Source organism: Rathayibacter sp. VKM Ac-2928 (assembly GCF_022815545.1).
In the GTDB taxonomy this organism is placed as follows: domain Bacteria; phylum Actinomycetota; class Actinomycetes; order Actinomycetales; family Microbacteriaceae; genus Rathayibacter; species Rathayibacter festucae.
Genome location: NZ_JALGRU010000002.1, coordinates 566,885 through 624,555 on the forward strand (window position 1 = coordinate 566,885; position 57,671 = coordinate 624,555).

Consider the following 57,671-nt stretch of genomic DNA (forward strand, 5'->3'; position numbering starts at 1 on the left):
GGCAAGCGATCGATCGCCGCCTCCACCCGCCAGCGGGTCGACGAGGCCGTCCGGCAGCTGGGCTACCGGCCGCACGCCGGCGCCCGCATGCTCGCCGGAGCGCGGACCCACATCCTCGCCCTCTCGGCGCCGATGCGCGGCGAGCTGCACCTGCCCACCCACATGCGCTTCGTCACCGAGGTGCTCGAGCGGGCCCGCGAGTCCGACTACGACGTCCTCCTCCTCGTCACGGACGAGGCCTCCAGCGGCATCGCCCGCGTCTCCTCCTCCTCGCTCGTCGACGGCGTCGTCCTGATGGGCGTCGACGACGAGGACGACCGCGCGGCCCTCATCCGCGCGGCCGGCGTCCCGGCGACCTTCATCGGCGTCCCGGCCGACGCGCACGAGCTCGCCTGCGTCGACCTCGACTTCGCCGAGGCCGCCCGCCGCAGCGTCCGCCTGCTCGCCGAGCAGGGCCACCGCTCGATCGGCCTGATCGAGCACCCGCAGTCGTACACCGACCGCAACGCCGGCTTCGTCCGCCGCTTCGACGACGCCTTCGAGGCGGAGTGCACGGCCCTCGGCCTCGCCCTCAGCGTCGAGCGCCCGCACATCGGCCGCGCGAGCGCGTCGGCGGCGGTCGACGCGCTGCTCACCGCCCCGGTCTCCGCCCTCGTGCTGCACTGCAACGAGCCGGTGGCGGAGGCGGCGATCGAGCGCCTCGTCGAGCGCGGCCTCTCGATCCCCGGCGACCTCTCGGTCCTCGCGGCCTGCGCGAGCTACGACGGCGCGGCGCTCCCGGTGCCGGTCAGCAGCATCCCTCTCCCGTTCGACGCGATGTGCCGCGCGGCCGTCGCCCGTACCCTCCAGCAGATCGACTCCGGCCGCACCACCGGCGTCGACCTCCTCCCGCCCCACTACGTCGACCGCGGCTCCGTCGCGCTCGCCGCGACCGGCGCCCCGGTGCCGGCCGCTCCCTGACCCCTCCCCAGTCCTCATCGCCTCAGCGCTCTCCGCGCCGATCGTCGAAACGCTTCGACAGCTCGGCCGGTCTCAGAGAGCGCTCTTCGACTCGCACGATCCACCACTCACAGCCCTCGTCCACAGCCCCGCGGCACCGTTTGAAGGAGAACTCCCGCTATGTCGCTTCGTCCCCGCACCGCCTTCCACCGCCCTTCCGCCGCCACCGTCGGCTCGCTGAGCCGCCGCGGCCTGATCGCCGGCGGTGTCGGCATCGGCGCGATGTTCGCGCTCGCCGCCTGCTCCGGAGGCGGTTCCGACGCCGGCTCCGACGCCCTCGCCACCGATGTCGACGGCGCCGGCCGCACCCTCACCATGTGGGACTTCGAGACCCCCGACAGCGACCGCGGCATCGCCTGGCTCGCCGCCCGCGACATCTTCACCGAGGAGACCGGCGCCGAGATCGCCTACGAGTTCAAGGCCTTCGAGCAGCTGCGCACCGGTGCCAGCCAGATCTTCAACTCCAACTCCGCGCCCGACGTCGTCGAGTACAACAAGGGCAACGCGACCAGCGGTCTGCTCTCCAGCCAGGGGCTGCTGACCAACCTCGACGAGGCCGTCGAGTTCTACGGTTGGGACAAGCTCATCCCGGGCGCTCTGCAGACCACGGCCAAGTACGACGACAAGGGCATCATGGGCTCCGGCTCCTGGTACGGCATCCCCAACTACGGCGAGTTCACCTTCGTCTACTACGACAAGGACGTCTTCGCGGCGAACGGCCTCGAGGTCCCGACGACCTACGACGAGTTCACCGCCGTGCTCGACGCCTTCGTCGCGAAGGGGATCACCCCGCTCGCCGAGGCCGGCGCGGAGTACCCGCTCCAGCAGCTCTTCTACCAGCTCGCGCTGCTGAAGGCCGATCGCCAGTGGATCACCGACTACCAGACCTACACCGGCGAGGTCGACTTCGAGGACGCGGCCTGGAGCTACGCGGCCGATCAGCTGCAGACCTACGTCGACAAGGGCTACTTCTCGGCCGACGCCTCCGGGCTCAAGGCCGAGGACGCGGGCACCGCGTTCATCTCCGGCGAGTACCCGATCTTCTTCTCGGGCTCGTGGTGGTTCGGCCGCTTCAAGACCGAGATCACCGGCTTCGAGTGGGACACGTTCCTCTTCCCGGGCGCCGAGTTCACGATGGGCTCCGCGGGCAACCACTGGGTCATCCCCGAGACGGCGAAGAACAAGGACCTCGCCTACAAGTGGATCGACATCACGATGCGCCCCGAGATCCAGAACCTCATCGGCAACAACGGCGGCATCCCGCTGGTCGTCGACGAGACCGCCATCACGGATGAGAAGAGCAAGGCGCTGCTGTCGCAGTGGAAGACGGTCGTCGACGAGGACCAGCTCTCCTTCTACCCCGACTGGCCCACCGCCACCTTCTACGACGACCTCGTCGCCGCCTCGCAGGAGCTCATCAACGGCTCGACCGACCCCAGCGGCATGCTGACGGAGCTGCAGGGCAAGTACGACGACGGCGTGGCCGACATCAAGTAACTGCAAGGTCGCCCCCTCCCGCGAGATGCCACTTGTGCGCGCGACACGCCGTGAAAGCCGTGCACAAGTGGCATCTCGCGGCCACCCCGGGCCCCGCCGCCCCCACACGACAGCACACGTTCAAGGAGTACCCATGACGACGACCGTTCCGCGTCGCGCGGAGAGCGCCCCGCCGCCTCCCACGGCGGAGAAGCCGCCCCGCGAGAAGCGCTCCGGCGGCTACTGGCTGTACCTGATCCCGGGCTTCGTGCTCTTCGTGTTCATCGTGCTGATCCCGCTGATCTGGAACATCTACATCAGCTTCACGTCGTGGCGCGGCATCAAGCCGCCGATCTTCATCGGCCTCGACAACTGGATCGAGCTGATGGGCGACGACCAGTTCTGGACGTCGTTCCTCAACTCCGTCTACATGATCATCGCGATGGTGATCGTGCCGACGATCCTCGGCCTCCTCCTCGCCGCGATCCTCTTCGATCTGGTCGGCAAGAAGTTCGGCGGGAGGATCGCCTCCTTCCTCCGCGCGACCTACTACCTCCCGCAGATCCTGCCGACGGTCATCGCCGCGATCGTGATCGGCTGGATCCTCCGCCCGGACAACGGCGCCCTGAACTCGATCCTCGAGGCGGTCGGCCTCGGCTCGCTCGCGCACGACTGGCTCGGCAAGCCCGACACCGCGATGCTCTCGATCATGGTCGTGATGATCTGGGTGCAGCTCGGCTACCCGGTCGTCATCTTCATGGCGGCGCTGCAGCGCGTGGACCCCGAGCTCTACGAGGCCGCCGAGCTCGACGGCGCGAACTGGTTCCAGCGCTTCCGCTGGATCACCATCTCGATCATCCGGCCCGAGGTCTTCGTCGTCACCCTCACCTGCACCATCGCCGCGCTGAAGGTCTTCGGCCCGATCTACGCGCTGACCCGCGGCGGCCCGGGCGACTCGACCATCGTGCCGAGCTACTACTCCTACACCGAGTTCTTCCAGAAGCAGCAGGTGGGCTACGGCGCCACCATCGCGACCGCGCTGACCATCGTCATCGTGATCCTGGCCGTCCTCTTCATCCGCGCCCAGGAGCGCGTCGAGCGCAGCGAAGGAGCCCGCTGATGTCGGCCATCGAAGCCCTGCCGTTCACCCAGGCCGGAACCGACGACACCGATCTGACCACGCCGAAGAAGACGCCCAAGGCCTCGAAGGGCGCGACCAAGCGCACCTTCGGCGACTGGGCGATCCTGATCGTGGCCGTCGTGATCGGACTCGTCATCATCAGCCCGGTGCTGCTGATCCTGCTCAACTCGTTCAAGACCCCGGCCGAGTACTCCGTGGGCGGCCCGCTCGCCTTCCCGACCGGCCTCTCCTTCGACGGCCTATCGACCTTCTGGGAGCGGGTGAACTTCCCGGAGAAGCTCGGCAACTCGATCCTGATCTCGGGCTCGGTCGCGATCCTCGCGGTCGCCCTCTCGGTGCTCAACGCCTATGCGATCGGCATCGGCCGGGTGAAGGGCCGGAGCTGGATCATCATCCTGTTCCTGCTGGCGAACATGCTGCCGCAGGAGGCCCTGCTCTATCCGCTGTACTACATGTTCAAGGCCGTCGGGATCTACGACAGCCAGCTCTCGGTGATCATCATCTTCACCGTCATCCAGTCGGCGTTCGGCACCTATCTGCTCTCCAGCGTCTACGGCACCTTCCCGAAGGAGATCCTCGAGGCCGCGGCACTCGACGGCGCCTCCAAGTGGCAGGTGCTCACCCGGGTGATCGTGCCGATCTCGCGGCCGACGCTCTCGGTGCTGATGATCTTCTTCTTCATCTGGACCTGGAACGAGTTCCTCATCCCGCTGGTCTTCCTGGTGAGCGACGCGACGCAGACCGTCCCGATCGCCATCTCCAGCCTCCAGGGCGACAAGATCATGGACGTCACGACGACCAGCGCGAGCGCCCTGCTGGGCCTGCTGCCGACGCTGATCTTCTTCCTGATCTTCCAGCGCACCCTGACCCGCGGCATCACCGCCGGCGCGGTCAAGTAGCCCCTTCTCACCGCGGCGCGGGTCCTTCCACCGGGGCCCGCGCCGCTGATCCCCCCGGCGCGCCCGGTAGGGAATCGAAGCGCTTCGACCTCGCTCCCGGCATCGGCCTCCCCATCAGAAAGGCACCACCCCATGAAGTTCACCGACGGGTTCTGGCAGACGAGGGCCGGATTCACGCCCCTCTTCGCGCAGGAGGCGTACGACATCCGCTCCCACGGCACCTCGCTCGAGGTGATCGCCCCGACGAAGGTGATCCAGGGCCGCGGCGACGTGCTGAACCGGCCGACGCTGACCGTCACCGTGTCCTCGCCCGCCGAGGGCGTCGCGAAGATCCGGATCGAGCACTGGCGCGGCACTGCGACCCGCCGCGGCTTCGACCTGGTCGACGACGCGGTCGGCGAGGCGAGCCTGACGGAGTCCGGCGGCGTGCTGCGCACCGGCGACCTCGAGGTGCGCGTCGCGCAGGGCGCGCCCTGGTCGCTCGAGTTCTGGGACACCGCGACGGACACGCGCCTCACCGGCTCCGGGCACAAGGCCGAGGGCTACCTCACCGGCCCCGACGGGAAGGCCTACCTGCACGAGCAGCTCGACCTCGGCGTCGGCGAGCTCGTCTACGGCCTGGGGGAGCGCTTCGGCCCGTTCGTCAAGAACGGCCAGACCGTCGACGTCTGGAACGCCGACGGCGGCACCTCCTCCGAGCAGGCCTACAAGAACGTCCCCTTCTACCTCTCCAGCCGCGGCTACGGCGTCCTCGTCAACGACCCCGGCCTGGTCTCCTTCGAGATCGGCTCCGAGACCGTCGAGCGCGTGCAGTTCTCGGTCGGCGGCGAGGCGCTGGAGTACCTGGTGATCCAGGGTCCGACCAAGAAGGACGTGCTCCGCCGCTACACCGGGCTGGCCGGCCGCCCGGCGATCGTCCCCGCGTGGAGCTACGGCCTCTGGCTCACCACGAGCTTCACCACCAGCTACGACGAGGAGACGGTGAACTCCTTCATCGACGGCTTCGCCGAGCGCGAGCTGCCGCTGTCGGCCTTCCACTTCGACTGCTTCTGGATGCGCGAGTTCCAGTGGACCGACCTCGAGTGGGACCCGCGCACCTTCCCGGACCCGGAGGGGATCCTCGCCCGCCTGCACGAGCGCGGCCTGCACACCTGCGTCTGGATCAACCCCTACATCGGCCAGGCCTCGGCGCTGTTCGAGGAGGGCCGCGAGAAGGGCTACCTGCTGCGCACCACCGCGGGCGACGTCTGGCAGTGGGACCTGTGGGTGGCCGGCATGGCGCTGATCGACTTCACGAACCCGGAGGCGACCCGCTGGTTCCAGGACAAGCTGCGGGTCCTCGTCCGCCAGGGCGTCGACTCCTTCAAGACCGACTTCGGCGAGCGCATCCCGTCCGAGGGCGTGGCCTGGTCCGACGGCTCCGACCCCGAGGGCATGCACAACTGGTACACCCAGCTCTACAACCGCGCGGTGTTCGAGGTGCTGGAGGAGGAGCTCGGCGAGGGACGCGCGGCGCTCTTCGCCCGCAGCGCCACGGTCGGCGGCCAGGCGCTGCCGGTGCACTGGGGCGGCGACAACACCTCCTCCTACGTCTCGATGGCCGAGACCCTGCGCGGCGGGCTCTCGCTCGCGCTCGGCGGCTTCGGCTTCTGGGCGCACGACATCGGCGGCTTCGAGGGCACGCCCGACCCGGGCGTCTTCAAGCGCTGGCTCGCCTTCGGGCTGCTCTCCTCGCACTCGCGGCTGCACGGGTCGTCCTCGGTGCGGGTGCCATGGGCGTTCGACGAGGAGGCGGTCGACGTCACCCGGCTCTTCACCCGGCTGAAGCTCTCGCTGATGCCCTACCTCTACGCGGCGGGGGCGGAGGCGGCGCGCACCGGCACCCCGGTGATGCGGCCGATGACGCTCGAGTTCGAGGACGACCGCAACGCGGCGCACCTCGACACGCAGTACATGCTCGGCCACGACCTGCTGGTCGCGCCGGTGTTCACTCCCGACGGCTCGGTCGAGTTCTACCTGCCGCGCGGGCGCTGGACGAACTGGTGGACCGGCGAGAGCACCGACTCGGCGGGGGAGTGGCGCCGCGAGGTGCACGGCTTCGACTCGCTGCCGCTCTACGTCCGCGAGGGCGCGGTGATCCCGGTCGGTGCGCGCAGCGACGTCGCCGAGTACGACTACGTCGACGGGCTGGAGCTGCGGGTGTTCCCGGGCGCGGACGGCGAGACGGTCGTGCGGGTGCCGGCGCACGACTCCGGTGCGGAGACGGTGTTCACGGTGACCCGCTCGGGCGGCGACGTGAGCGTCGACGCGCCCGCCGGCAGCTGGACCTGGACCCGCGCGGGGTCCTGACCGGCGAGGCCCGCGCACAACATCAGCTGAGAGAGGGGTCCCTCCTCTGTGGGGCGAGGGACTCCCTTCTCAGCTGATGTTGTGCGGCCGGAAGCGCCCGCACCCGCGGATAGGCTGGCCCCGGAGAGCAGAGGAGACCGCGGAATGGCCGAGAACGCGACGCGCGGCAACAACCTCGACCGGGTCCGCCGGCACAATCTGTCCGCGCTCCTCCGACTCGTGCACCGCGGCGGCCCGCGGTCCCGCTCGCAGCTCACCCGCCTCACCGGACTCAACCGCTCCACCATCGCAGCCCTCGTCGGCGAACTGGTCGAGCTGGGCGTCGTGCGCGAGCTGCAGCCCGAGACCCTCAACCAGGTCGGACGGCCCAGCCCGATCGTCGAGACCGATCCGCGGGTCGTCGCGATCGCGGTGAACCCGGAGATCGACGCGGTCACGGTCGCGATCGTCGGCCTGGACGCCGAGGTGCGCCGCCGCATCCGCCGCACCGCCACCGTGCCGAGCGCCGAGGCCGCTGCCCGGCTCGCGGCGGAGGCCATTGCCGAGCTGGTCGCCGACCTGCCGAGGGACGCCCGTACCGTCGGCATCGGCGTCGCCGTCCCCGGTCTCGTCCGGGACGCCGACGGCCTGGTCCGGGTCGGCCCGCACCTCGGCTGGACCGACGAGCCGTTCTCCCGGATGCTCGCCGAGGCGACCGGGCTCCCGGTGCTCTCGGCCAACGACGCGAATCTCGGCGCGCTCGCCGAGAGCGTCCTCGGCGCCGGGCGTGACGTGTCCCACCTCGTCTACCTCAACGGCGGCGCGAGCGGCGTCGGCGCCGGCGTGATCGTCGGCGGCACCCCGCTGCACGGGATCGACGGCTACGCGGGCGAGATCGGCCACACCCTCGTGAACAGCGCCGGCGTCGACTGCCACTGCGGCGCGGTCGGCTGCCTCGAGACCGAGGTCGGCCGGGCGGAGCTGCTGCGGGTGCTCGGCCTCGACGAGAGCGCCGACGTGAGCGAGCGGCTCGAGGAGGCGCTCGCCGCCTCGAGCGATCCCGCGGTGCGTGCGGAGGTGGAGCGGCAGCTCGGGCACCTCGCCGTGGCGCTGCGCAACGTCGTCAACATCTTCAACCCGCAGCTGGTGGTGCTCGGCGGGTTCCTCGGCGCGCTCGTCGGCGTCGCACCGGGCTTCCTCGAGGAGCGCCTGGGCCGCGGCGGGCCGTTCCGGGTGGCGCTCGACTCCGTGCGCATCGCCCGCACCGAGCTCGGCGCCGACCTGCTGATGCTCGGCGCGGCCGAGCTGGCCTTCGAGCGCCTGCTCGCCGATCCGCTGACCGCCGAGCTGCACCCGGCCGGCGGCGCGCGGCCGGCGGCCTGAGCAGCGCTCCCCGCATCCCGAAGGCGCACTCCGGTCCACGGGCTCGGCTCAGACCCTTGCGCGACACCCGGTCGAATTGATTCGATAGTCAGGGAATGAATCCGGTCTCCCGTCGCTTGGCGGTAGAGGCGGTGCCCTTCCGCGCTCCCCTCTCCCTTCTCCGCTCTGCGCTCCGCAGGAAGGCTCCGTGACCTCTCTCGCCCCGACCCCCACCGGTTCGATCCCCGTGCACCGGCACGCCGGCGACGCCCTGACCAACCGTCAGCGCCTCGTCTACGTGATCGTGCTCGGCGCGCTCACCGCGCTCGGCCCGTTCACGATCGACCTCTACCTCCCCGCCTTCCCCGCGCTGCAGAGCGAGCTGAACGTGTCGGAGGCGGCGGTGCAGCTGACCCTCACCGGCACGACGCTCGGCTTCGCGCTCGGGCAGCTGGTCGTCGGGCCGTGGAGCGACGTGGTCGGGCGGCGGCTGCCGATCCTGCTCGCGACCTCGCTGCACGTGCTGGCCTGCGTCGGCGCGGCGTTCGCCCCCGAGATCGTCTCGCTCGGCGTCTTCCGCTTCCTGATGGGGGCCGGCGCCGCCGCGGGCGGTGTCGTCGCGATGGCGATGGTCCGCGACCTGTTCGGCGGGCGTCCGCTGGTGAAGATGCTGTCGCGGCTCGCGCTCGTCTCCGGCCTCGCGCCCGTGCTCGCGCCGGTCATCGGCTCGCAGCTGCTGCTGGTGATGGACTGGCGCGGCATCTTCGTCTTCCTGGCCGCCTACGGCCTGCTGGTGATGCTGGCGGTCGCGCTGCTGATCGTCGAGACGCGCCCCCGGGTGGCGCGCGCCGACCGCGACTCCCGCTCGCTCGTGCAGCGCTACCGCGCGGTGCTCTCCGACCGGGTGTTCGTCGGCGTCGCGATCATCGGCGGCATGACCTTCGGCGGTCTGTTCACCTACCTCTCCAGCTCGTCGTTCCTCTTCCAGGGGCTCTACGGCCTGGACGCGCAGCAGTACGGCCTTCTCTTCGCGGTGAACTCGCTCGGCGTGGTCTCGGGCGTCCAGGCGTCCTCGTACCTCAGCCGCCGCGGCGTCGGCCCGCAGTGGATCCTCGCCGTCACCACGGTCACGCTCTTCGTCACCGCCGGGCTGATCGCGCTCTTCGACGGCCTGGGCTTCGGCATCTGGGGCACCCTCGTGCCGCTCTGGTTCTTCATCGCGGCCTGCGGCTTCAGCTTCCCCTGCGTGCAGGTGCTCGGCCTGGTCAACCACGGCCGCGAGGCGGGCACCGCCGCGTCGCTGCTCGGCGCCGTGAACTTCGGCACCGCCGGCATCCTCTCGCCGATCTCCGGCCTCTTCGGCGCCGAGTCGGCCGTGCCGATGGCCGGCGTCATGATGGCCACCGCCGCCGTGTCGATCCTGGCGCTCTGGCTCGTCGTCCGCCCCCGCACGGTCCCGGCCCTGCAGGACTGATCCGCCGGGCCGGAGGGGCCCGACCCGCGCGACCCGCCCGCAACCCCCAGCGCGCGAACGTCCGGTGGCGCCATCATGTCCGGATGGATCCTCGCCACGACCCCCTGAAGACCGAGCCCGGCGTCGCCCAGCCCGACGCCGTGCAGCGCGAGCGCCTCCACCGGCGCGCCCCCTCGGACGACGTCGTCTCGAAGGTCCTCACCACGGAGGCCGCCCGGCACGTCTCGCGCCGCTGGCCGCTGATCTCCGCCTCGATCGCGCTGGCCGTGACGATCATCCTCGCCGTGATCATCGCCTTCCGGCCCACCAGCGCGTTCTCGTTCGACGTCGAGTGGATGGACGAGATCGTCGAGCACCGCTCGAGCGTCTGGGACGTCCCGGCGCTCATCATGAACACCGTCGGCGCCGGGATCGTCGGCACGGCGATCATCCCGGTCGCGATCATCATCGTGCTGCTGGTCTTCCGCCGGCGCTGGGCCGCCCTCTACTACGCGCTCGCCGCCCTCGTCAGCGTCGGCGCCACCCAGCTCGTGAAGGAGCTGGTCGGCCGCGCCCGCCCCGAGGACATGCTGGTCACCAGCGACTACGGCTCCTTCCCCTCCGGCCACACCGCGAACGCCTCGACCACCGCGATGGTGCTCGCCCTGGTCTTCCCGCTGCTCTGGGTCTGGATCGCCGGCTTCCTCTACAGCGTCGCGATGATGGCCAGCCGCACCTACCTCGGCGCGCACTGGCTCACCGACACCATCGGCGGCCTGCTGCTCGGCCTCGCCGTCGCCCTGATCGTCTGGGCCCCCCTGGCCGGCCGCCTCCGCACCGAGTCCGAGCTCCCCCACCCGCCCATCTGGGTCCGCACCTCGCGCTGATCCCCACCGCGAGATGCCACTTATGAGCGCGACACGCCGCAAAAACCGCTCACAAGTGGCATCTCGCGGAGGGGGTCAGAAGTCGCGCAGGCCGTCCAGCTCGTTGAAGGTGTAGACGTGCAGGCCGGCGAGGCGGTCGCCCACGGCGGCTTCCAGCCGGCCGACGAAGGCGGACGGGTCGAAGCGGCGGCCGCGCAGCAGCCCGCCCGCCACCGACGAGCTCCGCTTGAGGAAGCCGAGCGACGACCCGACGCCGATCCGCGCGCCGAGCGAGAGCAGCCGCGCCCGCTCGACCGGCCCCGGCACTCCGGCCCACAGCTCCGCGTCGATCCCGTCCGCCCGCAGCCGGTCGGCGTAGCGGTCGACCGCGTCCACGTCGAAGCACATCTGCGTGACGATCCCGCGGAGGTACGGCGCCCGCTCGCGCAGGTGCTTCGCGATGCTCTCGTCCGAGAGGTGCGGGTGCCCCTCCGGGTAGCCGGCGATGTCGACAGCCAGCTCGGGCCGCAGCTCGCGGGCGTCGCGGATGAGCTCGAGCGAGGTGGAGTAGCCGCCGGCGGCGCTCCTCGCGTCGCCCGAGATCACGAACGCCTCGTCGATCCCCGCGTCCCGCATCCGCCCGAGTGCGCGCTCCAGCGCCTCGCGACCCTCGACGTTCCGCGCCGCGAGGTGCGGCACGACCCGGAAGCCGCGGCCGGCCAGCTCCACCGCGGAGTCGATCGTCCGCTCCGTCCCGTGCTTCGGCAGGCTCGTCACGGTCAGCGTCACCGCGGCCGGATCGGGGAACGCCCGCTCCGCCTTCTCGCCGATGCCGTCCGACGGGATGATCTCGAAGCGCGCCCTGGTCATCCGCCCAGCCTCGCACGCGCCGGTGTCGGAGGGTCGCCCTACCCTGGAGGCGGTCGTCGCCCGGCGGCCCGGGAGGGAGTCGCGTGTATCTCGAGGACGACCGCAGCGGGGGAGTCCGCCTCGTCACGAGCCCGACCGATCTCTCCTCCTGGTCGTCCTGCGAGTGGGCGGTGCTCCGCCGGCTCGACGCGACCCTCGGTCGGGCGCCCCGCGTCGTCGTCGAGGAGGACGCGATGCTCCAGCGCACCGCCGTCCTCGGCGACGAGCACGAGGTCGCCTTCCTCGCCGAGCTGAAGCGCACGCACGAGGTCCTCGAGTTCGCCCGCCCCGAGCGCGCGGACTACGCGAGGGCCGCCGACGAGGCCGTCGAGGCGATGCGCGCGGGTGTCGACGTGCTCTACCAGGCCACCTTCTACGACGGCACCTTCATCGGCTTCTCCGACTTCCTGCTCCGCACCGAGGACGGGGCCTACGAGGTCTACGACACCAAGCTCGCCCGGCACGCGAAGATCCCGGCGCTGCTGCAGCTCGCCGCGTACGCGGAGCAGATGGCGGCGCGGGGGATCCGTGTCGGCGAGAAGGTCCACCTGGTCCTCGGCGACGGCACGACCACCAGCCACGACCTCGCGATGATCGCCCCCGTGCAGCGGGTCCAGCGGGCGCGCCTGCGCGCGGTTCTGGAGGAGCATCTCGCCGCGACCGAGCCGGTGGCGTGGGGCGATCCGCGCGTCACCGCCTGCGGCCGCTGCGGGCTCTGCGCGCCCGAGGTGCAGGCCCACCGGGACCCGATCCTGGTCGCCGGCATGCGCCTCGACCAGCGCGCGAAGCTCGCCGCCGCCGGCATCACCACCCTCGACGCGCTCGCGGTCAGCGAGGGGCCGGTCCCCGGGATGAGCGCCGGCGCCGCCGAGACGCTGCGCGCCCAGGCCCGCCTGCAGCTCGCCACCGAGGCCTCGGCCGACCACGTCCCCGTCGTCGAGGTCGTCGACGCCTCCGTGCTGACCGCCCTGCCCGCCCCCGACCCGGGCGACCTCTTCTTCGACTTCGAGGGCGATCCGCTGCACGCGGAGGACGGCCAGTGGGGCCTCGACTACCTCTTCGGCATGGTCGACCAGGACGAGTCCTTCACCGCGTTCTGGGCGCACGACCTCGCGGCCGAGCGCCGCGCCCTCGTCGACTTCCTCGCCCTCCTGCGCGAGCGGCGGGCGCGCTTCCCGCGGATGCACGTCTACCACTACGCCTCCTACGAGCGCAGCCACCTGCTCTCGCTCGCGCAGCGGCACGGCACGGGGGAGGAGGAGGTCGACGCGCTGCTGCGCGACGGCGTCCTCGTCGACCTCTACCCGGTCGTCCGCCGGGCGCTGCGCGTCGGCTCGCGCAGCTACTCGATCAAGAAGCTCGAGCCGCTCTACATGGGCGCGGAGGCGCGCGACACCGAGGGAGTGACGAACGCGGCCGACAGCATCACCGAGTACGTCGAGGCGCGGGCGCTGCTGCAGTCGGCCGATCGGAACGCTGCGTCGGCCGACAGGGACCCCGAGAGGGCCGAGCTCGACCGCCGCGAGGGCGAGCGCCGCCTCGCCGAGATCGGCGAGTACAACGCCTACGACTGCCGCTCCACCCTGCGCCTGCGCGACTGGCTGCGCTCGCTCGCCCCCGCCCGCGAGGAGGAGCCGCTCCCGCTCGTCGACGTCGACCTGCCCGTGCCGCGCGAGCCGGACCCGGTCGCCGTCGCCCTCCTCGCCGAGGTCGAGGGCATCGAACCCCGCGAGCGCAGCCCCGACCAGACCGCCCTCGCCCTCGCCGGCGCGGCGATCGACTACCACCGCCGCGAGGCGAAGACCTTCTGGCAGGAGCACTTCGACCGGCTGCGCCAGCCGCTCGACGACTGGGCCGACGCCCGCGACGTGGTCGTCGTCGAGCGGGTCGAGGTCGTCCGCGACTGGTCGACACCGGCGCGGGCGCGCACCCTCTCCCGCGAGCTGCGGATCCTCGGCCGCCTCGCCCCGGGCAGCCGGCTCGGCATCGGCGCGAAGCCGTTCCTCGTCTACGACTCCCCGGCGCCGCCCGGGGCGCCCTCGCCCGGCCCGGGGATGCGCGGAGCCTCCGACCGCTCCGAGATCCTCGCCGCGTCCGACGACGGCGAGCGGATCGTCGTGCTCCTCAAGGAGGGCCTGCGCGCGGGGGAGGACCCGCACGACGACGTCCCGATCGCCCTGGCGCCCGCGCCGCCGCCCCGGGCCGCCCCGCAGCCCGAGGCGATCGCGGAGTGGGGCGGTCAGGTGCTCGACGCCCTGCCCGCGCTCCTGGCAGACCCCGCCCTCGACGTGCTCCGGCGCGTGCCCCCGGCCGTCGTCGCGCCGGTCGAGGGCGACGACGTCATCGCCGCGGTCGTCGAGACCCTGCTCGGCCTCGAGCGCGCGACGCTCGCCGTCCAGGGCCCGCCCGGCACCGGCAAGACCTACGTCGGCTCGCACGTCATCGCCCGGCTCGTCACCGAGCACGGCTGGCGGGTCGGCGTCGTCGGGCAGTCGCACTCCGTCGTCGAGAACGTGCTGACCGCGGTCGTCGCGAAGGGCGTCGACCGCGCCCGGGTCGCGAAGGTGCCCAAGGCCGGCAGCTCCGCGGAGGCCCTCGCCGCCGTCGCCTGGACGCCGGTGAAGAACGGCGCCGCCCTCGCGGCGCTCGCCGAGGGCGGCGGCTGCGTCGTCGGCGGCACCGCCTGGACCTTCGCCAACGCGGGCAGCGTCCCGCGCCGCTCCCTCGACCTGCTGGTGATCGACGAGGCCGGCCAGTTCTCGCTCGCGCCGACCATCGCCTCCGCGATCGCCGCCGAGCGGGTGCTCCTCCTCGGCGACCCGCAGCAGCTGCCGCAGGTCAGCCAGGGCTCGCACCCCGAGCCGGTCGACGAGTCGGCGCTGGGCTGGCTCGCCGACGGCCACGACGTCCTGCCGCCCGCCTTCGGCTACTTCCTCGCGCAGACCTACCGGATGCATCCCGAGCTCGCCGCCGCCGTCTCCGAGCTCTCCTACGAGGGCGCCCTCTCCTCCCGCGCCCCGGAGCAGCGCCGGCTCGACGGCGTCGCGCCCGGACTGCACGCGGTGCCGGTCGTGCACGCCGGCGACACCACGTCCTCCCCGGACGAGGCGCGCCGGGTCGTCGAGATCGCGCTGACCATGGTCGGTCGCTCCTGGACCGACGAGCACGGCGAGCGCGCGCTCACCGCCGCGGACGTCATCGTCGTCGCCCCCTACAACGCGCAGGGCGCGCTGCTCCGCGACGCCCTCGACGCCGCCGGGCTCGAGGAGACGCTGGTCGGCACGGTCGACCTCTTCCAGGGCCGGGAGGCGGTCGTCGCGATCGTCTCGCTCGCTGCCTCCTCCGGCGCCGACGTCCCGCGCGGCCTCGAGTTCCTGCTGCTGCCCAACCGGCTGAACGTCGCGATCTCGCGGGCCAAGTGGGCCGCCTACCTCGTGCACTCGCCGGCGCTCGCCGCGTCGCCGCCCACCTCGATGGCGGCGCTCGAGCGGCTCTCGCGCTTCATCCGCCTCCTTGAGATCGCGGAGGAGACGGCGCAGGAGTGACGGAATCCGTCGTGCGGATCCGCTCCACCTCCCGATTCCCGCGGTCCGGACCTTGAACCACGAGCGATTCCGTCGCTACGGTGGCTGCATGAGAATCCTCCTGGTCGGCGCCGGCGGCGTCGGCGACGCCTTCGCGAAGATCGCCGCCCGCCGCTCCTTCTTCGAGCAGATCATCGTCTGCGACTACGAGCTCGCCCGGGCCGAGCGCACCGTCGCCTGGATCCTCGAGCGGCACGGCGCCGACGGCGTCGAGAACCGCTTCGTCGCCGCGCGCATCGACGCCTCCGACGCCGAGAACGTCGAGACCGTCGCCCGCGCGCACGGCGCCACCCACGTGATGAACGCGGTCGAGCCGTCCTTCGTGCCGACGATCTTCGCGGGCGCCCTCGCCGCCGGCGCCGACTACGTCGACATGGCGATGAGCCTCTCCCGGCCGCACCCCGAGGAGCCGCACGCGAAGACCGGCCTGAAGCTCGGCGACGAGCAGTTCGCCGCCGCGCCCACGTGGGAATCCGCCGGCCGCCTCGCCCTGGTCGGCATGGGCGTCGAGCCCGGGCTCTCCGACGTCTTCGCCCGCTACGCCGCCGACCACCTCTTCGACGAGATCGACGAGCTGGGCGTCCGCGACGGCGCGAACCTCGTCGTCCGCGACGACTCTGGCGCCGAGATCTTCGCGCCCTCCTTCTCGATCTGGACGACCATCGAGGAGTGCCTGAACCCGCCGGTGATCTTCGAGAAGGACCGCGGCTGGTTCACGACGCCGCCGTTCTCCGAGCCGGAGGTCTTCGAGTTCCCCGAGGGGATCGGCCCCGTCGAGTGCGTCAACGTCGAGCACGAGGAGGTGCTGCTGATGCCGCGCTGGCTCGACGCGAAGCGGGTCACCTTCAAGTACGGCCTCGGCGCCGAGTTCATCGGCGTCCTCCGCACGCTCAACCTGCTCGGACTCGACCGCACCGAGCCGGTCCGGGTCCGCTCCGCCGACGGACCGGTGCTGGTCTCGCCGCGCGACGTGGTCGCCGCGGGCTTGCCCGACCCGGCGAGCATCGGCCCGCGGATGACCGGCAAGACCTGCGCGGGCCTCTGGGTCTCCGGCGCCAAGGACGGCGAGCACCGCGAGGTGTACCTGTACCACGTCAGCGACAACGAGTGGACGATGGCCGAGTACGGCACCCAGTGCGTCGTCTGGCAGACCGCACTCAACCCGGTGATCGCCCTCGAACTGCTCGCGACCGGCGCCTGGTCGGGCTCCGGGGTGCTCGGGCCGGAGGCGTTCGACGCCGAGCCGTTCCTCGAGCTGATGGCCCGCCCGCTCGACGAGGGCGGCTACGGCCAGCCGTGGCACGTCCGCGAGGACTGAGCGGGAGCGCGGTCGGCGGGGGCCGGGCGGGACGCCGGTCGATGCGGGGTGCGCGCGGATCGGGCCGGGGCGAGCCGGGCTCGGCCGGCGCCGCGACCCTAGGCTGACCCCATGAGCAACGACGACGGGCTCGCCTCGGCGAGGGACGACGCACGCACGGCCCTCGAGGCCGCCCGACGACTGCAGGCCGAGGCCGCCGAGGCGCTGGCCCGCGCGGAGGCTGCCGCCGCGGCCCTCGAGGCGGTCGCCGGTCCGGAGGAGGCGGCCGCGGTCGTCGACGACGTGCGGCTGGTCGACGGCGGTCCGGGGGAGGGGTCCGCGCCCGCCGCTGCACCCGCACCGGTCGAGGCGCCCGCACCGTCCGCCGCCCCCGCGCCCGGACCGCTCGCCGAGTCCGCCGTCGACGCCGTCCGAGCCGGCTACGCCTTCACCGGCCCCGCCCTCGAGATCGGCGCCCTCGTCAACGGCGACGCCCGCGCCGACGTCCCCGTCCGCATCCCGCTCGGGATGCTCAACCGCCACGGCCTCGTCGTCGGCGCGACCGGCACCGGCAAGACCAAGACGCTCCAGGTCCTCGCCGAGCAGCTCTCCGCGCACGGCGTCCCCGTCTTCGCCGCCGACATCAAGGGCGACCTCTCCGGCCTCGCGACCGCCGGCATCGCCGACGAGAAGCTGCTCGCCCGCACCCGCACCATCGGCCAGGACTGGACCCCCGAGGCCGCCCCCGCCGAGTACTTCGCGCTCGGCGGCGTCGGCACCGGCGTCCCGGTCCGCGCGACCGTCACCGGCTTCGGCGCCCTGCTGCTGGCGAAGGTCCTCGGCCTCAACCACACCCAGGAGTCGAGCCTCGGCCTGGTCTTCCACTACGCCGAGAGCGCCGGGCTGCCGCTCGTCGACCTCTCCGACCTGCGCGCCGTGCTCACCTACCTCGTCGGCGACGAGGGCAAGGCCGAGCTGGCCGAGCTCGGCGGGCTGTCCAAGGCCACCGCCGGCGTCATCCTGCGCGAGCTGATCGCCTTCGCCGACCAGGGCGCCGACGTCTTCTTCGGCGAGCCCGAGATCGACACCGCCGAGTTCCTCCGCCTCGCGCCCGACGGCCGCGGCGTGGTCAGCCTGCTCGAGGTCCCCGGAGTCGCGGACAAGCCCGCGCTGTTCTCGACGTTCCTGATGTGGCTGCTCGCCGACCTCTTCAACGACCTGCCCGAGGTCGGCGACCTCGACCGGCCCAAGCTGGTCTTCTTCTTCGACGAGGCGCACCTGCTCTTCCGCGACGCCTCGAAGGACTTCCTCGCGGCCATCACGCAGACCGTGCGGCTGATCCGCTCGAAGGGCGTCGGCATCGTCTTCGTGACGCAGACCCCGAAGGACGTGCCGAGCGACGTCCTCGCCCAGCTCGGCTCGCGGATCCAGCACCAGCTGCGCGCGCACACCCCCGACGACGCGAAGGCCCTGCGCGCCACGGTCTCGACCTACCCCGAGAGCGACTACGACCTCGGCGAGGTGCTGCAGGCGCTCCCCATCGGCGAGGCGATCGTCACGGTGATGAACGAGCGCGGCGCGCCGACCCCGGTCGCCTGGACCCGGCTCCGGGCACCGCGCGGCTCGATGGCGCCGACCCCCGAGGCCGAGCGGGAGGCGAGCGTCCAGCGCTCCCCGCTGCTCGCCCGCTACGGCACCCCGCTCGACCGCGACTCCGCCCGCGAGATCCTCACCCGCCGCCTCGACGCGGCCGCCGACGCCGAGGAGGCCCGCGCCGCCGCCGAGGAGCAGGCGGAGGAGGAGGCCCGCCGCACGAAGGAGCAGGCCGCGGAGGCCGCCCGCAGCGCCAAGGAGCAAGCCGCCGACGACGCCCGCCGCGCCAAGGAGGACGCCCGCGCCGCCGCTCAGCGGGCCAAGGACCGCGCCGCCGCCGAGCGCCGCGCCGACCAGGCCGCCGAGCGCTCCCGCCGCCGCACCGCGCCCACCACCCGCTCCCGCTCCCCCCGCCGCGACAAGACCGTCGTCGAGGAGGTCCTCGGCTCCTCGGTCGGGAAGACCTTGTTGCGCGAAGTCGTCCGAGGCATCTTCGGCACGGCCCGCCGCGGGCGCTGACGGGGCGATCTGCGGCGTTGTCGTCAGTCGCGATACCGCCGGTATCGCTCCTTCCTCCGCCTTGCAGCTCACCCCGTCAGCGCCCGCGGCGACTGCTGGCCCCTGCTGATCGAGTAGCGCACGCGGCGGAGGTCCATGCTGATCGAGTAGCCCGCGAAGCGGGCGTATCGAGATCCACCGTAGCCAGCCGGGTGGGCCTCGATACGCCGCCCTGCGGGCGCCTACTCGACCAGCATGTGCCGCCGCCCCCGGTGCTGTCGGCGGAGCCGGCCCCGCCGCCCTTGATGCTGATCGAGTAGCCCGCGCCGCGGAAGCCCATGCTGATCGAGTAGCCCGCGCCGCGGAAGCCCATGCTGATCGAGTAGCCCGCGCCGCGGGCGTATCGAGATCCACGGCACCACCACTCCCGGTGCGCGAGCGCTAACGCCGCCGTGTTAGCGTCGATACTCGTGACCGAGAGCCCGACGACCCGCGACCGCATCCTCAGCGCGACGGCGGCGCTGCTCGCGGAGGGCGGCCGCGACGCCGTCTCCACCCGGGCGATCAGCTCGGCGGCCGGCGTCCAGGCGCCCACCATCTACCGCACCTTCGGCGACCTCCGCGGGCTGCTCGACTCCGTCGCCGCCGCGGGCTTCGCCTCCGCCCAGGCCGAGTTCGACGCCGTCGACGCACCGGCCGACCCCGTCGACGCCCTCCGCGCCGCCTGGGACCACCACATCGCCTTCGGCCTCGCCGAGCCGCACCTCTACGCCCTGATGTTCACCGGGCGACCGGGGGAGGAGTCGGAGGCGGCCCGCCTCGCCCGCGGCGTGCTCGCCGCCCACGTCCGCGCCGTCGCCGAGGCCGGCCGCCTGACCGTCGAGGTCGAGCACGCTGCCCGCCTCCTGCAGTCCGCCGCCCTCGGCTGCACTCTCACTCTCGCGTCCGCGCCGGACGACGAGCTCTCCGCCCGCTCCCGCGAGGCCGTCCTGGCCGCGATCACCACGACGGAGGCGGGCCCGACCGACCCCGCGGCGCGCGCCTTCGCCGCCCACGCGGTCGCGCTGCGCACCGCGCTGCCCGGCGTCGACGGCCTCACCGCGGCCGAGTCCGCCCTCCTCGACGAGTGGCTCCTGCGCCTCACCCGCTGACGAGCGCGCTGACTCGCCCGAGAAGGCGCGTTCTCCGCACCGGGAACGAGCCTTCTCGGGCGACTCGGCGAGGGAGGCGCCGTGCGCCGGGAAACACCACGCGCCGGGAAACACCTGCGCCGGGAAGCAGAGAACGGCGCCGCAGCTGGCGAGAGCGTGCGGCGCCGTTCGGCGGAGGATGGGGGATTCGAACCCCCGAGGGCTTGCACCCAACACGCTTTCCAAGCGTGCGCCATAGGCCACTAGGCGAATCCTCCTGGCGCGACCGTGGCCGCGACTCATCGATACTAGCCGGTGCCGGCGCCCTCCGCTGACCACGGCAGTGCGACGGCCGTGCCCGCACCCCGCCGACGTCGGTTAGACTGTCTCCCGGCTCCCCGCGTGGCGCCATCCAGGCCAACTCCCCCAGGGCGGAAACGCAGCAAGGGTAACCGGGCTCTGGCGGGTGCGCGGGGGGTCTTTCCTTTTAACGGATCGCGCACCCGGCCCACCTCTCCTCCCCAGCCCGCCGCTCCTGCACGCTCTCCCATCCGGGGCACGCGCCCAGCCTCCGGAGGGCGCCCGTCGCTAGGCTTGCGCCGATGGTTCAGAGCATCTACATCTCGTCCGCCGAAGGTCATTCGGGCAAGTCCACGGTCGCCCTCGGCGTCCTCGACCTGCTCAGCAGTCAGGTGCAGCGGGTCGGCGTCTTCCGCCCGATCGCCCGCTCCACCTCCGAGCGCGACTACGTGCTCGAGATGCTGCTCGGGCACTCCGACTCGGGTCTCGCCTACGACGACTGCATCGGCGTCACCTACGAGGACGTGCACGCCGACGGCGAGGCAGCCCTCTCCCGCATCGTCGAGCGCTACAAGGCCGTCGAGTCGCAGTGCGACACCGTCGTGATCCTCGGCTCCGACTACACCGACGTCGGCAGCCCGACGGAGCTCGGCTACAACGCCCGCATCGCGGCGAACCTCGGCGCGCCCGTCCTCCTCGTCCTCACCGGTCGCGACCCGTCGCGGAGCGAGCAGCTCGGCCAGGCCCCCGCCCGCACGCCCGACGAGATGCGGCAGATCACCGAGCTCGCCGCGGTCGAGCTGCGCACCGCGCACGCGAGCCTCATCGGCGTCGTCGCCAACCGCGCCGACCCGGGCACCTCGGAGCAGGCCGTCGCCGCGATCCGCGAGGCGCTGCCCTCCGGCGCCCCGGTCTGGGCGATCCACGAGGACCCGTCCCTCGTCGCCCCGAGTGTCTCGCGCATCATCGACGCCGTCGACGGCGTCTTCGTCGCGGGCGACCCGGAGCTGCTCGGCCGCGAGGCGCTCGGCGTCGTCGTCGCCGGCATGTCGATGGTCAACGTGCTGCCGCGCCTGATGGAGGGCGGTGTCGTCATCGTCCCCGGCGACCGCCCCGAGGTCGTGCTCGCCGTGATCATGGCGCACGCCTCCGGCAATTTCCCGACGGTCTCCGCGATCATCCTCAACGGCGGCTTCGAGCTGCAGGAGCCGATCGTCCGCCTGATCGAGGGCGTCGACAACCGCCTGCCGATCGTGATGACCGAGCTCGGCACCTACGACACCGCCGTGCGCGTCACCGCCGCACGCGGTCGCCTCGCCGCCGACTCGCCGCGCAAGCGCGACACCTCCCTCGCCCTGTTCGCCGAGGCGATCGACCCCGTCGAGCTGCTCACCCTCCTCGACGTCGGCCGCTCCGAGGTCGTCACCCCGCTGATGTTCGAGTACGGCCTGATCGAGCGCGCCCGCATCGCCGACCGGCACATCGTGCTGCCCGAGGGCGGCGACGACCGCATCCTCCGAGCCGCCGCGACCGTGCTCAAGCGCGGCATCGCCCGCCTGACGATCCTCGGCGAGGAGGTCGAGGTGCGCTCCCGTGCCGCGAGCCTCGGCCTGGACATCGACGGCGCCCGCGTCCTCAGCGTCCTCGACCCGGAGCACCGCAACCGCTTCGCCGAGGAGTACGCCCGCATCCGCGCGCACAAGGGCATCACCTTCGACCACGCCTACGACACCGTCACCGATGTCTCCTACTTCGGCACGATGATGGTCCAGCTCGGCCTCGCCGACGGCATGGTCTCGGGAGCCGCGCACACCACCGCGCACACCATCCGCCCCGGCTTCGAGATCATCAAGACCAGCCCCGGCGTCTCCGTCGTCTCGAGCGTGTTCCTGATGGCGCTCGCCGACCGCGTCCTCGTCTACGGCGACTGCGCCGTGAACCCCGACCCGACCGAGGCGCAGCTGGCCGACATCGCGATCTCCTCCGCCGAGACGGCGCAGCAGTTCGGCATCGACCCGCGGATCGCGATGCTCTCTTACTCCACCGGCGAGAGCGGAGCGGGCGCCGACGTCGAGAAGGTCCGCGCGGCGACCGCCCTGGTGCGCGAGCGCCGCCCCGACCTGCTCGTCGAGGGCCCGATCCAGTACGACGCCGCCGCGGACGCGGCCGTCGCCGCCTCGAAGATGCCCGGCTCGCAGGTCGCCGGTCGCGCGACGGTGTTCATCTTCCCGGACCTCAACACGGGCAACAACACCTACAAGGCCGTGCAGCGCTCGGCCGGTGCCGTGGCGATCGGGCCGGTCCTGCAGGGCCTGCGGAAGCCCGTCAACGACCTCTCCCGCGGCGCGCTCGTGCAGGACATCGTCAACACCGTCGCGATCACCGCGATCCAGGCGGCGACCCAGGCCATCGTCCCGCCGACCTCCGCCATCCCCGTCGTGCGCTGAGGGCCACCCGCCCGAGCGCCCCGTCCGACCCCGAACCCCCAGGAGTCCCACCGTGTCCGTCGTCCTCGTCGTCAACAGCGGCTCGTCGTCCTTCAAGTACCAGCTCATCGAGATGACGACGGAGGAGACGCTCGCCAGCGGCCTCGTCGAGCGGATCGGCGAGGAGACCGGCCGCACCAAGCACAGCCACGACGGCGACACGGTCGAGTTCGAGACGCCGATCCCGGACCACACGGCCGGCTTCGACGCGATGATCCGCGCCTTCGCCGAGCACGGCCCGAGCCTCGACGAGTTCCCGCCGATCGCCGTCGGCCACCGCGTCGTGCACGGCGGCAAGCGGTTCTACGAGCCGACCGTCGTCACCGACCTCGTCAAGATCAACATCGAGGACCTCAGCGACCTCGCCCCGCTGCACAACCCCGCCAACCTCGAGGGCATCGAGGCCGCGCAGAAGGCCTTCCCCGACGTCCCGCACGTCGCCGTCTTCGACACCGCGTTCCACCACACCATCCCCGCGGCGGCCTCCACCTACGCGATCCCGGCCGAGCTCGCCGACAAGCACCGCATCCGCCGCTACGGCTTCCACGGCACCTCGCACAAGTTCGTCTCCGAGGCCGCCGCCGCGTTCCTCGGGCGCCGCCGCTCCGACCTCAAGACGATCGTCCTGCACCTCGGCAACGGCGCCTCCGCCTGCGCGATCGACGGCGGCGCCTCCGTCGAGACCTCGATGGGCATGACGCCGCTCGAGGGTCTCGTGATGGGCACCCGCTCCGGCGACCTCGACCCGGCCGTCGTCTTCCACCTCGCCCGCAAGGCCGGCCTCTCCACCGACGAGCTCGACACCGTGCTCAACCGCCGCAGCGGACTCCTCGGCCTCTCCGGCCGCGGCGACATGCGCGACGTGCAGGACGCGGCCGAAGCCGGCGACGAGACCGCCCTCGCCGCCCTCGAGGTCTACTACCACCGGCTCCGCCACTACGTCGGCGCCTACTACGCCCAGCTCGGCCGCGTCGACGCGATCGTCTTCACCGCCGGAGTCGGCGAGAACGTCCCCGCCGTCCGCGCCGGCGCCCTCCGCGGCCTCGAGGGCCTCGGCATCGAGCTCGACCCCGAGCGCAACACCGCCCGCGACCGCGGCCCCCGCCGCATCTCCACCGACGACTCCCGCGTCGCCGTCCTCGTCATCCCCACCAACGAGGAGCTGGAGATCGCTCGGCAGTGCTTGTCGGTCGTGTAGCGGCGGAGCCGCTACACGACTCGCGGTCGGCTTGCACGGGTGGGAGCGTTCTGTGGAGCGGGTCGCGTCGGGCTGCCCTGAATCGCTGGCACGCGATTCCGGGTCGTGCCCTCTGCCTCGTCCGTGCAAGCACGGTGCGGCCGACGCCACGGGTGGTCGCCTGAGCAGCGGTGGGGCCGCGCTGCGCGCGAGCCGCTTCCGACGACGGCGCCGGTGAACGTGCGAGCAGCGGAAGGGCCGCGCTTACGCGCGAGCTGCTGCCTTCCACGTCGCCGATGAACGTGCAAGCAGTGGGAGGGCCGCGCACGCGCGCGGGCTGCTGCCATCCGCGGTCGCCGTCCTGTGCATGCTGGTCGAGTAGCCGCGGTACGCGGCGTATCGAGACCCACCCTGCCCGAGCTTGCGGACCGAGACCCGCCCGCGTCAGTCTGCGGCGAGGCGGGCGTCGCCCGCGTAGACGTTGAAGCCGGCGCCGCGGCTGAAGCCGATGAGGGTGAGACCCGCGTCGCGGGCGAGGTCGACGGCGAGCGAGGACGGGGCGCCGACCGCCGCGAGGAGGGGGACGCCCGCCATCACGGCCTTCTGGACGAGCTCGAACGAGGCGCGGCCCGACACCTGCAGCAGCGTGCCGCGCAGTGGCAGCCGGCCCTCGCGCAGGCCCCAGCCGACGACCTTGTCGACCGCGTTGTGCCGCCCCACGTCCTCCCGCAGCGCCAGAAGCGAGCCGTCCGCGTCGAAGAGGCCGGCCGCGTGCAGGCCGCCGGTCCGCTCGAACACCGCCTGCGCCTCCCGCAGCCGGTCCGGCAGCGACACGAGCAGCTCGGTCGAGACCCGCAGCGGATCCTCCGCCACGCTCCACGCGGACTCCGTCGCGACGGCCTCGAGCGACGCCAGCCCGCAGACCCCGCACGAGCTCGACGTGTACACCGAGCGCTCGCGGTCGAGCAGGATCTCCGCGCGGCCCCCGCGCACCGTCGCGTCGATCACGTTGTAGGTGTTCTCGCTCGGCCCCGAGCCGCTCGCGCAGTAGCGCATCGCCGCGAGCTGCTCCGTCGAGGTGAGCACCCCCTCCGACACCAGGAAGCCGGCGACCAGGTCGAAGTCCTCCCCGGGCGTGCGCATGGTGACGCTGAAGCGCCGCCCGCCCACGCGGATCTCGAGCGGCTCCTCGACGGCCAGCACGTCCTCGCGGCGGCGGGTCGGCTCCCCGGCGCGGACGGCGATCAGGCGGGTCCGGGCGACGGCACGGCTCATGGGGTCCTCCTCGACGCGGCTGGCGCACCGCCCCGCGACCTGAGAGCCCGGACGGCCGGCGCTCATCCTCCCACCCGCTCCCCGACGTAGCATGCAGGAATGGTCGATGACGCCGAAGCCCGCGAGAACCCGATCGACGAGAGCGCCGTCACGGTCGGCGCCCCGAAGAGGCGGGCCGTCGGCATCCCCGGCGTCGCGCACGCGCTGCAGATCTCGCTCAAGCAGATGGGCCCGCTGCGCAGCGCCGAGACCCTCCTCCGCGTCAACCAGAAGACCGGCTTCGACTGCCCCGGCTGCGCCTGGCCCGAGGCCGACAAGCGGCACGTCGCCGAGTTCTGCGAGAACGGCGCGAAGGCGGTCGCCGAGGAGGCGACGCTGCGCACCGTCACGGCCGACTTCTTCGCCGCGCACTCGCTGATCGAGCTCGAGGGCTGGGACGACTACCAGCTCGGCCAGCAGGGCCGCCTCACCGAGCCGATGCTCCTGGACGAGGGCGCGACGCACTACCGCCCGGTCGGCTGGGACGAGGCGCTCGACGTCGTCGCGGACGAGCTGCGCGCCTGCGCCGACCCCGACCAGGCGATCTTCTACACCTCCGGCCGCACCTCCAACGAGGCCGCGTTCGTCTACCAGCTCCTGGTGCGCGGCTTCGGCACCAACAACCTGCCCGACTGCTCCAACATGTGCCACGAGTCCAGCGGCTCGGCCCTGACCGAGACGATCGGCATCGGCAAGGGCACGGTCAGCCTCCGCGACGTCGAGCGGGCACCGCTGCTGATCGTCGCCGGCCAGAACCCGGGCACCAACCACCCGCGGATGCTCACCGCGCTCGAGCGGGCGAAGCGCGCGGGCAGCACGATCGTCGCCATCAACCCGCTGCCCGAGGCGGGCCTGCTGCGCTTCGAGAACCCGCAGACCGTGCGCGGGATGATCGGCGGCGGCACGGCCCTCGCCGACCACTTCCTCCAGGTGCGGCTGGGCGGCGACCAGGCGCTCTTCCAGGGCTTCGGCAAGGCGCTCCTCGACGCGGAGGAGGCGAGGGGCGGCGTCTTCGACCGTGCCTTCATCGCCGAGAGCACCGACGGGCTCGAGGGCTACCTCGACGAGATCCGCGGCACCGAGTGGTCCGAGATCGAGCGGGCGAGCGGGATCGACGAGGCCCGGATCCGCGCGATCGCCGAGCTGATCGCCGCGAGCGAGGGCACCATCGTCTGCTGGGCGATGGGGCTCACCCAGCACGCGCACTCCGTCGCGACGCTCAAGGACGTCGTCAACGTCCTGCTGCTGACCGGCAGCATCGGCAAGCCCGGCGCGGGCGTGTGCCCGGTCCGCGGCCACTCGAACGTGCAGGGCGACCGCACGATGGGCATCTTCGAGCGGATGCCGGACTCCTTCCACGACGCCCTCGACCGAGAGTTCTCCTTCGCCTCGCCGCGCGAGCACGGCACCGACACGGTCGCCGCGATCCGCGCCATGCGCGACGGCAAGGCGCGCGTCTTCATGGGCCTCGGCGGCAACTTCGCCCGCGCGACGCCCGACACCGGCGTCACCGAGGCCGCGATGCGCTCGCTCGCGCTCACGGTGCACGTCTCGACCAAGCTCAACCGCTCGCACGTCGTCACCGGCCGCCGCGCGCTGATCCTGCCGACCCTCGGCCGCACCGACTCCGACAAGCGCGCCACGGGGGAGCAGCGGGTCACCGTCGAGGACTCGATGAGCGCCGTGCACGCCTCGCGCGGGCGGCTCGCGCCGCCGAGTCCGGTCCTGCAGTCCGAGGTCGCCATCCTCACCGGCATCGCGGAGCGCCTGCTCGCCGACCGCCCGAACACGCCGGTCGTCGACTGGGCGGCGCTGCGGGAGGACTACCGCCTGATCCGCCGGCACATCGCCGCCGTCGTCCCCGGCTTCGAGGACTTCGAGCGCCGCGTGAACGAGCCGGGCGGCTTCGTCCTGCCGAACCCGCCGCGCGACGAGCGGCGCTTCGCCACCGCGACCGGCCTCGCCCGCTTCACCGCGAACCCGCTGCAGTACCCGAAGGTCCCGGAGGGGCGCCTGCTGCTGCAGACGCTGCGCTCGCACGACCAGTTCAACACCACGATCTACGGCAAGGACGACCGCTACCGCGGCATCCACGGCGGCCGTCGCGTCGTCTTCGTGCACGCCGACGACATCGCCGAGCAGGGCCTCGCCGACGGCGCGATGGTCGACCTGGTCTCGGAGTGGGAGGACGGCCTCGAGCGCCGGGCCCCGTCCTTCCGCGTCGTCGCGTACGACACCCCGCGCGGCTGCATCGCGGCCTACTACCCCGAGACGAACGTGCTCGTCCCGCTCGACTCCACCGCGGCCGTCAGCGGCACCCCCACCTCGAAGTCCGTCGTCGTCCGCCTGGAGCCGGCCGCCTGATCCGCCCGGTCGATCTCGATACGCCCGCTGCGCGGGCTACTCGATCAGCATGAAGCCGGGCCACTCGCTACGGCCGCTGCGGAACATGCTGGTCGAGTAGCCGCGGAGCGGCGTATCGAGACCCGCCCCGTCAGCAGTCCGGTCGCGCTCACCACGGCAGCCGCAGCAGCCGCACCCTCTCGCCGGCCGCGGCACCGCCCGCCGGAACGACGGCGACAGCCTCCGCCACCGTGAGCCCCGAGAGCATGTGCGAGCGGATCCCGTGCACCGCCCGCCAGACGCCGTCCGCCTCGACGACCGGCACGAGCACGGTCGACCCGGCGCGGCCGAGCGGCTCGCCCAGCACGCCCTGACGCAGTACCGGCGCGGCGGCCCTGCTCGCCGCGTCCAGCGCCAGCGGCAGGAACGACAGCGCCGCGAGGAACGCGGCGAGCGGATTCCCGGGCAGCGCGAGCACGACCGCCCCGCCGGGCAGCGACGCGATCACCGTCGGATGCCCCGGCCGCATCGCGACCCCGTCGACCAGGACGGTCGCCCCCGCGATCCTCAGCGCCCGGCGCACCGCGTCCACCCGCGACCGCCCGGTCCCGCCCGTCGTGATCTGCAGCGGAGCCGTGCTCGCGAGCAGCGCGCGGGCGATCGCCTCGTCGTCGTCGCCGAGCCGCCGCACCGATCCCACCGCACCCCCGCCGCGCGCGACGAGCGGCGGCAGCAGCGGCGTGAACGCGTCGCGGACGCGGCCGGCCCCGGGCATCCCCGCGGTGTCGACCTCGTCACCGGTGAAGAGCAGATCGACCGTCGCCGGCCGCCGCACGACGAGCTCGTCGAAGCCCGCGATCGCGAGCAGCGCCAGGTGCGCCGGCCGCAGCCGCACGCCGGAGTCGACGAGCGCGGTTCCGGCCGGGGCCTCGTCGCCCGCGCTGCGGATGTGCCGTCCGAGCGGCACCGGGTGCTCCGAGGAGAGCACGTCCCCGGTCACCCGGCCGCGCTCGCTCGGGAGGACGCCCTCGCACCACTCCGGCACGACCCCGCCGGTGACGATCGGCTCGGCGCTGCCCGGTCCGAGGCGCCAGGGCGACGCCCCGCGGACGGCCCAGCCGTCCATCGCCGAGGAGTCGTAGTGGGGGAGCGGTCGCGGAGCGAGCACGGCGCTCGCCGTGACAGAGCCCTCCGCCTCGAGCAGCGCGACCGTCGCGAGCGGCCCGGGAGCGGTCGCCGCGGCGATCCGCGCGCGAGCGCCGTCCCAGTCGATGTCGCTCATCCGTCCATTCTGGTCGCGCCCAGGGCGGGACGGCGACGGCGCCGGATCCGAGGACCCGGCGCCGTCGACGGGCTCAGCCGAGGTACCCGTTCGGGTTGAGCACGAACTTCTTCGCGGCGCCCTTGTCGAAGTCGGCGTAGCCCTGCGGCGCCTCGTCCAGCGTGATGGCCGTGGCCTGCACCGCCTTCGCGATCTGCACCTTGTCGTGCAGGATCGCCATCATCAGCGAGCGGTTGTACTTCATCACCGGGCACTGGCCGGTCGTGAAGGACAGCGACTTCGCCCAGCCCAGCCCGAGGCGGATCGAGAGCGAGCCCTCCTGCGCGGCCTCGTCCACTCCGCCCGGGTCACCGGTGACGTAGAGCCCCGGGATGCCGAGCGCGCCGCCCGCCGCGGTGATCGACATCAGCGAGTTCAGCACGGTGGCCGGCGCCTCGGTGCCCGAGTCGGCCCCGTTGCCGTGCGCTTCGAAGCCCACGGCGTCCACGCCGCAGTCGACCTCCGGCACGCCGAGGATCTGCTCGATCTGCCCGGCCGGGTCGCCCTTCGAGACGTCCACGGTCTCGCAGCCGAACGAGCGCGCCTGCGCGAGCCGCTCCTCGTTGAGGTCCGCGACGATCACGACGGCCGCGCCGAGCAGCTGCGCGCCGACGGCAGCGGCCAGTCCGACCGGGCCCGCTCCGGCGACGTAGACCGTCGAGCCGACGCCGACGCCCGCGGTGACCGCGCCGTGGAAGCCGGTCGGGAAGATGTCCGAGAGCATCGTGAGGTCGAGGATCTTCTCCAGCGCCTGGTCGCGGTCGGGGAAGACGAGCAGGTTCCAGTCGGCGTAGGGGACCATCACGTACTCGGCCTGCCCGCCGACCCAGCCGCCCATGTCGACGTAGCCGTAGGCGCTGCCCGGGCGGTCCGGGTTCACGTTCAGGCAGATGCCGGTCTTGCGCTCCTTGCAGTTGCGACAGCGGCCGCAGGCGATGTTGAACGGCACCGAGACGATGTCGCCGACCTTGACGAACTCGACGTCCGGCCCGACCTCGACGACCTCGCCGGTGATCTCGTGCCCGAGGACGAGATCGGCGGGAGCGGTGGTGCGCCCGCGGACCATGTGCTGGTCCGAGCCGCAGATGTTGGTCGAGACGGTGCGGAGGATCGCGCCGTGCGACAGCTTCCTGCCGATGTTCGCCGGGTTCACGCCCGGCCCGTCCTTCAGCTCGAAGGTCGGGTAGTCGATGTCGATGACCTCGACGACGCCGGGGCTCTTGTAGGCGACTGCTCTGTTGCCTGACATGCGGTTCTCCTTCACGGGATGCGACCGCGGTGCGTGAGCGCCCGCGGGAGCCGCGCCGCGATCGTCCGGAGGAGGGCCGCGGCGTCGAGGCTCGAGCGAAACGTACGCCCGAAGCCTGGTGCCGGATCGAGGGGGAGGGAGTAGCGTCTCAGGATTCGTGCGTTCGCATGCGAATGGCCTCCAGAGACGTCCGCACCGCCGCGTCGAGCGCCGCCCGGTCGCCGCCCTGCAGGCCCGCGGCGTAGCCGGCGAGGAACGTCGTCAGCGGAGCGGCCGGCCGCACCACGCCGTGCGCCGCGTCGCCGGCCAGGGAGAGCAGGGCGTCGCGCTCGACCGGAACGTCGGCGAGCCCGAGGGCGGCGCTCAGCTCGTCCCACCAGGCGGCGAGCAGTGCGGCGGTGTCCTCGCGGGCGTCCGGGGCGGAGGAAGGGGTCGCGTTCGTGTCGTGGGTCACGCGTTCAGTCTGCGCCCGGTTCGGATTCTGCGCCCCGCGCGCTCTCCGCGCCCGGCACGGCGATGCCGTGGCGGCGGGCGTCGGCGCGGTCGTCGACGTCCGCGGTCGATCCGGCCGGCACCTCGACGAGCCGCACGGCCAGCCCCGCCAGGAGTGCGCGGACGGAGGCGCCGTCGACCGCGGGGAGCCGGGTCACGGCGGCGGTCAGTGCGGCTCGGCGGTGCAGACCCAGCAGGAGCTGTGCGCGGCCGTCCCCGTCGACGGCGAGCAGGGCGTCGGTCGCGGGATCGGCGGAGGCGGCGTCCGCCAGCAGTCGGTCGAGCGCGGGGGCCGGATCGACCAGGTCGGCCGCGAGCACGGCGATCCAGCCGGCCGCGTCGTCCCGCGCGAGCAGGGGCAGCGCCGCCGCGAGACCGGCGACCGGTCCGCCGAACGCGGGCCGCTCCTGGACGAGGAGCGCCGCTCCGACTCCGCCGCGGAGCTCCGGCGGTCCCGCGACCACGACGCGCCGGGAGCCGGCGACAGCGGCCAGGGCGTGCGCGAGCAGCGTCGAGCCGCCGTGCTCGAGCAGCGGCTTGGCCGCGCCGCCGAGGCGCTCGCCGCGTCCGCCGGCGAGGACGACGGCGTCGAACGAGGGAGTGCGGGGGCGGCCGGTCACGGCCTCGAGGCTACGGGAGGCGGCGGCTCCGGCGACCCGCGTCCGGTGTCGGAGGTCGCGGCTACTCTTGTCGGGTGGTAGCAGCCCTGTATCGCCGGTACCGGCCGGAGACGTTCGCCGAGATGATCGGCCAGTCCCAGGTGACCGATCCGCTCATGACGGCGCTGCGCACCAACCGCGTCAATCACGCCTACCTCTTCAGCGGTCCGCGCGGCTGCGGCAAGACGACCTCGGCGCGCATCCTCGCCCGCTGCCTCAACTGCGCCCAGGGCCCGACGGACACCCCGTGCGGCGTCTGCGACAGCTGTGTCGAGCTCAGCCGCGACGGCCAGGGCTCGCTCGACGTCGTCGAGATCGACGCCGCGAGCCACAACGGCGTCGACGACGCGCGCGACCTGCGCGAGCGGGCGATCTTCGCCCCGGCCCGCGACCGCTTCAAGATCTTCATCCTCGACGAGGCGCACATGGTGACGCCGCAGGGCTTCAACGCGCTGCTCAAGATCGTCGAGGAGCCGCCGGAGCACGTGAAGTTCATCTTCGCGACGACCGAGCCCGACAAGGTCATCGGCACGATCCGCTCGCGCACCCACCACTACCCGTTCCGGCTCGTCCCGCCGGCGCAGATGCTCGACTACACGCAGGAGCTCTGCGAGCGCGAGAAGGTCAGCGTCGCCGCGGGCGTGCTCCCGCTGGTCGTCCGCGCCGGCGGCGGCTCGGTCCGCGACACCCTCTCGCTCCTCGACCAGCTGATGGCCGGCTCCGAGGACGAGACGGTCGAGTACGAGCGCGCGGTCGCCCTGCTCGGCTACACCCACGGCGCGCTGCTCGACGAGGTCGTCGACGCGCTCGCCGAGCACGACTCCGCCGAGGCGTTCGGCGCCGTCGACCGGGTCATCCAGACCGGTCAGGACCCGCGCCGCTTCGTCGAGGACCTGCTCGAGAAGCTCCGCGACCTCATCGTCGTCGCCGCCACCGGCGGCGCGGCCTCCGCAGTCCTGCGCGGCGTCTCCCAGGACGAGCTCGACCGGATGGCCGGCCAGTCGCGCGCCCTCGGGCTCGGCGAGCTCTCCCGCATCGCCGACATCGTCAACGATGCGCTCACCGAGATGACGGGCGCGACCTCGCCGCGGCTGCACCTCGAGCTGATGATCGCGCGCACGCTGGTGCACGGCTCCGGCGCGGCGGCCGCCCCGGCGTCCGTCGTGGTACCGGCGCCGTCGCAGGCCGCCCCGGCGTCGACGCGGCCTTCCGCCGACTCGCGTGCTCCGGAGCCGCGCGCGCCCGAGTCCCGTGCCGCCGCCTCCCGCGCACCCGGGACCCGCGCGCCCGAGTCGCGCATGCCGGAGCCGCACCTCCCGTCGCACGCCGCGACGCCGGAGTCGGTGCCGGACTCGATCGCGGCGGCCCCGCGCGTCGAGGCCCCGGTCGTCTCCGCGGCGTCGGTCGAGGCCGGCTCCGGCACGGCCGCGGCGCCCGACGCCGTCCCGAGCGCCGCCGCCGACTCGACTCCCGCTGATTCGACTCCCGCCGACGCGACTCCGGCCGGCACCGCGGCTCCGCGCCCGGCCGCGCCCGCCGCAGCGCCCCACCCCTCCGCGGCCGACGAGCCCGGCGGTGTCACCCTGCAGCGGATGAAGGACAGCTGGCCCGAGATCCTCGAGGTCGTGCAGAAGGCCCGGATGACGGCCTGGCTCGTCGCCTACACCGCGCAGGTGCGGGCGCTGAAGGACGACGTCCTCACGCTCTCCTTCCCGAGCCAGAACGACGTCGACTCGTTCAAGATGGCCGGCAGCGCCGGTCAGCCCGGCGTCAGCGAGCACCTGCGCCAGGCGATCCAGCAGGTCCTCGGCCTCCGGGTGAAGTACATCGCCCGCGTCGAGCCCCGCGCGACCGCGCCCGAGGCCGAGCGCGCCGCCGTCGAGGCGACCCCGCCGCCCGCCGCCGAGCAGTCCGCCGCGCAGCAGCCCGCGGCGGCGACCGCCCCCAGCCACCCCGACGAGTGGGCGACGGTCGCCATCCCGGCCGACCCGGCCCCCGCCGAGGTCGCCGCCGAGCCCGCGATCGAGACGGTCGTCGCTCCCGAGCCGTCCGACGTGCCGGTCCTCGCCCCATCGCCGCGCTCAGCCCCGGTCGTCCCGGCGGAGGAGCCCCCGGTCCGCCCGGCAGCCGCGTCGACCGGCCCCTCGGACGACGAGCCGCCGTTCGACGAGGAGCCGCCCGAGGAGGACATGCCGCCGGTCGAGCCGCCGATGCCCGACTCCTGGGCGACCGTCGCGCCCCCCGGCGAGCCGTCCGCACCACCGGCGCCCGTCGCTCCCGCGCCCGTCCGTGCCCGCGAGCGGCCCGAGCCGGCGCCCCGCCCGGTGACCCGCACCACCCGCTCGGCCACGGCCGACGGGCGCCAGCGCTACGGCGAGGCCGTGGTGCGCGAGATCCTCGGCGCCCAGTTCATCGAGGAGCAGCCGCACGTCCCCCGCGGTCCGCGGGTGACCGGCGCATGACCGTCGCCCCGCTCCTCGCTCCCGCACTCCTCACCACAGAATCCGCATCCCGAGAGGAGGCGACCGCATGTACGAAGGAATCGTCCAGGAGCTGATCGACGAGCTCGGCCGGCTCCCCGGCATCGGCCCGAAGTCGGCCCAGCGCATCGCGTTCCACATCCTGCAGACCGAGACGTTCGACGTCACGCGTCTCGCCGAGATCCTGCTGGAGCTGCGCAACCGCGTGCACTTCTGCGACATCTGCGGCAACGTCGCGGAGGAGGCGACCTGCGGCATCTGCCGCGACCCGCGCCGCAGCCGCGCCGTCATCTGCGTCGTCGAGGAGGCGAAGGACGTCCCCGCCATCGAGCGCACCCGCGAGTTCCGCGGCCTCTACCACGTGCTCGGCGGCGCGATCAGCCCGATCGACGGCATCGGCCCCGACCAGCTCCGGATCCGCCAGCTGCTGCAGCGCCTGGCCGACGGCGAGGTCCAGGAGGTCATCATCGCGACCGACCCCAACCTCGAGGGCGAGGCGACCGCGACCTACCTCTCCCGCATGCTGAGCACCCTCGGCATCCGCATCACCCGCCTCGCCTCCGGCCTCCCCGTCGGCGGCGACCTCGAGTACGCCGACGAGATCACCCTCGGCCGCGCCTTCGAGGGCCGCCGCCTCGTCGAGAACTGACGCGGACCCGCCGGTCGGGCCCGCCGCCGCAACATGACCCCTCGCGCATGCGCCCGCCGGTAGACTCCTGCGTCGGGTCGCCACGGCCCGAGCCACTGACCCGGGAGTAGCGCGTGAGCCTGATCGTCCAGAAGTTCGGCGGGTCCTCCGTCGCCGACGCGGAGAGCATCAAGCGGGTCGCGAAGCGCATCGTCGCGACGAAGCAGGCGGGCAACGACGTGGTCGTCGCCGTCTCCGCGATGGGCGACACCACCGACGACCTGCTCGAGCTGGCCCACCAGGTCACGCCGATCCCCGCGCCCCGCGAGCTCGACATGCTGCTCTCCTCCGGCGAGCGGATCTCGATGGCGCTGCTCGCCATGGCGATCAAGAGCATGGGCTACGACGCCCGCTCCTTCACCGGCAGCCAGGCCGGCATGATCACCGACGCCCAGCACGGCGCCGCCCGCATCGTCGACATCACCCCGGTCCGCCTGCGCGCCGCGCTGGACGAGAACGCGGTCGTCATCGTCGCCGGCTTCCAGGGCTTCAACCGCGACACCAAGGACATCACCACCCTCGGCCGCGGCGGCTCGGACACCACCGCGGTCGCGCTCGCCGCCGGCCTCGGCGCCGACACCTGCGAGATCTACACCGACGTCGACGGCGTCTTCACCGCCGACCCGCGGGTGGTCAAGAAGGCCCGCAAGCTCGACCGCATCTCCAGCGAGGAGATGCTCGAGCTCGCCGCCGCCGGCGCGAAGGTCCTGCACATCCGCGCCGTCGAGTTCGCCCGCCGCCACGGCGTCACCCTGCACGTGCGCTCGTCGTTCAGCCCCAATGAGGGCACCATCGTCTACAACGCCGTGCCCGGCGAGGACGCCCCCGGAAGCACCGAGAAGAATGGACAGCCCGTGGAAGAGCCGATCATCGCCGGAGTCGCCGCCGATCTCAACGAGGCCAAGATCACCGTCGTCGGGGTGCCCGACATCCCGGGCAAGGCCGCGCAGATCTTCACGATCGTCGCGAAGACCGGGTCGAACATCGACATGATCGTGCAGAACGTCTCCGCCGCCGCGACCGGCCGCACCGACATCTCCTTCACGCTGCCCAAGGCCGACGGCCAGACCGTCCTCACGGCGCTGAACGCCGAGAAGGACGAGGTCGGCTTCGAGTCGCTGCAGTACGACGACCAGATCGCCAAGCTCGCGCTCGTCGGCGCCGGCATGCGCACCAACGCGGGCGTCTCGGCCAAGCTCTTCCGCTCGCTCTACGAGGCGGGGATCAACATCGAGATGATCTCCACGAGCGAGATCCGCATCTCGGTCGTGACCCGCGCCGACACGGTGAACGACGCCCTCCGCGTCGTGCACACCGCCTTCGGCCTCGACGCCGAGGACGAGGCCGTCGTCTACGCCGGCACCGGGCGCTGACCGCCGAACGCCCTCGCGATCCCGCCGATCGCACCCTCCGGCCCCATCGACTCCGCCGTCGTTCGGTACCGTCTCCGGGGAGCCCGCCCCGGCCCTCCCGCCAGCACCCCTTCGTGCCGCTCCTCCCGCGAGCGGCCCACGGACGAAAGAGCCCAGCATGAGCAGCACCCCCCTCCACGTCGGAGTCGTCGGAGCCACCGGCCAGGTCGGCACCGTCATGCGCCGCCTCCTCGAGGAGCGCGACTTCCCGATCGCGTCGATCCGCTTCTTCGCGACCGCCCGCTCGGCCGGCACGACCCTGCCGTTCCGCGGCGAGGACATCGTCGTCGAGGACACCGAGACCGCCGACCCCTCGGGGCTCGACATCGCGCTGTTCTCGGCCGGAGCGACGGGGTCGCGTGCGCAGGCACCGCGCTTCGCCGCCGCGGGCGCCGTCGTCATCGACAACTCCAGCGCCTGGCGGATGGACCCCGAGGTGCCGCTGGTCGTCAGCGAGGTGAACCCGCACGCGATCGAGCAGGCCGTGAAGGGCATCATCGCGAACCCGAACTGCACCACGATGGCCGCGATGCCGATCCTCAAGGTCCTCGACCAGGAGGCCGGGCTCACCCGCCTCATCGTCAGCACCTACCAGGCCGTCTCCGGCAGCGGCCTCGCCGGCGCGAACGAGCTGGCCGGCCAGGTCCGCGCCGCCGTCGCCGACGAGCACCTGCTCGACCTCGTGCACGACGGCTCGGCGGTCGCCTTCCCGGCGCCGGACAAGTACGTCGCGCCGATCGCCTTCGACGTCATCCCGTTCGCCGGCAGCCTCGTCGAGGACGGCCTGAACGAGACCGACGAGGAGAAGAAGCTCCGCAACGAGAGCCGCAAGATCCTCGAGCTCCCCGGCCTGCTGGTCTCGGGGACCTGCGTGCGCGTGCCGGTCTTCACCGGCCACTCGCTCTCGGTGAACGTCGAGTTCTCGGCGCCGCTCAGCCCCGAGCGCGCCCGCGAGCTGCTCTCCGACGCCCCCGGAGTCGCGCTGCGCGAGGTCCCGACCCCGCTCGAGGCCGCCGGCAGCGACCCGAGCTACGTCGGCCGCATCCGCGCCGACGAGGGCGCCCCCGAGGGCCGCGGCCTCGCCCTCTTCATCAGCAACGACAACCTCCGCAAGGGCGCGGCGCTCAACGCCGTCCAGATCGCCGAGCTGATCGCGGCGAAGCAGCCCGTCGCCTGACCCGGCGCGGATCTCGATACGCCCTCTGCGAGGGCTGCTCGATCAGCATGGAGCGCCGCCTGCGCGCCGCGGCGCCCGCCTGCTGGTCGAGTAGCCGCGGAGCGGCGTATCGAGACCCACCCGCCCGAGCAGCGGCCGCCGCCGCCGCCCGCCGACGGGAAAAGCCGTCAATTTGATGGGGGAGCGGCCCCCCTGCCCGCCTCCCGCCCGGCGCCCGACGGTAAACTCGACTCTCGTGAACTCCTCGGAACCGGTCGACGTCGCCCTCATCGGTGGGGGCATCATGAGTGCCACCCTCGGTGCACTCCTCACCAAGCTCCAGCCCGACTGGACCATCGCCGCCTACGAGCGCCTCGGCGACGTGGCGCAGGAGTCGTCGAACCCCTGGAACAACGCGGGCACGGGCCACGCCGCCCTCTGCGAGCTGAACTACATGCCCGAGGCGGCCGACGGCTCCGTCGACCCCGCCAAGGCGATCCAGATCAACGAGCAGTTCCAGATCTCGCGCCAGTTCTGGTCGAGCCTGGTCGAGGCCGGTGACATCCGCGAGCCCTCGAGCTTCATCAACTCCGCTCCGCACATGACCTTCGTGCACGGCGAGGCCAACGTCGAGTACCTCCGCAAGCGCTACGAGGCGCTGAAGGACCAGCCGCTCTTCGCCGGCATGGAGTTCACCGAGAGCACGAAGACCATCCACGAGTGGGCGCCGCTGCTGATGGAGCAGCGCCCCGCCGGCGGTGGACCCTACGCCGCGACGCGCATCCCGGCCGGTACCGACGTCGACTTCGGCGCGCTCACCCACCAGCTCTTCGACCACGTCGTCGCGCACGGCGGCACGCTCGACACCGGCCACGAGGTCACCGGCATCACCCGGCAGAAGGACGGCACCTGGCGCCTGGACCTCAAGCAGAAGGTCGGCGGCACGCCCAAGAAGGTCGTCGCCCGCTTCGTCTTCGTCGGCGCCGGCGGCGGGGCCCTGCACCTGCTGCAGAAGTCCGGCATCCCCGAGATCAAGGGCTTCGGCGGCTTCCCCATCTCGGGGCAGTTCCTCCGGACCGACAACCCGGCGATCGTCGCCCGGCACCAGGCGAAGGTCTACGGCAAGGCCGCCGTCGGCGCCCCGCCGATGTCGGTCCCGCACCTCGACACCCGCGTCGTCGACGGCCAGGCCTCGCTGCTGTTCGGCCCGTACGCCGGCTTCACCCCCAAGTTCCTCAAGCGCGGTTCCTGGCTCGACCTGCCGCTGTCGATCCGCCCGCACAACATCGGCCCGATGCTCGCCGTCGCCCGCGACAACCTCGACCTGATGAAGTACCTGCTCGGCGAGGTGCTGGCCGGTCGCGACAAGAAGATGAAGGCGCTGCGCGAGTTCCTGCCCACCGCCCGCTCCGAGGACTGGTACCTGATCACCGCCGGCCAGCGCGTCCAGGTGATGAAGAAGGACGAGAAGAAGGGCGGCGTGCTGCAGTTCGGCACCGAGGTCATCACCGGGGCGGACGGCACGATCGCCGGTCTGCTGGGCGCCTCGCCCGGCGCCTCGACGGCGGTGCCGATCATGCTGGACATCGTCAAGCGCTGCTTCCCCGACCGGATGAAGGCCTGGGAGCCGCGGATCCGCTCGCTCGTCCCCAGCTACGGCTCGACGCTCAACGACGCCCCGGAGACGGCCGAGCGCACCGTCGCCGCCACCTCGGAGGCGCTCGCGCTCCGCGCCTCCGTCTGAGCACCGAGGGCGCGAAGCCGCATGTTGATCGAGTAGCCCGCGCAGCGGGCGTATCGAGATCCACCTTCGTCAGAAGAAGGTTCTGCAGACCCGACCTGCTGAGGACGGAGGATCTCGATACGCCGCTTCGCGGCTACTCGACCAGCATGACTCCACCGAAACGTTCGAACACATGTTCTAATGGACGCATGAGGTGGAGCGGACAGGCGATCGGCGCGGCGGACGAGGCCGCGCTCCCGGGCCTGGTGAAGCTCACTGAGCTGGTCCGCACCGTCCGCACCCCCGAGTTCGACGGCATCACCTTCTACGAGGTGCTCGCCAAGTCGGCGCTGAACCGGGTGCACTCCTCGTCGAAGATGCCGTTCGGCTGGACGATCAACCCGATGCGCGGCTGCACTCACGCCTGCACCTACTGCTTCGCCCGGCCCACCCACGAGTACCTCGAGTTCGACGGCGGGCGCGACTTCGACTCGCAGATCGTCGTCAAGGTGAACGTCGCCGAGGTGCTCACCCGGGAGCTCGCCCGGCCGAGCTGGGAGCGGCACCCCGTCGCGCTCGGCACCAACACCGACCCGTACCAGCGGGCGGAGGGCCGCTACCGGCTGATGCCCGGCATCATCGCCGCGCTGGCCGCCTCCGGCACCCCGATCTCGATCCTGACCAAGGGCTCGCTGCTCCGGCGCGACCTGCCGCTGCTGCGCGAGGCCGCCGAGCACGTGCCCGTCGACCTCGGCGTCTCGATCGCGGTCTTCGACGAGGATCTGCAGCGCTCGATCGAGCCCGGCGCTCCGTCCGCCGCGGCCCGGCTGGCGACCGTCACGGCCGCCCGGGAGGCGGGCTTCGAGTGCTCGGTCTTCCTGATGCCGATCCTGCCGTTCCTCACCGACACCCGCGCCCACCTGGACGCCTCGCTCCGCGCCTGCCGCGAGGCGGGGGCGAGCACGATCATGTACTCGACCCTCTACCTCAAGCCCGGAGTCAAGGAGTGGTTCCTGCAGTGGCTCGCGCAGGAGCACCCCGAGCTGCTCGACCGCTACCGCTCCCTCTACCCCGGGCGCTCCGCCTACGCGCCCGCCGAGTACCGCCGCTGGCTGTCCGCCCGGATCCGCCCGCTGATGCGCGACCACCGGCTGGAGGAGGGGGAGGCCGACCCGGCGACCGGCTCGATGCGCTCCTCCGCGCTAGGGCCGACCGCGCGCGGCGCCTCGGCGCTGCCCTCGCTCGGTGTGCTGCGGACCCTGGGCGGCGAGCACGGCCGCCCGCAGGACGGCGATGAGCCGGCCCGGCACGCCGGTCTCCGCGGCGGCGGTCTGATCCTCCGCGAGCTGGGCGAGGACGGCGCCTCTCTGCTGCCCGGGGTGGGCCAGCCGACGCTGTTCTGAGAGGGCCGCGGAGGCGATCCGGCCCGCGGCTAGGATCGTCGCATGCTCCCTCGCCCCGGTGAGCCGACGTCCGGCTCCTCCGCCCGGGCCGCAGAGTCCCGGTCCGTCGAGACCCGGTCCGCTGAGTCCCGGTCCGCCGAGACCCCCTCCGCCGACGGCGGCGCGCGACCGGTCCGGCTCGGCATCCTCGACGACCACGAGCTGCTCCTGGACAGCATGAGCAGCTGGATCGCCGCCAACGCCCCGGACTTCGAGCTCGTCGTGAGCGCCGGCACCTGGATGGAGCTGGTCACCAGCACGGTGTTCCCGACGCAGGTCGTCCTGATGGACTTCGAGCTGAGCGAGCCGATCTCGATCGAGGCGCGGATCCGCACCTGCCGTGCCGCGGGCGCGACCGTGATCGTCCTCGCCGAGCGCGAGGACGATGAGATCCGCGAGCGCTCGCTGCGGGCCGGCGCCGCCCGGCACCTCACGAAGGCGCAGTCGATGCAGGACGTCATGGAGGCGGCGCGCTCGGCGATGGCGATGCGCTCCACCGCGGGGTCCGCCGCGCAGTGGCGCCCGCTGCCGATCGGGGTGGCCGCGCAGCAGCGTCCGCGCCTGAGCGCGGGGGAACTGGAGGCGCTGCGCCACTACGTCGCCGGCGCCAGCACTCCCGAGGTCGCCGCGAGGATGAACGTCCAGTTCGAGACGGCGAAGACCTATCTGCGCCGCGTCCGGCAGAAGTACGCCAAGATCGGCCGCCCGGCCAGCCGGCGCGCCGACCTGATCCGGCGGGCGGCGGAGGACGGCCTCCTCGAGTGACCGGCACGACCGCCGACGGCACGACGACCACCACGACCACCACGACCACGACGACCACGAGGACCGCGCCGGGCGCGGCCCGCGGGCACCGCCCGCCCACGAGCAGAGACAGGACCTGATGGCGAAGCTCTACTTCCGCTACGGCGCGATGAACAGCGGCAAGAGCACCTCGCTCCTGCAGGCCGCGCACAACTACGAGGAGCGCGGGCACCGGGTGCTGCTCGCGAAACCGGCCGTCGACACCAAGGGCGACGAGCTCATCGTGTCCCGCCTCGGCGTGACCCGTCCGGTGGACATCCTGTTCGAGCCCGACGGCGATCCGGTCGCCGTCTTCTCCGCCGCGCGCGCCCGCGTGCTCGCCGAGACGAGCCGCGACGTCAGCGCACTGCTCGTCGACGAGGCGCAGTTCCTGCCGGAGTCGCACGTCGACGATCTGCTCCGGATCGCGATCCTGGAGAACGTCCCCGTCCTCGCCTACGGCATCCGGACCGACTTCCGGACCGCCGCGTTCCCCGGAAGCAGGCGGCTCCTCGAGATCGCGCACAGCCTCGAGGAGCTGAAGACGATCTGCCGCTGCGGGCGGAAGGCGATCTTCAACGGTCGGGTGGTCGACGGCCGATTCGTCTTCGACGGCGACCAGGTCGCCATCGACGGGGCCGAGGTCACCTACGAGTCGCTCTGCGGCTCGTGCTATCTGCAGGAGAGCCGCGGACGCCTGCGCGGCTAGCAGTGTCGAGCAGTGCTCATCGGGCGTGACCCGAATGAAACAGGGAAGTGGGTAGCCTTGCGGGCGTGACATCACCGGAAACGCACGCAGGCCTTCCGACGCAGCACGCGAGACCGGGGGGTTCGATGGCTTCGCAGGAGACTCCGCCGAAGCGCCGCCCGTCCTGGGAGCAGGACTACCGCCGGCGCCTCCTCGCCACCGACGTCGTCGCGATCCTCGTCTCGGTCTTCGGCACGCAGCTGTTCTGGTTCGATCTCGACCTGAACTCCGACGTGGGCTTCAACAATCCCGTCGACATCGCCGTCAGCTACACCTGGGTGTCCGTCGTGCTCTCGATCGGCTGGCTCCTCGCCCTGCAGGTCTTCGACACCCGCGACCGCCGCATCGTCGGCACCGGCTACGTCGAGTACCGGCGGATCGTCGACGCCTCCATCTGGCTGTTCGGCATCGTCGCGATCATCGCCTACCTCCTGCAGATCCTGCTGGCGCGCGGCTACATCATCACGGCGTTCCCCGCCGGGATCCTGCTGATCTGCGTCGGCCGTCTGGTCTGGCGCTCCTGGCTGACCCGCCAGCGCAAGGTCGGCCGCTTCTCCAGCCAGGTCGTCCTGCTCGGCTCCCGCGCGAGCGTGCTGCACACCGCACGCGAGCTCCGGCGCGGCACCGAGGCCGGCTACAAGCTGGTCGGCGCGGTCTCCACCTCCGTCGGCGGCGCCGAGGCGCTCACGAGCGAGGCCGAGCTGGCGGGCCTCTCGCTGCACGGCTTCTCCGGGATCGACGGCGTGCGCGCCGTGATGGACGCGACCGGTGCCGACACCGTCGTCGTCACGAGCTCCGACGAGCTGGCCCCGCAGCGCATCCGCGAGCTCAGCTGGACGCTCGAGCCCGGCCGCGAGCACCTCGTCGTGGCGCCGAGCCTCACCGACATCGGCGGCCCGCGCATCCACACCCGGCCGGTCGCCGGCCTGCCGCTGATCCACGTCGAGACCCCGCGCTTCGACGGCCGCCAGCGCTTCGCGAAGCGGCTCTTCGACATCGCCGCGTCGACGATGCTGATCATCCTCAGCGCTCCCGTGCTGATCGTCGTCGCGGTGCTGGTGAAGACGACCAGCCCGGGCCCGATCCTGTTCCGCCAGGAGCGCATCGGGCTGAACGGCTCGACCTTCGAGATGCTCAAGTTCCGCTCGATGGTGGTCGACGCCGAGGCGCGCCTCGCCGAGCTCGCCGCCCAGCAGCGCGACGAGGGCAACAGCATCCTCTTCAAGATGGCCAAGGACCCCCGGGTCACCAAGGTCGGCACCGTCCTCCGCCGCTTCAGCCTCGACGAGCTGCCGCAGTTCCTCAACGTCTTCCGCGGCGACATGTCGCTGATCGGCCCCCGCCCGCCGCTGGCGCGCGAGGTGGAGCAGTACGAGGAGCACGTGCACCGCCGCTTCCTGATGAAGCCCGGCATCACCGGCCTCTGGCAGGTGAGCGGCCGCTCCAACCTGTCGTGGGAGGACACCGTCCGCCTCGACCTCTACTACGTGGAGAACTGGTCGATGACCGGCGACATCGTCATCCTCTTCAAGACTGCTCGCGCGGTCCTGGCGCGGGACGGGGCGTATTGAGCTCCTCCGTGCAGACGGGTGCCGACCAGCCCGGTGACGAGCGATCCGGACCGCGCAGCATGTCGCTGGCGATCCTCGAGGTCCCGTTCCGCGTCGAGTTCGGGCCCGGACTGTCCGACGAGGACGTCGCGCGGATCCGGAGCAGCTGGCGCTCCTGCGCCGCCGCCGACAGCGCCGACGCGCGCGTGATCTCCGCCGAGGTGTCGCTCCCCGGCTCGGTCCCGCCGGGCGGCGTCCGGGTCGTCTCGCACTCCGTCGCGCAGCTCGAGGAGTCGCTCACGTCGACGCTCACGCTCGAGGCCATCGGTGAGCGCCGCGGCGACCTCCTGATGCTGCACGCCTGCGGCGTCGCCGCCGACGACGGCCGCGTGCTCGCGTTCGTGGCCGCCTCCGGCACCGGCAAGACGACCGCCTCGCGGGTGCTGGGGGAGCGCTTCGGCTACGTGACCGACGAGACGGTCGCCGTCACTCCCGACGGCACTGTGCTGCCCTATCCGAAGCCGCTGTCGGTGAAGCCCGCGACCGGCAGCGCGCCGAAGGCCCAGCTCTCGCCGGTCGACCTCGGTCTGCGCCCCGTTCCGCAGGCGCCGCTCGTGCTGGCCGGGATCGTCCTGCTCGAGCGCCGTGACGGCGTCGACGTGCCCCGCCTCGAGCAGGTCGAGCCGACCGTGGCGATCGACGCCCTGGTGCCCCAGACCTCCTACCTCGCCGCCCGGCCCAGGGCACTCTCGGCGCTGGTCCGCACGATCGCCTCGGTCGGTGGCGCGAATCGACTGGTCTACTCCGAGGCGGCGGACGTGCTCGATCTCGTCGACGGTCTGCTCGCCGCTCCGGCCGAGCCGGCGCCGGCGGTCTGGCACGACGTCGTCGCGCTTCCGCTGGAGGCGGAGGACGCGGCCGCCGGCGGCTCCCTGCGCCGCGCGGAGGTCGACGACGCGCTGGCGCTGCCCAGCGGCGAGCTTCTCGTCTTCCGCCAGAACACGGTGATCCGGCTCGCCGGGATCGGGCCGGTCCTCTGGCGCTCCGCGGCCGGCTGCGCCGATCTGCCCGACCTCGTCGCCGCGGTGCTGGCCGAGCTCGGCGGACCGCCGGAGGGGATCGACGCCTCGGCCGCGGTGTCCGCCGCCGTCGACGAGCTGCTCGGGCTCGGCGTGATCGCGAGAGCGACTCCGCTCCAGCCCACCCCGGAAGGGGTGCACGTCTGACGGTCCCCGAAACGGGGCCGATACACCGGCGTGCAATGATTCTGAAGCCCGTCTCCGGCAGTCGCCGATCGGTCCGGACCAGTGAAGGAACTTGACACTGTGGAACTTAGAGACGTCCTCCGACTTCTCCGCGATCACTGGATCGCCCTCGTCGCAGCCGTGCTCCTGGGCACCCTCGTCGCCTACGGCTGGTCGCTGACCCAGAAGCCGCGCTACGCCGCGGAGGCGCAGGGCCTCGTCTCGGCGGCCGTCGCCGATGCCGGGGGAGACCCGAGCCAGGCGATCTACCTGCGCCAGATCGCGGACTCCGTCGCGAAGTCGAGCACCCTCACCTACGTCCCGATCGCGAAGTCGCGGAACGTCGCCGAGATCGTCATCGGGAACCTCGGGCTCGACGTGACGGCGGAGTCGCTGATCACCGCCGTCCAGGTCACTCCCGATCCGGAGTCGCCGATCCTCAACGTCCGCGCGACGGCGTCCACCCCGGAGGGCGCCCGCACCCTCGCCGACGCCTGGATCGACGCGATCGCCGTCCGCATCCAGCAGGTGAACCAGGAGTCGGGAGCGGGCGACACCGTCAGCCTCTCCGGCGTCCAGTCCGCCGCTCTGCCGTCCTCCCCGGAGTTCCCGAACGTGCGCCTGGTGCTCGGCGTCGGCGCGCTGGCCGGCCTCGTGCTGGGCCTCGTCTACGCCTTCGTCCGCAACACCCTCGACCGCCGCATCCGCACCGCCGAGGTGGTGGAGCGGCTGTTCGACCTCCCGGTCGTCGGCACGCTCCCCGTCGACAAGCGCCTGAACGAGACCAACCGCATCGTGCCCGAGGCGGACACGACCGACTACGTGAAGTCCGACGGCAAGCACGCGCTCGCCGAGGCGCTGCGCGAGCTGCGCACGAACCTGCAGTTCATGAACGTCGACAGCCCGCCGCGGATCATCGTCGTGACCAGCCCGCTGCCCTCCGACGGCAAGTCGACCGTGACCGCGAACCTCGCGGTGACGCTCGCCGCCTCCGGTCAGCGCACGGTCGTCGTGGACGGCGACCTCCGCAAGCCCACCGTCGCGAAGTCCTTCGGCCTCGTCCCCGGGGTCGGCCTCACCGACCTGCTGATCGGCAAGGCCGAGCTGCAGGACGTGCTCCAGCCCTGGGGTCCCTCCGGCAACCTCTGGATCCTCGGTGCGGGCTCGATCCCGCCGAACCCGAGCGAGCTGCTCGGCTCGAACGGCATGGACATGCTCCTGCACGAGATCGCCCGCGAGGCCATCGTGCTCGTGGACGCCCCGCCGCTGCTGCCCGTGACCGACGGCGCGATCCTCACCGCCCGCACCGACGGCGCCCTCGTGGTCATCTCGGCCGGCCGGACGACGACCGACGAGCTCGGCAAGGCGATCCAGAACCTCGAGCGCGTCAGCGGCCACACCCTCGGCGTCATCCTCAACCGCGTTCCCCCGCGGGGCCAGGTCGGCCGCGGCTACGGCTACTACTACACGAGCTACTACGGCTCGCAGAAGTCGGGCGCGCGTCCGGACGCGGCAGCCGCTCCGGCTCCTGCCCCGGCCCCCAGCGCGGTCTGAGCGGCCACGGATGACGTTCCCGGGGGACGACGGCCTGCGGCGCGCCCGGCGCGGGTGGCGCCCCGGTGAGGCGGCCTCGACGCCCGCCGCTCCGGTCTTCACCGTCCTCTCGGTCTGCACCGGCAACATCTGCCGCTCGCCGATGGCGGAGCAGCTCCTGCGGGCGCAGCTGGGCGACCTCACCGCACCGAGCGGAGCGGCGCTCCTCGCCTTCCGCAGCGCGGGCGTGCAGACGCGGGACGGCTACCCGATGGAGCCGACCTCCGCTCGCCTGTCCGCCGAGCTCGGCGGCGACCCGTCCGGCCACCTCAGCGCGAAGCTCTCCGACGCCCTCGCGGGCGAGGCGGACCTGATGCTCGCGATGACCCGCGACCACCTCGTCGACGCGTCGCGGAGCCACCCGCCGCTCCTGCTGCGCGGCTTCACCCTGCGCGAGTTCGCCCGCGTGCTCCCGTTCGTCCTCGCCGAGGTGCCGATCCCCGCGGTCGAGGACCCCGCCGCTCGACTGCGCTCGGTGGTGCGGCTCGCCGCGGCGAACCGGGGCCGGGCGCCCCGCGGCGAGGGCGACGACATCGACGATCCGATCGGCCGCAGCGAGAGCACGCACGTCCGCGTCGCTCAGGAGATCGCCGCGGCCGTCCACGACATCTCCCGGGATCTGAGAGCATTGGCGCGGAGCTGACCTCGCGCGTGCCGCGCGGGCTCCCTCCGCTCCACCCGTTCCTCCCTCCTGCAGTCGCCGACGCGACATCGACCCGCCTACGATTCGGAGAAATCCCGTGAAGCTTTCTGTCATTGGTTGCGGCTACCTCGGAGCCGTCCACGCCGCCGCGATGGCCGAGCTCGGCCACGACGTCATCGGCATCGACGTGGACCCCGCGAAGATCGAGGCGCTCTCCGCCGGCACCGCTCCGTTCTTCGAGCCCGGTCTGCCCGAGCTGCTCTCCTCGGGCGTGGCCTCCGGCCGCCTCCGCTTCTCGACCGACACGGCCGACGCCGCCGACGCCGCCGTGCACTTCATCGCGGTGGGAACGCCGCAGAAGAAGGGCGAGAACGCGGCCGACATGACCTACGTCGACGCCGCGATCGACGGCATCCTGCCGCTGCTGACGGCGGACTCGCTCGTCGTTGGCAAGTCGACCGTCCCGGTCGGCACCGCCGCGCGACTCGCCGAGCGGATCGCCGCCAGCGGCGCGACGCTCGCCTGGAACCCCGAGTTCCTCCGCGAGGGCTTCGCCGTCGAGGACACGATCAGCCCCGACCGCCTGGTCTACGGCGTGCCCGCGGGCGCGGCCGGCGAGGCCGCCAAGGCGACCCTCGACGAGGTCTACGCGACGGCGCTGGCCGCCGAGACGCCGCTCGTGGTCACCGACTACGCGACCGCGGAGCTGGTCAAGGTCTCGGCGAACGCCTTCCTCGCCACCAAGATCTCGTTCATCAACGCCATCGCCGAGATCGCGGAGGTCACCGGCGCCGACGTCACGCAGCTCGCCGACGCCATCGGCTACGACGTCCGCATCGGCCGCCGCTTCCTGAACGCCGGCATCGGCTTCGGCGGCGGCTGCCTGCCCAAGGACATCCGCGCCTTCTCGGCCCGCGCGGACGAGCTCGGCGTGGGCGACTCGGTCGCCTTCCTCAAGGAGGTCGACGCGATCAACCTGCGCCGCCGCCAGCGCGTGGTCGACCTCGTCACCGAGGGCCTCGGCGGCTCGGTCGAGGGCAGGAAGATCGCCGTTCTCGGCCTCGCGTTCAAGCCGGAGTCGGACGACGTCCGCGACTCGCCGTCGCTCGACGTCGCGACCCGCTTCCACGACCTCGGCGCCGACGTGGTCGCGACCGACCCCGAGGCGATCGAGAACGCGCGCCGCCGCTACCCCGACATCACCTACACGACCGACATCGACGAGGCCCTGCGCGGTGCCGACGCCGTCGTGGTCGTCACCGAGTGGAAGCAGTTCCGCGCGATCGACCCCGTCGCCGCGGGCGAGAAGGTGGCCGGGAAGCTCGTGGTCGACGGCCGCAACTGCCTCGACCAGGACGCCTGGCGCGCCGCCGGCTGGGAGTACCGCGGCCTCGGCCGCTGATCCACGGCGATCGACGGCCGCCCGCTGACCGGCGGCCGCTCCGTTCCACCCGGGGGATCGACCCCTGTCACGCCGGAGGGCGGCGGAGCGGGACACGTGCGCGAGCGCGGTTCCGCTCCGCCGCCCTCCGGCGTCGTCGTGCCGGGAGTCGTCGGCGCAGGACGACGCCGAGGACCGCGCCGATCGCGGCGCCCGCGGTGTTCGCCAGCACGTCGTGCACGTCCGCGTGGCGCTGGGGCAGCAGCAGGAGCTGCACGGTCTCCACGGCGGCGCTGGTCGCCGCGCCGAGCAGGACGGCGAGCCACGCCCGGTGCCGGCGGAGGTGCAGCGCCGCGAGCAGTCCGAGCGGGACGAAGAGCAGCACGTTCGCCGTCGCCTCGATCCCGCCGTAGCCGAGGAGCCCGAGGCTCTGGGCGCGGGGCTGCGCGAGGACCTGCTTCAGCTCGCCGGCGTGCCCGCCGTCGACCGGTGTCGGCCAGAAGACCACGGTGGCCAGGACCAGCGCGTAGGCGAGGGCGACGACGACGGTGAGCCGGGTCGGGGGTCGAGGCACGGTTCTCGTCTCGGCGAGGGTCGCTGCGGCGACGGGAGGGAGCGCGTCGTCAGCGACGGCGAGAGCGCTCCAGTCTTCCCGGCTGCGTCGGGCTCCGAGGGCCCTGGCGTCGGAACATCGGCGCTCTGGCGCCGCCCTGTCCGTCCGCACCGCGGCGTAGCCCTGTCCGTCCGCACCGCGGAACGACGAAGCCCGGCCGGATCATCGATCCTGGCCGGGCTTCTCACCGGTCGGGGTAGCGGGATTCGAACCCACGACCTCCTCGTCCCGAACGAGGCGCGCTACCAAGCTGCGCCACACCCCGGTGGACTCTTCGCGGTGAACCGCTCACGAGCCTCGTCAATAGTAGCCGATTTCCGCGGCGGTGTCGGACACCGGTCGCGGCGCCTCGCGCGGGACTCCTCGAGCGGGACCGCTCAGGCCACCGGCTCGAGCGTCAGCAGGCTGACCTCGGGGCGGCAGGCGAAGCGCACCGGCGCGTAGATCGAGGTGCCCACTCCGGCGGAGACGTTGAGGAAGGAGCTGTGCAGGCCGTTGTCCCAGGTGGAGAAGCCGGACACCTTGTCGCGGGGGATGTCGCAGTTGGTCACCAGTGCGCCGAAGCCGGGCACGCAGACCTGACCGCCGTGGGTGTGGCCCGCGAGGATCACCTCCGCCCCCCGCGCGACGAAGTCGTCCAGGACGCGCTGGTAGGGCGCGTGCGCGACGCCGATGCTCACGCCGGCCGGCTCCTCGGCAGAGGCCCGCAGCTCGTCCACGGCGCCCGCCACGAGGTCGATGCGGTCCAGGCCGATGTGCGGGTCGTCGACGCCGAAGAGCTCGACGCGGGTGCCGCGGACGGTGAGGGCGTGCGCCGTGTTGTTGAGGTCCTGCCAGCCGAGCTCCTCCGTGAAGAATCCGGTCAGCGCTGCGGTGTCGAGGTCGCTGGCGTTGCGCGCGGGGTTCTTCGACGGGCCGCGGAAGTAGCGCAGCGGGTTCTTCACCCGGGGTCCGAAGTAGTCGTTCGAGCCGTGGACGAAGACGCCGGGCACGCCGGCGAAGGGCTCGAGTGCGCGGCGGATGCCGAGGACGCCGTCGCGGTGCCCGAGGTTGTCGCCGGTGCCCACGACGAGGTCGGGGGCCAGGGCGGTGAGCGAGCGCAGCCAGTCCTGCTTCTTCGTCTGCCACGGCGCCATGTGCAGGTCGGAGAAGTGCAGGATCCGGAGCGGTGCGGAGCCCGCGGGCAGGACGGGCACCGACTCGTGGCGGACCGTGAACATCGTCCGCTCGACGGTGATGCCCCAGACGGCGGCGGCGCTCCCGACGGCGGCGACGGCCGCGAGGGCCGTGGTGAGGGGGCGAGCGCTGCTGCGTCCGGTCATGGATCCTTCTCTCGTCGGGGCGGGGCTGCGGGAGCGGCCGCGTACAGTCTGCCCGACCCGGCCCGGGGGACGACCCGGCGTCAGCCGCGCGGCGGCGGGGTGGACGGACCGGCGCTGATCTGCAGTGCGATCGGGGCCCCGCGGGAGAGGCGGGAGCCGGCCGGCGGGTTCGTCTGCGCGACCGAGCCCGCGGGTCGATCGGACGGCACGCGGTTCGGGTCGACCGTCACGACGAAGCCGAGCTCGCGCAGGCGCGCGGTGGCGGCGGCGGGGTTCTGGCCGGTCACCTCGGGCACCGCCTGCTGGGGCGCGTCGACGAGCGACTGCTGGGGCGAGGGGAAGGCCGAGCCGCCGTACTTCTGGTCGGCGACGCGCATGATCCGCGGCCAGATCTGGTGGCGCACCTGACCGGCGTTGACCCGGTTGAGGCTGAAGCCGCGCATCGAGGTGAAGCCGCTGACGTTGCCGACCCAGGTCGCCGTGGCCACCTCGGTGCTGGCGCCGACCATCCAGGTGTGCACCGCGTTGTCGGTGGTGCCGGTCTTGCCGATGTGCGGGACGCCGGTGCCGGTCGCGGAGGCGCGGCCGGTGCCGCCCGTCATCACCTGCTGCAGGGCGAAGTCGGCGGTCGCGGCGACCTCCTCGGACATCCCCTGCGTGCAGGTGCTCGCCGGCGGGGCGACATCGGCGCCGCCGCGGTCGACGATCCGGTCGATCGCGATCGGCGTGCAGACGGTGCCCTTGTTCGCGAAGCCGGCGAACGCGGTCGCCATGGTCAGCGGCGCGATCTCGTTGGTGCCGAGGATGGTCGGCGCGAACTTCTGCAGCTCGGTGCCGTCGGCGCGGTGCACGCCCATCGCGAGCGCGGTGTTGCGGATGCCGCAGAGGTCGAGCTGCTCCGCCATCGCGGCGAAGCCGGTGTTGATCGAGCCCTTGGTGGCGTCGAGCGCGGAGTAGACGCCGCCGTTGCCGCCCTCGTCGTTCTTGGGGTCCCAGGGCTCGCCGTAGTAGGTGCCGTCGGGCTCGCAGCTGTCGCGGAAGGTCGTGTACGCGCGACGGGTGCCGTCGACGGTCTCGTTCAGGGCCCGGCCCTCCTGCAGCCACTCGGCGAGGGTGAAGACCTTGTAGGTCGAGCCGACCTGGAAGCCGCTCGAGCCGCCGTAGCCGAAGTCGGTGCTGTAGTTGACGCTGGTGTAGTTGGCGCCGCTGACGTCGGGATCGTTCGAGTAGTCCTTGTTCTGCGTCATCGCGAGGATGCGCCCGGTGCCGACCTCGACCGAGACGCTCGCGCTGCCGATGTTCACCCGGGCCATCGACTTCGGCACCCAGTCCTCGGTGGCGGCGACCGCGGCCTCCTGCAGATCGGAGTCGAGGGTCGTGTAGATCTGGTAGCCGCCGCGCTTGAAGGTCGCGTCGCGCTCGTCCTGGCTGGCGCCGAAGGCGTCGTCGTTCTTGATCACCCAGGTCACGTAGTCGCAGAAGTAGGCCGCGATGCCGGCGGTCTGGCAGCCGGTGCTCGGCTCCGTGATCACGGGGACGACCGGCGTCGAGGCGGCCTCGCCGATCTGCTCGGGGGTGACCTTCGACTCGATCCCCATCCGCGTGAGGATGTAGTTCCGGCGGTTGAGCGTCTCGGGGTAGCCCTCCACCGCGAGGTTGGCCGGGTCGTCCGGGCGATCGAAGCGGAACTTCTCGGGATTGTTCACGATGGCGATCAGGGCGGCGGACTGCGCGAGGGTGAGGTCGCGGGCACTGGTGTCGAAGTAGTACCGCGCCGCCGCCTCGATGCCGTAGACGGTGCCGCCGAACAGCGCGATGTTGAGGTAGCCGAGCAGGATGTCGTTCTTCGGGTACTCCTTCTCGAGCCCGATCGAGAGCCGCATCTCGGCGACCTTGCGCTCGGCCGTGGTCTCGGTGGCCTCGCGGTAGGCGGCGTCGCGCTCGATCGGGTCGGAGAGCGCCTCCGCCTTCTGCACGAGCACGTTCTTGACGTACTGCTGCGTGATCGACGAGCCGCCCTGCACGTTGCCGCCGGAGGCGACCGTGGCCGCGGCGCGGATCGTGCCGAGCAGGTCGATGCCGCCGTGCTCGTAGAAGCGCGGGTCCTCCGAGGCGACGACCGCGTCCTTGACGAAGGGGGAGATGTCGTCCCAGCCGACCTCCACGCGGTTCTGCGCGTAGAACGAGGCGAGGAGCACGTCCTGGCCGTCGGCGCCCTTCGCATAGACGTCGCTCTTCTCGGCGAGCGTGCCGATCTCGAGGTAGCCCGGGAGGTTGTCGAACATGGTGACCGTGTTGTTCGCGGCCATCCCGCCGAGCGCGATCGCCGGAGTGACCGACGCCGCGACGAGGACTCCGGCGACGACGCTCATGGCGACGATCCCGATCAGTCCTCCGACCGCGGCGCCGATGGACGTGACGACCCTGTTCCCGACTGCCCCCGACATAGAATCAGCGTAACCGCCGCTCCTGACACCGGACGCGGCGCTCGACCCGCCGGCGCCGACTCCTCCGGGTGCGGTGCGCCCGGCATCCGCACCCCTGCCTCACGAGGAGAGCCATGTCCGTCCCCCGCTGGGAATACATCACGACGCCGCTGATGATCCACAACACCACCGCGATCCTGAACACCTGGGGCTCCGAGGGCTGGGAACTGGTCCAGATCGTCACCGGTCCCGAGGGCGGGCTCGTGGCCTACCTCAAGCGCCCGGTCGCCGAGGTCGGCGCGTGATCGCCGAGCGCCTGGCCGAGCTGGGCATCGAGCTCCCCGCGGTCGCGGTGCCGGCCGGCGCCTACATCCCGGCCGTCGTCGAGGGGAACCTGGTCTTCACGGCCGGGCAGATCCCCTTCGTCGACGGCGCGCTGCCCGCGACCGGCAAGGTCGGCGCGGGCGTCGATCCCGAGGCCGCCAAGGACCTGGCGCGCGTCTGCGCTCTGAACGCGCTGGCCGCGATCGCCGACGTGATCGGCTCGCTCGACCGCGTGACCCGGATCGTCAAGGTGACCGGCTTCGTCGCCTCCGCTCCCGGCTTCAACGGCCAGCCCGGCGTCATCAACGGCGCCTCCGAGGTGCTCGGCGAGATCTTCGGCGAGGCGGGCAGGCACGCCCGCTCGGCGGTCGGCGTGGCGGAGCTCCCGCTCGACGCACCGGTCGAGGTCGAGCTGATCGTCGCCTTCGCCTGAACCGGGTCCCGGCTCGACGCCGAAGGGCGCCGCTCTCCCCTCTCGGGAGGCGGCGCCCTTCGGCGTTCCGGGCGGCTCGGCCCTCGGCGGCTCAGTCGTCCGGGGCTCAGTCGTCGGCGGCGACCGCGGAGGAGATGACGGCCATCACCTGCGTGTCGGCCAGCGTGGTCGTGTCGCCGACGGCCCGGCCCTCGGCCACGTCGCGCAGGAGCCGGCGCATGATCTTGCCGGAGCGGGTCTTCGGCAGCTCCTGCACGATGAAGATGCGCTTCGGCCGGGCGATCGCGCCGATGTGCTCGGCGACGTGCGCCTTGAGCGTCGCCTCGAGCTCGTCGTGGCCGCTGGCGAGCGCCTCCGCCTGGCTCGCCTTGGCGATGACGAAGGCGACGACGGCCTGGCCGGTGGTCTCGTCCGCCGCGCCCACCACGGCCGCCTCCGCGACCACCGGGTGCGAGACGAGGGCCGACTCGATCTCGGCCGTCGACAGGCGGTGGCCGGAGATGTTCATCACGTCGTCGACGCGGCCGAGCAGCCACAGGTCGCCGTCCTCGTCGAGCCGCGCGCCGTCGCCGGCGAAGTAGCGGTCGCCGAACTTCGACCAGTAGGTCTCGACGTAGCGGTCCGGGTCTCCCCAGATGCCGCGCAGCATCGACGGCCAGGGCTCGGTGATGACCAGCAGCCCGCCGGAGCCCGCGCCGACCGGGGCGCCGGAGTCGTCGACGACGTCGATCGAGATCCCGGGGACGGGGACCTGCGCCGAGCCCGGCTTCAGGGTCGTGACGCCGGGCAGGGGCGAGACCATGATCGCGCCGGTCTCGGTCTGCCACCAGGTGTCGACGATCGGGGCGCGGCCGCCGCCGATGACGTCGCGGTACCAGATCCAGGCCTCGGGGTTGATCGGCTCGCCGACCGAGCCGAGCAGGCGGAGGCTCGAGAGGTCGAAGCGCTGCGGGATCTGCCGGCCGAGCTTCATGAAGGTGCGGATCGCCGTGGGGGCGGCGTAGAGGATCGTGACGCCGTGCTTCTCGATGATCTCCCACCAGCGTCCGGCGTGCGGGGTGTCGGGCGTGCCCTCGTACATCACCTGGGTGGCGCCGTTCGCGAGCGGTCCGTAGACCACGTAGCTGTGCCCGGTGATCCAGCCGACGTCGGCGGTGCACCAGTAGACGTCGGTCTCGGGCTTGAGATCGAAGACCGTGCGGTGGGTGTACGCGACCTGGGTGAGGTAGCCGCCGCTGGTGTGCAGGATGCCCTTCGGCTTCCCGGTCGTGCCGCTCGTGTAGAGGATGAACAGCGGCTGCTCGGCGGGGAACGGCCGCGCGACGTGGTCGGCGTCCACCGCGACGATCTCCTCGTGCCACCACAGGTCGCGGCCGGCGCTCCACTCGACGGTGTTGCCGCCGCGGCGGACGACGAGGACGTGCTCGACGCTCGACGCGCCGCCGTCCAGCGCCAGCGCCGCGTCGACCGCGGGCTTGAGCGGGAAGACCGAGCCCTTGCGCCAGCCGCCGTCGGCGGTGACGACGAGCTTCGCCTCGGCGTCGTCGATCCGCGCGCGCAGGCTCTCGGCGCTGAAGCCGCCGAAGACGACCGAGTGCACGGCGCCGAGCCGGGCGACCGCGAGCATCGCGATGACGGCCTCGGGGATCATCGGCAGGTAGATCGCGACGCGGTCGCCGGCCTGCACGCCCAGGCTCGTGAAGAGGTTGGCCGCGCGCTTCACCTCGGCGGTGAGCTCGGCGTAGGTCAGGTCGCGGCTGTCGCCGGGCTCGCCCTCCCAGTGGATCGCGACGCGGTCGCCGTGACCGGCCAGCACGTGCCGGTCGAGGCAGTTGTAGGCGACGTTGAGCTCGCCGTCGTCGAACCAGCGCGCGAAGGGCGGCTCGCTCCAGTCGAGGGTGCGCGTGAACGGCCGGTGCCAGTGCAGCAGCTCGCGGCTGCGGTCGGCCCAGAAGGCGAGGCGGTCGGCGGCGGCCTGCTCGGCCTTCCCGGCGGTCGCGGCGGCGTCGGCGGCGAACTCGGCGGGCGGCGGGAAGCGGCGCGTCTCCTGCTGGAGGCTGTCGATGGCGCTCGAGCCTGCGGCCCCGGACGCGTCGAGGGGTGTGGACATCTGCGATTCGCTCCTTCGCGAGTGCGACGTGCGCCGGCCGGCGTGGTCGGTTCCGGACCACCGTAGCGTCCGGCTCTCGGGTGGGGAGGGGGCGACGCGAAGCTGACCGTCCGGCGGGGTTTCGTGAAGAGTCGGCTCAGAACGCGGATCCGACTTGGCGAAATCGCCTCCGTGCCCTAACGTTGCATACGGCCGAATGAACTTCGGCTCAGCGGCGCGAGTGATTCCCCCCAATCCAGCGCCGCCGAGGCGGCACCTGTTCCCCCCAATGGGTGCCGCCCCCTTCTCTTCCCTCCGCTGGTCGAGCGTTCCGCTCCCCGGAGGTTCCGCACGGCCGGGCCGCATCGCCCGGTTGCACCTTCGGCTCGGCCGAACACGCTGGGCGCGCTGGATCGGTCGATTTCGGCGTGCCGGAGCTCGGATCGCGTGCCCGAGTCTCGACTGCTGGAGCTCCGGCTCGCGGAAACACATCCGGCACGCCCGATCGGCCGGTTTCAGCGTGCCGGGTCTCGGATCGCGTGCCCGAGCTCCGGCTGCTGGACCTCCGGCTCGCGGAAACGACGCCGATCCCGAGCTCGTCGCTCCTCCCCAGGGGCGTCCTCGGCCCTGCCGTCCACCGATGCGGTCCTCGGCGCGCCACCGGAGGGCGCGCGCTCCTAGCGTTCCCGGATGACCACCGGTTTCGTCCCGCTCGTTCCCGCCGCCTACCGCCCGGACGTACCTCGCCCGCCGGGTGAGGACGACGGCGAGGCACTGCGGGCCGCGCCGGTCCGTCCGGCGGCGGCGGCGCTCGGCCTGCTCGCGCCGTTCGCCGCCGACCCGGCGGTGACCGACCTCTTCGTCAACGGGGATTCGGGTCTCTGGGTCGACCGCGGCGGGGGCGCAGTGCGAGAGCCGACGTGGACGCTCGACGCGGCAGGAGCGCGACGGCTCGCGGTGTCGCTGGTCGCGGCCGGCGGACGCCACGTCGACGAGGCGAGCCCGTGCGTGGACGTGCGGCTGAAACACGGGCTCCGCGTGCACGTGGTGCTGCCGCCGGTCGCGACCGCGGGGACGCTGATCTCGGTGCGCGTGCCGCGGGCCGACGCCTGGAGTCTCGACGAGCTGCACGCGGCGGGGATGCTCGACGACGCGGGCCGCGGCCTGCTGCGGCGGGCCGTCGCCGCGCGCTGGAACCTCCTCGTCACCGGTGCCGGCGGATCGGGCAAGACCACGCTCCTCGGCGCCCTCCTGGGCTGTGCACCTCCGCACGAGCGCCTGGTCGTGATCGAGGACGTCGGCGAGCTGCGGCCCGCGCATCCGCACGTCGTCTCGCTGGAGGCGCGCCAGCCGAACCTCGAGGGAGCGGGCGGAGTCGGCCTCGACCGCCTCGTCCGCGAGGCCCTGCGGATGCGGCCGGACCGGCTCGTCCTCGGCGAGTGCCGCGGCGTCGAGCTGCGCGATCTGCTCTCGGCGCTGAACACCGGGCACGACGGCGGAGCGGGGACCCTGCACGCGAACTCGCTCGCCGACGTGCCCGCCCGGCTGGAGGCGCTCGGCTCGCTCGCGGGCATGGGCCCGGAGGCGGTCGCGCGGCAGACGGTCAGCGCGATCGATCTGGTGCTGCATCTCGAGCGGCGGGGCGGTCGGCGCCGGCTCGCGGCCTCGGGCTGCTTCCGGCTCGACGGCGCCGGGCGGCTCCGGATCGAGGAGGGCGCCGTGCCGCAGCGGGGCTCGCCGTGAAGCGCGGGGAGGGGGGCGACGAGGTGGCGGCCGTGGTGCACCGCCTCTCGGTGCTGCTCGCGGGGGGCGTCGCGCCGGCGTCGGCGCTGGCGCACCTCGCGGCGTCGGACGACTCGGAGGCGGCCGGTGCCGCGCGACGTCGTCGGCTGCTGCGCGCGGTGGCGGTCGAGGCGGCGCGCGGCGGGGACGTGACGGCGGCGCTCCTGCGGGGTGTGCCCGCCTCCCGCCGAGGTGAGGAGCGGCGGACCGCGGAGCGCGCACCTCGTCGCAGGGAGAGCGCGGCACGGGGTTCGCGTGATCGCGGCGAGGAGACGGCCTGGGCGGCCCTGGCCGCCTGCTGGCGGGTGGCCGCGGACTCCGGAGCGCCGATCGCCGCGGCCCTCGCCGAGCTGGCCGATTCCCTGCGGGAGCTCGGCCGGGCGCGGCGGGACATCGAGGTCGCCCTGGCGGGGCCGCTCGCGACGAGCCGGGTGGTCGGCGGGCTGCCGCTGGTGGCGCTCGGCTTCGGCACGCTGCTGGGCTTCGATGTGCTGGGCGTGCTGATCGGGACGGTGCCGGGATTCGCCTGCCTGGTGGGCGGGCTCGGGCTGATGCTCGGTGCCGTGGCGTGGACGCGCCGGCTCGTCCGCTTCGCCGGCCCGGAGGACCCGGCACCGGGGCTGGCGCTCGACCTGCTCGCGGTCGCGCTCGCGGGCGGGGGGTCGATCGGCGGCGGGCGGGAGCGGGTGCTGGCGGCGCTCGCCGAGTGCGGGCTCGCGTCGGGGCCGCCCGCGCTGGCCGCGGCGGAGCCCGTGCTCGCGCTCTCGAGCGCGGCGGGGGTCCCCGCTGGCCGGCTGCTGCGCAGCGAGGCGGCACTGGCGCGGGTGCGGGCCGCGTCCGAGGCGCGGGAGCGGGCGGCGAGGCTCGGTGTGACGCTGCTGCTGCCGCTCGGAGTCTGCGTGCTGCCGGCGTTCCTCCTGCTGGGCGTGGCTCCGATGATGATCTCGGTGCTGCTCTCGACGT

General features: G+C 72.8%; 42 protein-coding genes, 2 tRNA genes and 1 other RNA gene (2 of these 45 running past the window's edge). 33 read left to right on the forward strand and 12 right to left on the reverse strand.

The window, feature by feature from the left end; genetic code table 11:
- The 8 genes from MT350_RS10175 to MT350_RS10210 all read left to right on the forward strand — a co-directional run.
- Positions 1-960: the 3' portion of a LacI family DNA-binding transcriptional regulator gene (locus MT350_RS10175; protein ID WP_243598416.1), read on the forward strand. It extends 69 nt beyond the left edge of the window; 960 of the gene's 1,029 nt are visible here — the last part of the coding sequence; its start codon lies off the left edge, out of view; the stop codon is at positions 958-960.
- A gap of 159 nt (positions 961-1,119) precedes the next feature.
- Entirely contained in the window at positions 1,120-2,496 is a 1,377-nt protein-coding gene (locus MT350_RS10180; RefSeq protein WP_243598417.1) for an ABC transporter substrate-binding protein, read from the forward strand.
- A 133-nt stretch (positions 2,497-2,629) separates the two neighbouring features.
- Positions 2,630-3,595, forward strand: a complete 966-nt coding sequence (locus MT350_RS10185) for a carbohydrate ABC transporter permease (protein WP_123447720.1) — start codon at positions 2,630-2,632, stop codon at positions 3,593-3,595.
- Entirely contained in the window at positions 3,595-4,515 is a 921-nt protein-coding gene (locus tag MT350_RS10190) for a carbohydrate ABC transporter permease (RefSeq protein ID WP_243598418.1), read from the forward strand. The genes MT350_RS10185 and MT350_RS10190 overlap by 1 nt, the downstream gene beginning before the upstream one ends.
- 132 nt (positions 4,516-4,647) lie before the next feature.
- Complete coding sequence (gene yicI, locus MT350_RS10195) at positions 4,648-6,864, forward strand: alpha-xylosidase (RefSeq protein ID WP_243598419.1); 2,217 nt, start codon at positions 4,648-4,650, stop codon at positions 6,862-6,864.
- A gap of 144 nt (positions 6,865-7,008) precedes the next feature.
- Complete coding sequence (locus MT350_RS10200; protein ID WP_243598420.1) at positions 7,009-8,226, forward strand: ROK family protein; 1,218 nt, start codon at positions 7,009-7,011, stop codon at positions 8,224-8,226.
- A 187-nt stretch (positions 8,227-8,413) separates the two neighbouring features.
- Positions 8,414-9,679 carry a multidrug effflux MFS transporter gene (locus tag MT350_RS10205; protein ID WP_243598421.1) on the forward strand — a complete coding sequence of 422 codons (1,266 nt, stop codon included), beginning with the start codon at positions 8,414-8,416 and terminating at the stop codon, positions 9,677-9,679.
- A gap of 83 nt (positions 9,680-9,762) precedes the next feature.
- Positions 9,763-10,545, forward strand: a complete 783-nt coding sequence (locus MT350_RS10210) for a phosphatase PAP2 family protein (protein WP_243598422.1) — start codon at positions 9,763-9,765, stop codon at positions 10,543-10,545.
- 75 nt (positions 10,546-10,620) lie between these two features.
- Here the strand turns inward: MT350_RS10210 and MT350_RS10215 are convergent, their stop codons facing one another.
- A complete protein-coding gene (locus MT350_RS10215; protein ID WP_243598423.1) occupies positions 10,621-11,394 on the reverse strand; it encodes a methylenetetrahydrofolate reductase in 774 nt (257 codons plus the stop codon).
- Positions 11,395-11,477: 83 nt separating this feature from the next.
- Between MT350_RS10215 and MT350_RS10220 the strand changes: the two genes are divergently transcribed.
- The 4 genes from MT350_RS10220 (at position 11,478) to MT350_RS10235 (ending at position 19,556) form a co-directional block, all read left to right on the forward strand.
- A complete protein-coding gene (locus MT350_RS10220; protein ID WP_243615856.1) occupies positions 11,478-14,978 on the forward strand; it encodes a bifunctional RecB family nuclease/DEAD/DEAH box helicase in 3,501 nt (1,166 codons plus the stop codon).
- 88 nt (positions 14,979-15,066) lie between these two features.
- Entirely contained in the window at positions 15,067-16,335 is a 1,269-nt protein-coding gene (locus MT350_RS10225; protein ID WP_123705224.1) for a saccharopine dehydrogenase family protein, read from the forward strand.
- 111 nt (positions 16,336-16,446) lie between these two features.
- Positions 16,447-18,426, forward strand: a complete 1,980-nt coding sequence (locus MT350_RS10230; protein ID WP_243615857.1) for a helicase HerA-like domain-containing protein — start codon at positions 16,447-16,449, stop codon at positions 18,424-18,426.
- A 449-nt stretch (positions 18,427-18,875) separates the two neighbouring features.
- On the forward strand, positions 18,876-19,556 hold the full coding sequence (locus MT350_RS10235) for a TetR/AcrR family transcriptional regulator (RefSeq protein WP_243615858.1): 681 nt from the start codon (positions 18,876-18,878) through the stop codon (positions 19,554-19,556).
- A gap of 172 nt (positions 19,557-19,728) precedes the next feature.
- Here MT350_RS10235 and MT350_RS10240 read toward each other — a convergent pair.
- Positions 19,729-19,813, reverse strand: a tRNA-Ser gene (locus tag MT350_RS10240).
- Positions 19,814-19,924: 111 nt separating this feature from the next.
- Between MT350_RS10240 and ffs the strand changes: the two genes are divergently transcribed.
- The 3 genes from ffs (at position 19,925) to MT350_RS10255 (ending at position 23,519) form a co-directional block, all read left to right on the forward strand.
- Positions 19,925-20,021, forward strand: an RNA gene (ffs, locus tag MT350_RS10245) — signal recognition particle sRNA small type.
- A 116-nt stretch (positions 20,022-20,137) separates the two neighbouring features.
- Positions 20,138-22,282 carry a phosphate acetyltransferase gene (gene pta, locus MT350_RS10250; protein ID WP_243598427.1) on the forward strand — a complete coding sequence of 715 codons (2,145 nt, stop codon included), beginning with the start codon at positions 20,138-20,140 and terminating at the stop codon, positions 22,280-22,282.
- Between the two features lie 52 nt (positions 22,283-22,334).
- Positions 22,335-23,519, forward strand: a complete 1,185-nt coding sequence (locus MT350_RS10255) for an acetate/propionate family kinase (protein WP_243615859.1) — start codon at positions 22,335-22,337, stop codon at positions 23,517-23,519.
- Between the two features lie 423 nt (positions 23,520-23,942).
- Here the strand turns inward: MT350_RS10255 and fdhD are convergent, their stop codons facing one another.
- A complete protein-coding gene (gene fdhD / locus MT350_RS10260) occupies positions 23,943-24,773 on the reverse strand; it encodes a formate dehydrogenase accessory sulfurtransferase FdhD (protein ID WP_243615860.1) in 831 nt (276 codons plus the stop codon).
- Positions 24,774-24,872: 99 nt separating this feature from the next.
- On the opposite strand from fdhD, the gene MT350_RS10265 reads away from it, so the two are divergent.
- Entirely contained in the window at positions 24,873-27,176 is a 2,304-nt protein-coding gene (locus MT350_RS10265; RefSeq protein WP_243615861.1) for an FdhF/YdeP family oxidoreductase, read from the forward strand.
- A 148-nt stretch (positions 27,177-27,324) separates the two neighbouring features.
- On the opposite strand, the gene MT350_RS10270 is transcribed toward MT350_RS10265, so the two are convergent.
- From MT350_RS10270 to MT350_RS10285, 4 genes are all read right to left on the reverse strand, one after another.
- On the reverse strand, positions 27,325-28,437 hold the full coding sequence (locus MT350_RS10270; protein WP_243615862.1) for a molybdopterin molybdotransferase MoeA: 1,113 nt from the start codon (positions 28,435-28,437) through the stop codon (positions 27,325-27,327).
- Between the two features lie 73 nt (positions 28,438-28,510).
- A complete protein-coding gene (gene fdhA / locus MT350_RS10275; RefSeq protein WP_243615863.1) occupies positions 28,511-29,725 on the reverse strand; it encodes a formaldehyde dehydrogenase, glutathione-independent in 1,215 nt (404 codons plus the stop codon).
- Positions 29,726-29,873: 148 nt separating this feature from the next.
- Complete coding sequence (locus MT350_RS10280) at positions 29,874-30,179, reverse strand: DUF6457 domain-containing protein (protein WP_207901812.1); 306 nt, start codon at positions 30,177-30,179, stop codon at positions 29,874-29,876.
- Between the two features lie 4 nt (positions 30,180-30,183).
- Complete coding sequence (locus tag MT350_RS10285) at positions 30,184-30,837, reverse strand: molybdenum cofactor guanylyltransferase (protein ID WP_243615864.1); 654 nt, start codon at positions 30,835-30,837, stop codon at positions 30,184-30,186.
- A 74-nt stretch (positions 30,838-30,911) separates the two neighbouring features.
- On the opposite strand from MT350_RS10285, the gene MT350_RS10290 reads away from it, so the two are divergent.
- The 13 genes from MT350_RS10290 to MT350_RS10350 all read left to right on the forward strand — a co-directional run bounded on the left by MT350_RS10290 (position 30,912) and on the right by MT350_RS10350 (position 47,740).
- The gene (locus tag MT350_RS10290; RefSeq protein WP_308197473.1) at positions 30,912-33,338 is read left to right on the forward strand and encodes a DNA polymerase III subunit gamma and tau; all 2,427 of its coding nucleotides are present in this window, start codon (positions 30,912-30,914) and stop codon (positions 33,336-33,338) included.
- Between the two features lie 67 nt (positions 33,339-33,405).
- Positions 33,406-34,005 (forward strand): recombination mediator RecR, encoded by a 600-nt coding sequence (gene recR / locus MT350_RS10295; RefSeq protein ID WP_123447702.1) that lies wholly within the window; start codon positions 33,406-33,408, stop codon positions 34,003-34,005.
- A gap of 113 nt (positions 34,006-34,118) precedes the next feature.
- The gene (locus MT350_RS10300) at positions 34,119-35,417 is read left to right on the forward strand and encodes an aspartate kinase (protein ID WP_123447701.1); all 1,299 of its coding nucleotides are present in this window, start codon (positions 34,119-34,121) and stop codon (positions 35,415-35,417) included.
- Between the two features lie 157 nt (positions 35,418-35,574).
- Positions 35,575-36,633, forward strand: a complete 1,059-nt coding sequence (locus MT350_RS10305; protein ID WP_243615866.1) for an aspartate-semialdehyde dehydrogenase — start codon at positions 35,575-35,577, stop codon at positions 36,631-36,633.
- Between the two features lie 175 nt (positions 36,634-36,808).
- Positions 36,809-38,356 (forward strand): malate:quinone oxidoreductase, encoded by a 1,548-nt coding sequence (locus MT350_RS10310; protein ID WP_279391994.1) that lies wholly within the window; start codon positions 36,809-36,811, stop codon positions 38,354-38,356.
- A 188-nt stretch (positions 38,357-38,544) separates the two neighbouring features.
- On the forward strand, positions 38,545-39,738 hold the full coding sequence (locus MT350_RS10315) for an Rv2578c family radical SAM protein (protein ID WP_243615867.1): 1,194 nt from the start codon (positions 38,545-38,547) through the stop codon (positions 39,736-39,738).
- Positions 39,739-39,780: 42 nt separating this feature from the next.
- Positions 39,781-40,542, forward strand: a complete 762-nt coding sequence (locus MT350_RS10320) for a response regulator transcription factor (protein WP_123737557.1) — start codon at positions 39,781-39,783, stop codon at positions 40,540-40,542.
- 118 nt (positions 40,543-40,660) lie between these two features.
- Complete coding sequence (locus MT350_RS10325) at positions 40,661-41,269, forward strand: thymidine kinase (RefSeq protein WP_243598438.1); 609 nt, start codon at positions 40,661-40,663, stop codon at positions 41,267-41,269.
- A gap of 125 nt (positions 41,270-41,394) precedes the next feature.
- A complete protein-coding gene (locus tag MT350_RS10330) occupies positions 41,395-42,879 on the forward strand; it encodes a sugar transferase (protein WP_123737558.1) in 1,485 nt (494 codons plus the stop codon).
- Positions 42,876-44,084, forward strand: a complete 1,209-nt coding sequence (locus MT350_RS10335; protein WP_243615868.1) for a hypothetical protein — start codon at positions 42,876-42,878, stop codon at positions 44,082-44,084. Before MT350_RS10330 ends, MT350_RS10335 begins: the two co-directional genes overlap by 4 nt.
- A 99-nt stretch (positions 44,085-44,183) precedes the next feature.
- Positions 44,184-45,656, forward strand: coding sequence for a polysaccharide biosynthesis tyrosine autokinase (locus MT350_RS20455; protein WP_185020496.1), 1,473 nt, complete (start codon positions 44,184-44,186; stop codon positions 45,654-45,656).
- Positions 45,657-45,666: 10 nt separating this feature from the next.
- Positions 45,667-46,338, forward strand: coding sequence for a low molecular weight phosphatase family protein (locus tag MT350_RS10345; RefSeq protein WP_123737561.1), 672 nt, complete (start codon positions 45,667-45,669; stop codon positions 46,336-46,338).
- 97 nt (positions 46,339-46,435) lie between these two features.
- A complete protein-coding gene (locus MT350_RS10350; protein ID WP_123733618.1) occupies positions 46,436-47,740 on the forward strand; it encodes a UDP-glucose/GDP-mannose dehydrogenase family protein in 1,305 nt (434 codons plus the stop codon).
- 67 nt (positions 47,741-47,807) lie between these two features.
- Here MT350_RS10350 and MT350_RS10355 read toward each other — a convergent pair whose 3' ends face one another.
- From MT350_RS10355 to MT350_RS10370, 4 genes are all read right to left on the reverse strand, one after another.
- The gene (locus MT350_RS10355; RefSeq protein ID WP_243615869.1) at positions 47,808-48,293 is read right to left on the reverse strand and encodes a VanZ family protein; all 486 of its coding nucleotides are present in this window, start codon (positions 48,291-48,293) and stop codon (positions 47,808-47,810) included.
- A 230-nt stretch (positions 48,294-48,523) separates the two neighbouring features.
- Positions 48,524-48,597 (reverse strand) — tRNA-Pro (locus tag MT350_RS10360).
- A gap of 112 nt (positions 48,598-48,709) precedes the next feature.
- Positions 48,710-49,654, reverse strand: a complete 945-nt coding sequence (locus MT350_RS10365; protein WP_243615870.1) for a metallophosphoesterase — start codon at positions 49,652-49,654, stop codon at positions 48,710-48,712.
- Positions 49,655-49,734: 80 nt separating this feature from the next.
- Complete coding sequence (locus MT350_RS10370; RefSeq protein WP_243615871.1) at positions 49,735-52,101, reverse strand: transglycosylase domain-containing protein; 2,367 nt, start codon at positions 52,099-52,101, stop codon at positions 49,735-49,737.
- A gap of 113 nt (positions 52,102-52,214) precedes the next feature.
- On the opposite strand from MT350_RS10370, the gene MT350_RS10375 reads away from it, so the two are divergent.
- Together MT350_RS10375 and MT350_RS10380 are read left to right on the forward strand one after the other, a co-directional pair.
- Entirely contained in the window at positions 52,215-52,385 is a 171-nt protein-coding gene (locus tag MT350_RS10375) for a hypothetical protein (RefSeq protein ID WP_165909148.1), read from the forward strand.
- Positions 52,382-52,837 carry a RidA family protein gene (locus tag MT350_RS10380; protein ID WP_243615872.1) on the forward strand — a complete coding sequence of 152 codons (456 nt, stop codon included), beginning with the start codon at positions 52,382-52,384 and terminating at the stop codon, positions 52,835-52,837. Before MT350_RS10375 ends, MT350_RS10380 begins: the two co-directional genes overlap by 4 nt.
- 106 nt (positions 52,838-52,943) lie before the next feature.
- Here MT350_RS10380 and acs read toward each other — a convergent pair whose 3' ends face one another.
- Positions 52,944-54,947, reverse strand: a complete 2,004-nt coding sequence (gene acs / locus MT350_RS10385) for an acetate--CoA ligase (RefSeq protein WP_243615873.1) — start codon at positions 54,945-54,947, stop codon at positions 52,944-52,946.
- Positions 54,948-55,616: 669 nt separating this feature from the next.
- On the opposite strand from acs, the gene MT350_RS10390 reads away from it, so the two are divergent.
- Positions 55,617-56,669 carry a TadA family conjugal transfer-associated ATPase gene (locus tag MT350_RS10390; RefSeq protein ID WP_243615874.1) on the forward strand — a complete coding sequence of 351 codons (1,053 nt, stop codon included), beginning with the start codon at positions 55,617-55,619 and terminating at the stop codon, positions 56,667-56,669.
- A protein-coding gene (locus MT350_RS10395) for a type II secretion system F family protein (RefSeq protein WP_243615875.1) crosses the window boundary here: on the forward strand, positions 56,666-57,671 show its 5' portion. The gene runs 17 nt beyond the window's last position; the window shows 1,006 of its 1,023 coding nt (coding positions 1-1,006); its start codon is at positions 56,666-56,668; the stop codon falls past the right edge of the window. The genes MT350_RS10390 and MT350_RS10395 overlap by 4 nt, the downstream gene beginning before the upstream one ends.

Bases quoted from the DNA above. Each gene is read 5' to 3' on its own strand.
- MT350_RS10330 (WP_123737558.1), top strand. From the start codon at position 41,395: ATGGCTTCGCAGGAGACTCCGCCGAAGCGCCGCCCGTCCTGGGAGCAG.
- MT350_RS10270 (WP_243615862.1), bottom strand. From the start codon at position 28,437: ATGAGCGACATCGACTGGGACGGCGCTCGCGCGCGGATCGCCGCGGCG.
- MT350_RS10315 (WP_243615867.1), top strand. From the start codon at position 38,545: ATGAGGTGGAGCGGACAGGCGATCGGCGCGGCGGACGAGGCCGCGCTC.
- MT350_RS10390 (WP_243615874.1), top strand. From the start codon at position 55,617: ATGACCACCGGTTTCGTCCCGCTCGTTCCCGCCGCCTACCGCCCGGAC.
- MT350_RS10375 (WP_165909148.1), top strand. From the start codon at position 52,215: ATGTCCGTCCCCCGCTGGGAATACATCACGACGCCGCTGATGATCCAC.
- MT350_RS10365 (WP_243615870.1), bottom strand. From the start codon at position 49,654: ATGACCGGACGCAGCAGCGCTCGCCCCCTCACCACGGCCCTCGCGGCC.
- MT350_RS10305 (WP_243615866.1), top strand. From the start codon at position 35,575: ATGAGCAGCACCCCCCTCCACGTCGGAGTCGTCGGAGCCACCGGCCAG.
- MT350_RS10345 (WP_123737561.1), top strand. From the start codon at position 45,667: ATGACGTTCCCGGGGGACGACGGCCTGCGGCGCGCCCGGCGCGGGTGG.
- MT350_RS10310 (WP_279391994.1), top strand. From the start codon at position 36,809: ATGGGGGAGCGGCCCCCCTGCCCGCCTCCCGCCCGGCGCCCGACGGTA.
- MT350_RS10190 (WP_243598418.1), top strand. From the start codon at position 3,595: ATGTCGGCCATCGAAGCCCTGCCGTTCACCCAGGCCGGAACCGACGAC.
- fdhA (WP_243615863.1), bottom strand. From the start codon at position 29,725: ATGTCAGGCAACAGAGCAGTCGCCTACAAGAGCCCCGGCGTCGTCGAG.
- MT350_RS10370 (WP_243615871.1), bottom strand. From the start codon at position 52,101: ATGTCGGGGGCAGTCGGGAACAGGGTCGTCACGTCCATCGGCGCCGCG.
- MT350_RS10200 (WP_243598420.1), top strand. From the start codon at position 7,009: ATGGCCGAGAACGCGACGCGCGGCAACAACCTCGACCGGGTCCGCCGG.
- MT350_RS10180 (WP_243598417.1), top strand. From the start codon at position 1,120: ATGTCGCTTCGTCCCCGCACCGCCTTCCACCGCCCTTCCGCCGCCACC.
- MT350_RS10210 (WP_243598422.1), top strand. From the start codon at position 9,763: ATGGATCCTCGCCACGACCCCCTGAAGACCGAGCCCGGCGTCGCCCAG.
- MT350_RS10215 (WP_243598423.1), bottom strand. From the start codon at position 11,394: ATGACCAGGGCGCGCTTCGAGATCATCCCGTCGGACGGCATCGGCGAG.
- MT350_RS10225 (WP_123705224.1), top strand. From the start codon at position 15,067: ATGAGAATCCTCCTGGTCGGCGCCGGCGGCGTCGGCGACGCCTTCGCG.
- yicI (WP_243598419.1), top strand. From the start codon at position 4,648: ATGAAGTTCACCGACGGGTTCTGGCAGACGAGGGCCGGATTCACGCCC.
- pta (WP_243598427.1), top strand. From the start codon at position 20,138: ATGGTTCAGAGCATCTACATCTCGTCCGCCGAAGGTCATTCGGGCAAG.
- acs (WP_243615873.1), bottom strand. From the start codon at position 54,947: ATGTCCACACCCCTCGACGCGTCCGGGGCCGCAGGCTCGAGCGCCATC.
- MT350_RS10230 (WP_243615857.1), top strand. From the start codon at position 16,447: ATGAGCAACGACGACGGGCTCGCCTCGGCGAGGGACGACGCACGCACG.
- MT350_RS10185 (WP_123447720.1), top strand. From the start codon at position 2,630: ATGACGACGACCGTTCCGCGTCGCGCGGAGAGCGCCCCGCCGCCTCCC.
- fdhD (WP_243615860.1), bottom strand. From the start codon at position 24,773: ATGAGCCGTGCCGTCGCCCGGACCCGCCTGATCGCCGTCCGCGCCGGG.
- recR (WP_123447702.1), top strand. From the start codon at position 33,406: ATGTACGAAGGAATCGTCCAGGAGCTGATCGACGAGCTCGGCCGGCTC.
- MT350_RS10320 (WP_123737557.1), top strand. From the start codon at position 39,781: ATGCTCCCTCGCCCCGGTGAGCCGACGTCCGGCTCCTCCGCCCGGGCC.
- MT350_RS10325 (WP_243598438.1), top strand. From the start codon at position 40,661: ATGGCGAAGCTCTACTTCCGCTACGGCGCGATGAACAGCGGCAAGAGC.
- MT350_RS10265 (WP_243615861.1), top strand. From the start codon at position 24,873: ATGGTCGATGACGCCGAAGCCCGCGAGAACCCGATCGACGAGAGCGCC.